At 57.6% G+C, this 57,671-nt stretch carries 42 protein-coding genes and 1 tRNA gene (2 of these 43 cut by a window edge); 26 read left to right on the forward strand and 17 right to left on the reverse strand.

Annotation, left to right across the window (positions count from 1 at the left end; all coding sequences use genetic code 11):
• Window positions 1-659 carry the end of an aminotransferase-like domain-containing protein gene (locus E4T21_RS12180; protein WP_149285236.1) on the forward strand. The gene continues 754 nt to the left of window position 1, outside the view, so the window shows 659 of its 1,413 coding nt (coding positions 755-1,413); its start codon lies beyond the left edge, outside the window; its stop codon occupies window positions 657-659.
• A 120-nt stretch (window positions 660-779) separates the two neighbouring features.
• Here E4T21_RS12180 and pmbA read toward each other — a convergent pair whose 3' ends face one another.
• A complete protein-coding gene (pmbA, locus tag E4T21_RS12185) occupies window positions 780-2,120 on the reverse strand; it encodes a metalloprotease PmbA (protein WP_149285238.1) in 1,341 nt (446 codons plus the stop codon).
• A 191-nt stretch (window positions 2,121-2,311) separates the two neighbouring features.
• On the opposite strand from pmbA, the gene yjgA reads away from it, so the two are divergent.
• Entirely contained in the window at window positions 2,312-2,818 is a 507-nt protein-coding gene (gene yjgA / locus E4T21_RS12190) for a ribosome biogenesis factor YjgA (protein ID WP_149285239.1), read from the forward strand.
• Between the two features lie 91 nt (window positions 2,819-2,909).
• On the opposite strand, the gene tldD is transcribed toward yjgA, so the two are convergent.
• The 7 genes from tldD to E4T21_RS12225 all read right to left on the reverse strand — a co-directional run bounded on the left by tldD (window position 2,910) and on the right by E4T21_RS12225 (window position 13,126).
• On the reverse strand, window positions 2,910-4,361 hold the full coding sequence (gene tldD, locus E4T21_RS12195) for a metalloprotease TldD (protein WP_149285241.1): 1,452 nt from the start codon (window positions 4,359-4,361) through the stop codon (window positions 2,910-2,912).
• A complete protein-coding gene (locus E4T21_RS12200; protein WP_149285242.1) occupies window positions 4,358-8,338 on the reverse strand; it encodes a YhdP family phospholipid transporter in 3,981 nt (1,326 codons plus the stop codon). The genes tldD and E4T21_RS12200 overlap by 4 nt, the downstream gene beginning before the upstream one ends.
• A gap of 4 nt (window positions 8,339-8,342) precedes the next feature.
• On the reverse strand, window positions 8,343-9,806 hold the full coding sequence (gene rng, locus E4T21_RS12205) for a ribonuclease G (RefSeq protein ID WP_149285244.1): 1,464 nt from the start codon (window positions 9,804-9,806) through the stop codon (window positions 8,343-8,345).
• A 117-nt stretch (window positions 9,807-9,923) separates the two neighbouring features.
• A complete protein-coding gene (locus tag E4T21_RS12210; RefSeq protein WP_240349122.1) occupies window positions 9,924-10,541 on the reverse strand; it encodes a Maf family protein in 618 nt (205 codons plus the stop codon).
• Window positions 10,542-10,548: 7 nt separating this feature from the next.
• Window positions 10,549-11,037 (reverse strand): rod shape-determining protein MreD, encoded by a 489-nt coding sequence (gene mreD, locus E4T21_RS12215; protein ID WP_149285248.1) that lies wholly within the window; start codon window positions 11,035-11,037, stop codon window positions 10,549-10,551.
• Window positions 11,037-11,939 carry a rod shape-determining protein MreC gene (mreC, locus tag E4T21_RS12220; RefSeq protein ID WP_149285250.1) on the reverse strand — a complete coding sequence of 301 codons (903 nt, stop codon included), beginning with the start codon at window positions 11,937-11,939 and terminating at the stop codon, window positions 11,037-11,039. The genes mreD and mreC overlap by 1 nt, the downstream gene beginning before the upstream one ends.
• 149 nt (window positions 11,940-12,088) lie before the next feature.
• On the reverse strand, window positions 12,089-13,126 hold the full coding sequence (locus E4T21_RS12225; RefSeq protein WP_149285252.1) for a rod shape-determining protein: 1,038 nt from the start codon (window positions 13,124-13,126) through the stop codon (window positions 12,089-12,091).
• A 174-nt stretch (window positions 13,127-13,300) separates the two neighbouring features.
• Here E4T21_RS12225 and gatC point away from each other — a divergent pair, with 174 nt between their 5' ends.
• The 4 genes from gatC (at window position 13,301) to E4T21_RS12245 (ending at window position 17,456) form a co-directional block, all read left to right on the forward strand.
• Window positions 13,301-13,588 carry an Asp-tRNA(Asn)/Glu-tRNA(Gln) amidotransferase subunit GatC gene (gatC, locus tag E4T21_RS12230; RefSeq protein WP_149285253.1) on the forward strand — a complete coding sequence of 96 codons (288 nt, stop codon included), beginning with the start codon at window positions 13,301-13,303 and terminating at the stop codon, window positions 13,586-13,588.
• 243 nt (window positions 13,589-13,831) lie between these two features.
• Window positions 13,832-15,292: an Asp-tRNA(Asn)/Glu-tRNA(Gln) amidotransferase subunit GatA gene (gene gatA, locus E4T21_RS12235; RefSeq protein ID WP_149287185.1), complete on the forward strand. Its 1,461-nt coding sequence runs from the start codon at window positions 13,832-13,834 to the stop codon at window positions 15,290-15,292.
• Window positions 15,292-16,746 (forward strand): Asp-tRNA(Asn)/Glu-tRNA(Gln) amidotransferase subunit GatB, encoded by a 1,455-nt coding sequence (gene gatB / locus E4T21_RS12240; protein WP_149285254.1) that lies wholly within the window; start codon window positions 15,292-15,294, stop codon window positions 16,744-16,746. The genes gatA and gatB overlap by 1 nt, the downstream gene beginning before the upstream one ends.
• A gap of 158 nt (window positions 16,747-16,904) precedes the next feature.
• Window positions 16,905-17,456 (forward strand): cupin domain-containing protein, encoded by a 552-nt coding sequence (locus E4T21_RS12245; RefSeq protein WP_149285256.1) that lies wholly within the window; start codon window positions 16,905-16,907, stop codon window positions 17,454-17,456.
• 1 nt (window position 17,457) lies between these two features.
• On the opposite strand, the gene E4T21_RS12250 is transcribed toward E4T21_RS12245, so the two are convergent.
• A complete protein-coding gene (locus E4T21_RS12250; RefSeq protein WP_187774989.1) occupies window positions 17,458-18,264 on the reverse strand; it encodes a helix-turn-helix transcriptional regulator in 807 nt (268 codons plus the stop codon).
• Between the two features lie 638 nt (window positions 18,265-18,902).
• Between E4T21_RS12250 and E4T21_RS12255 the strand changes: the two genes are divergently transcribed.
• Window positions 18,903-18,979 (forward strand) — tRNA-Met (locus E4T21_RS12255).
• 146 nt (window positions 18,980-19,125) lie between these two features.
• Here E4T21_RS12255 and E4T21_RS12260 read toward each other — a convergent pair.
• On the reverse strand, window positions 19,126-20,451 hold the full coding sequence (locus E4T21_RS12260) for a M18 family aminopeptidase (RefSeq protein ID WP_149285260.1): 1,326 nt from the start codon (window positions 20,449-20,451) through the stop codon (window positions 19,126-19,128).
• Window positions 20,452-20,664: 213 nt separating this feature from the next.
• Here E4T21_RS12260 and E4T21_RS12265 point away from each other — a divergent pair, with 213 nt between their 5' ends.
• From E4T21_RS12265 to E4T21_RS12275, 3 genes are all read left to right on the forward strand, one after another.
• Complete coding sequence (locus E4T21_RS12265; protein WP_149285261.1) at window positions 20,665-22,740, forward strand: carboxy terminal-processing peptidase; 2,076 nt, start codon at window positions 20,665-20,667, stop codon at window positions 22,738-22,740.
• A gap of 232 nt (window positions 22,741-22,972) precedes the next feature.
• A complete protein-coding gene (locus E4T21_RS12270; protein WP_149285263.1) occupies window positions 22,973-24,157 on the forward strand; it encodes a zinc-binding dehydrogenase in 1,185 nt (394 codons plus the stop codon).
• Window positions 24,157-25,203 carry a proline racemase family protein gene (locus E4T21_RS12275; protein WP_149285265.1) on the forward strand — a complete coding sequence of 349 codons (1,047 nt, stop codon included), beginning with the start codon at window positions 24,157-24,159 and terminating at the stop codon, window positions 25,201-25,203. Before E4T21_RS12270 ends, E4T21_RS12275 begins: the two co-directional genes overlap by 1 nt.
• Window positions 25,204-25,394: 191 nt before the next feature.
• On the opposite strand, the gene E4T21_RS12280 is transcribed toward E4T21_RS12275, so the two are convergent.
• The 3 genes from E4T21_RS12280 to E4T21_RS12290 form a co-directional block, all read right to left on the reverse strand.
• A complete protein-coding gene (locus E4T21_RS12280; protein WP_240349123.1) occupies window positions 25,395-26,636 on the reverse strand; it encodes a benzoate/H(+) symporter BenE family transporter in 1,242 nt (413 codons plus the stop codon).
• Window positions 26,637-27,096: 460 nt separating this feature from the next.
• Window positions 27,097-28,581, reverse strand: coding sequence for an alginate export family protein (locus E4T21_RS12285; protein ID WP_149285267.1), 1,485 nt, complete (start codon window positions 28,579-28,581; stop codon window positions 27,097-27,099).
• 174 nt (window positions 28,582-28,755) lie between these two features.
• A complete protein-coding gene (locus E4T21_RS12290; protein ID WP_240349124.1) occupies window positions 28,756-30,633 on the reverse strand; it encodes a feruloyl-CoA synthase in 1,878 nt (625 codons plus the stop codon).
• Between the two features lie 216 nt (window positions 30,634-30,849).
• Here E4T21_RS12290 and E4T21_RS12295 point away from each other — a divergent pair, with 216 nt between their 5' ends.
• The 3 genes from E4T21_RS12295 to E4T21_RS12305 all read left to right on the forward strand — a co-directional run bounded on the left by E4T21_RS12295 (window position 30,850) and on the right by E4T21_RS12305 (window position 33,498).
• On the forward strand, window positions 30,850-31,353 hold the full coding sequence (locus E4T21_RS12295) for a MarR family winged helix-turn-helix transcriptional regulator (RefSeq protein WP_187774990.1): 504 nt from the start codon (window positions 30,850-30,852) through the stop codon (window positions 31,351-31,353).
• Between the two features lie 238 nt (window positions 31,354-31,591).
• A complete protein-coding gene (locus tag E4T21_RS12300; protein ID WP_149285268.1) occupies window positions 31,592-32,179 on the forward strand; it encodes a TRAP transporter small permease in 588 nt (195 codons plus the stop codon).
• Entirely contained in the window at window positions 32,176-33,498 is a 1,323-nt protein-coding gene (locus E4T21_RS12305; RefSeq protein WP_338036098.1) for a TRAP transporter large permease, read from the forward strand. Before E4T21_RS12300 ends, E4T21_RS12305 begins: the two co-directional genes overlap by 4 nt.
• Window positions 33,499-33,589: 91 nt before the next feature.
• Here the strand turns inward: E4T21_RS12305 and E4T21_RS12310 are convergent, their stop codons facing one another.
• Window positions 33,590-34,108 carry a MarR family winged helix-turn-helix transcriptional regulator gene (locus E4T21_RS12310; RefSeq protein ID WP_149285270.1) on the reverse strand — a complete coding sequence of 173 codons (519 nt, stop codon included), beginning with the start codon at window positions 34,106-34,108 and terminating at the stop codon, window positions 33,590-33,592.
• Between the two features lie 259 nt (window positions 34,109-34,367).
• On the opposite strand from E4T21_RS12310, the gene E4T21_RS12315 reads away from it, so the two are divergent.
• The 3 genes from E4T21_RS12315 to E4T21_RS12325 all read left to right on the forward strand — a co-directional run bounded on the left by E4T21_RS12315 (window position 34,368) and on the right by E4T21_RS12325 (window position 37,888).
• Window positions 34,368-35,201, forward strand: a complete 834-nt coding sequence (locus E4T21_RS12315) for a p-hydroxycinnamoyl CoA hydratase/lyase (RefSeq protein ID WP_149285272.1) — start codon at window positions 34,368-34,370, stop codon at window positions 35,199-35,201.
• Between the two features lie 117 nt (window positions 35,202-35,318).
• The gene (locus tag E4T21_RS12320; protein ID WP_149285274.1) at window positions 35,319-36,767 is read left to right on the forward strand and encodes an aldehyde dehydrogenase; all 1,449 of its coding nucleotides are present in this window, start codon (window positions 35,319-35,321) and stop codon (window positions 36,765-36,767) included.
• Between the two features lie 59 nt (window positions 36,768-36,826).
• A complete protein-coding gene (locus E4T21_RS12325; RefSeq protein ID WP_240349125.1) occupies window positions 36,827-37,888 on the forward strand; it encodes a TRAP transporter substrate-binding protein in 1,062 nt (353 codons plus the stop codon).
• A 99-nt stretch (window positions 37,889-37,987) separates the two neighbouring features.
• Here E4T21_RS12325 and E4T21_RS12330 read toward each other — a convergent pair whose 3' ends face one another.
• Entirely contained in the window at window positions 37,988-38,896 is a 909-nt protein-coding gene (locus E4T21_RS12330) for a LysR family transcriptional regulator (RefSeq protein WP_149285276.1), read from the reverse strand.
• Between the two features lie 104 nt (window positions 38,897-39,000).
• Between E4T21_RS12330 and E4T21_RS12335 the strand changes: the two genes are divergently transcribed.
• From E4T21_RS12335 to nhaC, 8 genes are all read left to right on the forward strand, one after another.
• Complete coding sequence (locus tag E4T21_RS12335) at window positions 39,001-39,741, forward strand: SDR family oxidoreductase (RefSeq protein ID WP_149285277.1); 741 nt, start codon at window positions 39,001-39,003, stop codon at window positions 39,739-39,741.
• A gap of 287 nt (window positions 39,742-40,028) precedes the next feature.
• Entirely contained in the window at window positions 40,029-40,961 is a 933-nt protein-coding gene (locus tag E4T21_RS12340) for a 4-hydroxyproline epimerase (protein WP_149285279.1), read from the forward strand.
• Window positions 40,962-41,037: 76 nt separating this feature from the next.
• On the forward strand, window positions 41,038-41,985 hold the full coding sequence (locus E4T21_RS12345) for a dihydrodipicolinate synthase family protein (RefSeq protein ID WP_149285281.1): 948 nt from the start codon (window positions 41,038-41,040) through the stop codon (window positions 41,983-41,985).
• A 63-nt stretch (window positions 41,986-42,048) separates the two neighbouring features.
• Window positions 42,049-43,074, forward strand: a complete 1,026-nt coding sequence (locus E4T21_RS12350) for an Ldh family oxidoreductase (protein WP_205423384.1) — start codon at window positions 42,049-42,051, stop codon at window positions 43,072-43,074.
• A gap of 38 nt (window positions 43,075-43,112) precedes the next feature.
• Window positions 43,113-44,690 (forward strand): aldehyde dehydrogenase (NADP(+)), encoded by a 1,578-nt coding sequence (locus E4T21_RS12355; protein ID WP_149285282.1) that lies wholly within the window; start codon window positions 43,113-43,115, stop codon window positions 44,688-44,690.
• 194 nt (window positions 44,691-44,884) lie between these two features.
• On the forward strand, window positions 44,885-45,556 hold the full coding sequence (locus tag E4T21_RS12360) for a GntR family transcriptional regulator (RefSeq protein WP_149285284.1): 672 nt from the start codon (window positions 44,885-44,887) through the stop codon (window positions 45,554-45,556).
• Between the two features lie 446 nt (window positions 45,557-46,002).
• Complete coding sequence (locus E4T21_RS12365; protein WP_149285286.1) at window positions 46,003-47,295, forward strand: NAD(P)/FAD-dependent oxidoreductase; 1,293 nt, start codon at window positions 46,003-46,005, stop codon at window positions 47,293-47,295.
• Between the two features lie 64 nt (window positions 47,296-47,359).
• The gene (nhaC, locus tag E4T21_RS12370) at window positions 47,360-48,796 is read left to right on the forward strand and encodes a Na+/H+ antiporter NhaC (protein ID WP_149285288.1); all 1,437 of its coding nucleotides are present in this window, start codon (window positions 47,360-47,362) and stop codon (window positions 48,794-48,796) included.
• Window positions 48,797-49,144: 348 nt separating this feature from the next.
• Here nhaC and E4T21_RS12375 read toward each other — a convergent pair whose 3' ends face one another.
• Both E4T21_RS12375 and E4T21_RS12380 read right to left on the reverse strand, forming a co-directional pair.
• Window positions 49,145-49,384, reverse strand: coding sequence for a hypothetical protein (locus tag E4T21_RS12375; protein ID WP_149285290.1), 240 nt, complete (start codon window positions 49,382-49,384; stop codon window positions 49,145-49,147).
• A gap of 495 nt (window positions 49,385-49,879) precedes the next feature.
• Window positions 49,880-50,899: a fatty acid desaturase gene (locus E4T21_RS12380; protein WP_149285293.1), complete on the reverse strand. Its 1,020-nt coding sequence runs from the start codon at window positions 50,897-50,899 to the stop codon at window positions 49,880-49,882.
• Window positions 50,900-51,251: 352 nt separating this feature from the next.
• Between E4T21_RS12380 and E4T21_RS12385 the strand changes: the two genes are divergently transcribed.
• Complete coding sequence (locus E4T21_RS12385) at window positions 51,252-51,974, forward strand: Crp/Fnr family transcriptional regulator (protein ID WP_149285295.1); 723 nt, start codon at window positions 51,252-51,254, stop codon at window positions 51,972-51,974.
• Window positions 51,975-52,400: 426 nt separating this feature from the next.
• Window positions 52,401-57,671: the 5' portion of a glycoside hydrolase family 94 protein gene (locus tag E4T21_RS12390; RefSeq protein ID WP_149285297.1), read on the forward strand. 3,285 nt of this gene lie beyond the right edge of the window; only the first 5,271 of its 8,556 coding nucleotides appear in the window; it begins with the start codon at window positions 52,401-52,403; its stop codon lies off the right edge, out of view.

Genomic DNA, 57,671 nt, shown 5'->3' on the forward strand with positions numbered 1-57,671 from the left:
CCACGGGAGCCCAGTTGACAGAAGAAAGGCGCATCCAACTGGCTGAGCTCGCCAGGAGGCACGACTTCTGGATTATAGAGGACAGCGTTCAGTACGTACCCTCTGCAGACCGAGGCACCTCCATGGCAGACCTGGCACCCGAACGTACCCTGCATATCTTCAGTACGTCGAAACTACTGTCAGGAGGATTGCGGGTCGGCACCTTGCAGGTGCCGGATGTGCTGCGAGAACGACTTGGAAGCGCATTGCGCGCCCAATCCTGGATGGTACCCCCTTTGATGGTGGAAGCAGCCTGTCGCTGGATCGCCTCTCCCCGCGCGCAGCAGCTCCATGACTGGCAGGTGGAAGAACTCCAGTTCCGCCAGAAACTAGCCCAGCAGCGCCTGGCGGCGTATCACCCACGTGGCCTGGCACGGGGTTCCAACCTGTGGCTACCTCTGCCAGAAGGCCGACGCGCCAGTGAAGTGCACGCCTTGCTCGATCAAGCTGGTGTTCGTGTCGCGACGCCAGAACCGTTCTGCACGGGGAGCGAAGCCGCCCCACAGGCACTGCGCCTATGCGTTGGCTCTCCGGATAGCCGCGATGCCCTGGAGCGCGCGTTGAACATCATCCTGGAAGTGCTGGAACATGAAGGCACTTCTCCCTGGAGTACGCTGTAGACATACGTCATGGAGCCAGTGCCTCACGCCTTCATCAGGAAACATACGGCCCAGAACCATCAAGCCCAGCGGCAACAACGCTGGGCTTGATGGTTCATTCTGTCAGGAGACTAACAGGCTTCAATCGCCAGCGATGGTCATCTCATCGATCAACCAGCTGCCGGTATGGATGCTGCCGCGAGTATCAATGTCGTCACCAATCGCCGCCAGACCCGAGAACATCTGACTCAAGTTGCCGGCAATCGTGAACTCTTCCACCGGGTACTGAATCTTGCCATTCTCGACCCAGAAGCCAGTCGCACCGCGAGAATAATCTCCCGTTACGCCATTGACCCCCTGCCCCATCAGCTCCGTCACCAGAATCCCGCGGTCCATGCGTGACAACAGCGCTTCGCGACTCTGCAGTGGCGCATTGATACGCACATTGCGCGCCCCCCCTGCATTGCCGGTAGTTTGCAGCCCCAGGCGACGCGCACTGTAGGCTGACAGCATGTAACTGGCCAACCTGCCGGCATCGATAAAGATGTTGTCGCGGGTCTGGACACCATCTCCATCGAAGGGGCTGCTGGCCGTACCACGCATCAGCATGGGCATCTCCCCGAGGCTGAACCACTCAGGAAACAATGATTCCTCCAGCCGACCGCAGAGGAAGGAGGCATCCCGGTAAATGGCACCACCGGAGATAGCGGACATCAAGTGCCCAACCAGGCCGCTCGCCATGCTGGGATCAAACAAGACCGGGAAACGGCCCGTTGCAGGGCGCCGCCCCCCAAGGCGACGCAAAGTGCGTTCGGCGGCATTGCGACCAACAGTTTCAGGAGTCCACAACTCCTTGGGGTCGCGGCTGCTGGTGTAGTCGTAGTCTCGCTGCATGCCATTGCCGTTCTCTGCGATCAACATGCAGGACAACGAGTGACGGCTACCTGCCTGGCTACCGAGAAAGCCATGGCTATTGGCATAGACACGCACGCCTTCACCACTGGACAGGCTAGCGCCATCGGAACTGCGAATACCTTCCTGGCCAAGCCCTGCACTCTCGCACGCAAGCGCCAGCTCGACGGCCTGTTCGGTACTCAGCTCCCATGGATGGTGAACATCCAGGTCAGGAAACTCTGTCGCCATCAGCTCTGCATCGGCAAGTCCTGCCGCCGAGTCCTCACCGGTATAACGGGCGATGGACAGAGCACGCTCCACCACGCTCTGAATGGAAGCATCATTGGCATCGCTGGACGAAGCGCTACCCTTGCGCTTGCCAACGTAGACGGTTACGGCAATACCTTGGTCTCGCGATAACTCCACGGACTCCACATCGCCTTCGCGTACGCTGATACCAATCCCCTGATCGACGCTGGCACCTACTTCGCAAGCATCGGCCCCCAAGCGCCTGGCCAATTCCAACGCTTTCTGGGCACGGTCTTCCAGCGTCTGCTGTTGCGCCTTGGCATCGAACGCCTGTGTCATGAATCATCTCCTGTCATGGCCGGTTATTCCGGCCCCATCAATCTGTTGTCGCCCGGCGGCTAATGGCATGACCACAATGCCCCATACAAAGCAGCTTGCCGGTGCTTGCCTGGCATTTCCACCCTCGGGCCGTGCGGCTGGTATACTTGGGGCCATTTCATTTCCCCCGTATCTTTACCCAGGGACCCGGTATGAACCAGGATGATCGCTCCACTATCGATGAGCGCCCCAGCAAGTCTCAGCTCAAGCGCGAAATGCATGAACTGCAGGAGCTTGGCGAACGCTTCATTGCCATGAAGCCAGCCGAGCGCGAACGTTTCCCGCTGTCCGACGAATTCAAGCGCGCCATCGAAGAAACCGATCGTATTCGCGCTCGCGAGGCTCGCCGGCGCCATATGCAGTACGTCGGCAAGCTCATGCGCAAGGAAGACCTCGAAGGCATTCAGGCAATATTCGACGAGATCGAGCAAACCCAGGTCCATCGCGAACATGCCTTCGCGCGCCTGGAAAAGTGGCGCGACCGCCTGATTGAAGAAGGCGATGAGGCCGTGGAAGCCTTCCTCGCTGAATATCCGGATACCGACCGCCAAGCTCTGCGCCAACTGATTCGCAACGCCCGCAAGGAACGCGAGCAGAACAAGCCGCCAACCAACCAGAAACGACTGTTCAAGTTGATGCGCGATACTGCCGGTCTATAACCGCCTGCTACGAGCTACGGGCCTCGTAGCTCGTAGCTCGTAGCTCGTAGCTCGTAGCTCGTAGCTCGTAGCTCGTAGCTCGTGCATCAGCCTACGACTGTGTCCCGCCGACAGTCAGCTCATCCAGTTTCAGCGTGGGCTGTCCAACTCCTACGGGCACGCCCTGGCCTTCCTTGCCACAGACACCAATTCCTGTATCCAGCGCCATGTCGTGGCCGATCATGGAAACCCGCCCCATGGCCTCTGGACCATTGCCAATCAACGTGGCCCCTTTCACCGGCGTCGTGATCTTGCCATCCTCGATCAAATACGCTTCACTGGCCGAGAACACGAACTTGCCGGAAGTGATATCCACTTGTCCGCCGCCAAAACTCACCGCATAGAGCCCCTTGGACACACTCTTGATGATGTCTTGCGGATCATCCTTGCCGGCACGCATATACGTATTGGTCATACGCGGCATCGGCATGTGGGCAAAGGATTCACGACGAGCGTTACCAGTCGGCTGCATACCCATCAGGCGCGCATTGAGCTTGTCCTGCATGTAGCCAGTGAGGATGCCGTCTTCGATCAACACGGTGCACTGGCTCGGCGTACCTTCATCATCCACTGACAGCGAACCGCGACGGTCGGTCAGGGTGCCATCATCGACCACCGTGACCCCTGGTGCCGCAACACGCTGACCAATACGACCGGCAAACGCAGAACTGCCCTTGCGGTTGAAATCGCCTTCCAGGCCATGCCCCACGGCTTCGTGCAACAGAATGCCTGGCCAGCCAGCCCCCAACACCACCGGCATCTGTCCAGCAGGCGCGTCGATGGCCTCCAGATTGACCAGTGCCTGGCGCACGGCTTCCTTGGCAAAGGTCTCGGCTGCACCTTCATCGCGCAGACGCGCCATGGGATATCGCCCGCCCCCACCTGCACTGCCACGCTCGCGCCGTCCATTGCGAACTGCAATCACACTGACATTGAAGCGCACCAGAGGACGAATATCGGCAGCCAGAGTGCCATCGCTGGCCGTCACCAGCACCACTTCATAGAGGCTGCTCAGGGAAGCGCTGACCTGCGTGACGGCAGGATCGGCTGCACGAGCGACCTTGTCGGCCAGCTTGAGCATGGCCACCTTGTCTTCAGCGGACAGGCCGGACAACGGGTCGATGCCCGCATAGCGAGGGGTATATCCCACCTGGATGCGCGGAGCCTGGTCTAGAAGGCTGCCACTGCGCACGATGCCTGCAGCGGTTTTTCCCGTCTCGGCCAGCGCCTCTGCATTGATCTGGTTGGAATAGGCAAAACCTGTCTTTTCCCCGGCCATGGCACGCACACCGACACCACCGTCGATGTTGTAGCTGGCTTCCTTCACTTCGCCATCTTCCAGAACCCAGCTCTCGTTCCAGGCGCGCTGAAAGTAAAGATCGGCGTAATCGATTCCCGGACCGAGAGCATGGCGAATGCCGCTATCGAGAGCGTCCAGATCGAGTCCACCTGGGGCAAGCAGTGTTTCTACTGCTTCGTCGAAGGTTGTTCGTTCAACTGTCATTGAGCACTTTCCAGAGAAATCTGTGGTGCAGTCCAGGGACCCTGCACCTGATAGTGAATGCGCGTCACCCGGTCGATGACGTCACCAAGAATCATGTCAGCCACATAAAGGGCGCCGCCCACCAGAGGCGCTCCGGCAACCACGGCAGCCAGGGGCAGATTGTTGCTTACCGGCACGGTGACCCCCAGAGACAGGTCCAACTGGCGCTGAGCCAGGTCAGCATTGCCCTCTAGGGTGAAGTCGGTGGCCGGCCCATTGATCTTGATGGGTCCCTGTGTTTCCAATACTCCACCATACAGGGTTGCTGCTCCCTTGACACTGTCGAAAGCCGTGCCTGAGCGTGTCACATCGGAAAAATCCAGGCGCAGGCGGCGCAGCAGGTTATCGACATTGAGCAGGCCAATGACCTTGGCCGAAGGAGCATTGATGTTGACGAATGAGCCATCCTGCATGTCTACACTCAAGTTACCCCGAGAATTCGCCAGGGCGAACTGCCAAGGCGCCCCAGGCCACGCCAACTGGCTATCTACCCGGAGTTTCTTGCTGCGTACCGCCTCGGCCTGACCCAGTGCCTTCAGGGCCGTTCCCGGATCACCGCCATCAATGGCCAGACGCGACCGTGTCAGGCTGTCGCTGCTGCCGGAAGCTTCCCAGATCATGGAGCCCCTGGCCGTCAGCTCACCGAGTTCGAGTGACAGTGGTTCCAGCGACAATCGCTCATTGCTGGCTCGCCACTCGCCAACGAAAGGACCAAAGGTCTTGCCCTGGCGCTCAATGTTGTCGACGACCAGCTTGCCTGGAGGCAAGTCCCCCAGACGACGAGCATATGGCTCAGGATCCACGCCCAGGTCCAGCTCACTATACACGGACCCCACTGAGCCACTGATCGGAGCCTTCTCTGACGCCGACGCCTCAGCCATCAGGTCATCCAGGTTCAGTCGCTGGAGATGAATATCCAGGGGCTGCAGGACACCTTGCTGGTAGTCAATGCGCCCGGCAAGCAGGCTGCCGTCCAATGTTACTTGCCAGTTTCGGCCATGAGGTTCTGCATCCAGTGACAACGAACCGAGGCAACGAGTACCGGTACTGAGACATTGCGTATCGGCGTGCAGTCGATTGACAGGCGGCATGCCACCACCTGCTGAAGCATCCACACCAGAGAGCACTGGCTTGAGGGCGTCACTCCAGGCACTGAGGTCAAGGCGTGGCAATGAGGCCAATACCGACCATCCCGGCGATGAAGGCCAGGCCTGCGGCACTGAGCGTCCTACCCATATCTGGCCCTGGCTACGCTGAGTGCCTTGGCCTTCCAGCTCACGCCAACGCATGCCAATCTGGTCACCCAGGGCACCAGACAACTGGGTGCCGGAATCTCTCAAGGCCACATCCAGGTGAAATGCCTTCGAGGCATTGGCGCTCTTGCCCAACGGCGCAGGCAGCGCAATACCCAGCCCCTCCAGAGCACTGTCGATCGTCAACTGGCGCTGTTCAATATCGAACTGTCCCTGCCAGGGAAAGATGCCGGATATCAGGCTGCCGGCAGGCAACCCTCCCCAGGCACTCAGCTCACTTGCATCACTGCGGCCAGAAAAGTCGATGACATCACCACCATCCATCTCGGCACGCACCTGACCACCCAACATGCGACCTTGCAGACGCCCCTGCATGCCGCCGTTTTCGCCTCGCTGCTGCCACTTCAATGGACCAGACACATCGTCAATGGAGAGGCCAGTCAGCAAGTGCTCTACCTTGGATGCCTGCGCCTGGGAATCCACTGTCAACTCCAGTGCATCGATGTCATCCATGGGAAGGCGCAATGCCAGTGTACCGTTCATGTTGCCTTCAGCACGCCAGCTCTCGGCCACTTCGGCCCCATCCACCGGCATGGCCGCCAGAAACGACAAGGTGTCATCAAGTGATGCCGACAAGGGGCCATCGACATGCAGTATCCCGTCAGTCAGTTTAACCTTGGCGTCCTTGACCTTGACCCCGTGGCTCTCGGCATGTGCCACATCAGCCTCAAGATTTTCGTCTTCCAGGGACAGGCGGCCGCTGACATGGGTCAATGCCGGCCAACCTTCGGCATAAGGCAGGCGTCCATCGACGACATCCAGGTTCAACTCCAGACTGGGGTCCAGCTTCGCCCCTGCCAACGAGCCCTGTTCACGCAATGGTACGTGGATACGCAGGCTGCCCTCGGGCACTCTCCCTGCCAGACCGCTGGTCAGCCAATCGGTGAGTTCACCACTCACCTTCTGGCGCAACAAGGTCAACGGCAACCAATCGGCCAGAGGATGCTTGACGGCATCAACATCGTGCAGCTGGAGAGTAAGACCGAACCCTCCCCGCTGATCTTCGGCCAAGGCAAGGCCAAAATTGCCGTCCACTTTGGCATCACGCCAACCGACCTGGAGATCTCGCCCACTGACGAAGGTACGCGGCCCGTCATAGGACCACCCGACTTGCCCCTTGGCATAGTCCAGCGCCAGTGGCTCAGGAAAGATCTCAGGAAAAGACATCTGTGCCGAGCCACTATCCACGAAGTCAACATGCCCTCGGGTTCCCTCGGACTCTACCCATATATCCAGAGGGCCTCCTCCAGGAGCACTTTCCCACGGATCGACTTCTACCTGGGTAGCCGCTACCCGGGCCTTCCACTCCCCATCAAGTCGTCCGAAGCCCAGCCCCGTCACCTGCCCTCTAGGCTTGAGGGCATCCACAGCTCTCTCCAGCCCTTCCGGCAGCCTTACTCGCTCGCGCCATTGGGCTAGCGCAGCCAGCTCGAACCCCGAGGCATTGGCCCACCAGCCATCAGAACGGCTCATGATATGCCAATGACGTGGTACGGGCTTGCCTTCTGGAGCTTCCTGGCCATCACTTCCCGTCCACTCCACATGTTCGGAGTGACCTTCTACCCATGCCTCCCAATCCTCTGCTCCACGACGCAGCCACTGTGCACGCAACTGGGCATTGGTAAAGACAATCCCCTCAGGAGGCAACACGACTTCTTCTGTTGCTTCTGATGCATCCTGCTCGGTAACGGTATCAGTGCCCGCCACACCGGGATCCTCTTCCTCCTGAACCTGGAGACGTGCCTGCTGATTCAATACCAGGCTGGGCGCGTTGACATTCAAGCGCGCATCGGCCAGACGGCCCTGCTCCCAACGCCCCCAGATCTCAGCCTGACCACTCGCTTCATCCAGGCGCACCACATGGTCGATACCCAGTAGCTGCGACAACACCGCCAAGCTATCGAGCTGCATGCGACCCTGCAGGGCTGCGGAAAAACTCTTGTCACCTTCCTGACCAGGCGCCAGGCTCATCGCCACCTGAATCGCTTCTCCATCCAGACCTTCAATGAAGACTTCCCCCTCCACATGGGTATTGGTATCGTCACCGGCGATCAGCAGGCGGGGGGCCTTTATCACGGTAGTGCCATCATCGCGGTGCAAAACGAGTTTCAGGTCGTCAACCCATGCCCGCTGTTGCAGCAACACACCGACCCAGAAGTCGATGCGATCCAGGCTAAAGGTACTTTGGGGCATCAACTCAGGAGGAATTCGGGCAGGATCAGGCCAGCGCCAACGCTGTTCATCATCCTGATAGAGGTGCAGCGTCACCCCACTGAGATGCAGGTTCTCCGCCACTGGCACCCCTTGGGCCAGGCTGGCCGAAGTATCCAGGCGCACTTCTCCGTGACGGACTTCGATCAGGGGCTGCTCTTCCACCCCCGTGCCGACACTGAGTTTCAGGTCATCCATCGCCAGGCGAGGATCAACCCCTTCGAGGGAGCCATCCAGATAACCAATGCTGGCATCGGCCCTGAAGCGCAGATCGACAAGATCGACCAAGCGTTGCTGGAGGTGGTCGACCTGTCCCAAGGAAAGACGCACCACGACCAGCAGCAGTGCGACCAGGGCCAACCCCACTGCGATAAGCGTCAACAGCCAGCGCGTCAACAAGCGAAACGGCGCCATCGCATCACATCAGCACGATATCGTACTGCTCCTGGGAATACTGCGTTTCAACCTGAAAGCGGATGGTCTTGCCGATAAACTCCTCCAAATCCGCCACTGCCGCCGACTCTTCGTCGAGCAATCGGTCGACCACGGACTGAGACGCCAGAACGGCATAGGTCTCAGCATTGTAGGCTCGCTCTTCTCGCAGAATCTCACGAAAGATCTCATAGCACACGGACTCGGCAGTCTTCAAAGTACCGCGCCCCTGGCAGGACGGACAGGGTTCGCACAGAGTCTGTTCCAGGCTTTCCCTGGTGCGCTTGCGCGTCAGTTGCACCAGCCCAAGCTCGGTCACCCCGGTGCACTTGGTCTTGGCGTGATCCCGCTCAAGGGACTTTTCCAGCATACGCAGGACTTGGCGCTGATGTTCAGGGTCCACCATATCGATGAAATCGATGATGATGATGCCACCGAGGTTGCGCAGGCGAAGCTGACGGGCAATAGCCGTGGCAGCTTCGAGGTTGGTCTTGAAGATGGTCTCTTCAAGATTCCGGTGGCCGACATAGCCTCCCGTATTCACGTCGATGGTCGTCATTGCCTCAGTGGGATCTATGACCAGATAACCACCGGACTTGAGCTGAACCTTGCGTGCCAAGGCTTTCTGGATTTCATCCTCGACACTGAACAGATCGAAGATTGGGCGCTCCCCGGCATAGTGCTCGATACGGTTCACGGCGTTGGGCATGAATTCTTCGGCGAACTCTACCAACTTGACATAATTTTCCCGTGAGTCGATGCGCACTTTCTCGATATCGTCACGCATCACGTCACGTAGGGTGCGCATGAACAGCGGCAGATCGTCGTAAATGACACTGGGAGCCGGCGCCGTGATCTTGCGCTCACTGACCTTGCGCCACAGGCGCAGCAGAAAATTCATGTCCGCTGTCATTTCATCGAGGCTGACCCCTTCAGCAGCGGTACGCACGATGAAGCCGCCACTGACCTCTAACGCCTGTTCGGTAGCTGCCGTATCGACCAGCTCTCGCAAGCGCTCGCGCTCGGTTTCGTCTTCAATACGCTGGGATACGCCGTTATGCGGCGAATCCGGCATATATACCAGATAACGAGAAGGTACCGAGAGATGCGTGGTCAGACGGGCTCCTTTGGAGCCGATAGGGTCCTTGGTCACCTGAACGACCAGGGATTGTCCTTCATGAAGCAGATGGGCAATGGATGGCTGTTCCTCGGAAGATGCTCCCGGCGCAGCGATGTCATGGGCATGGATAAAGGCGGCCCGTTCCAGACCAATATCGATAAAGGCTGCCTGCATCCCTGGCAACACACGGACCACACGCCCCTGATAAATATTACCGACGATACCACGCCGTCGTGCTCGTTCGATGAAAGCTTCCTGGAGAACTCCGTTCTCCACTACAGCAACACGAGTTTCCATTGGCGTCAGGTTGATGAGCACTTCACCACTCATGCAGCTGTCCTTGTCCAGAAAAGTCTCACAGCATTATGACATAGAACAAGGCCACTCCGAGCCCTGTGCTAAAGTCAAATCCCTGCTGATTTTTACGACAGGTCAACGGGCCAGACATCACTTTGATGTCACGGCACTTCCATGCCATAGCACCACACCCTGGCGGCCCAGCAGTTCTGCGGTCTCGAACAGTGGCAACCCTACCACGGCAGAATGACTACCCTCGATGCGCGAGATGAACACCGAGGCCAGGCCCTGGATAGCATAGCTGCCTGCCTTGTCCTGCGGCTCACCAGTATGCCAATAGGCGTGGATCTCGTCATCGCTGATACGTCGCATCTCGACCTCACTGACCACAACAGTCTCGATGACGTCTCGCTCGCCCCTTTCTGCGGCCCCCACCACGGCCACCGCCGTCAGCACCTGGTGGCGACGCCCCGAAAGCATACGCAGCATAGCAAAGGCATCCTGCTCACTCTCGGGCTTGCCAAGAATGACACCATCACACACCACAGCCGTATCGGAACCGAGCACAGCCAGCTCACTGAGCATCGAGCCTGCCAGGGCCTTGGCGCGCGCCAGACGTGCCACATAGGTCTCTGCGGCTTCTCCAGGCAAGGGGGTCTCATCGATATCCACCGGCCTCACCTCGACCTTTACTCCAATGGATGCGAGCAGCTCACGGCGGCGTGGCGATGCCGACGCCAGACACAGAATGGCGACATCATTGGACATGTGGCATTCATTCATTGGCTGACCGGCGTCCCAGCGCCTTGAACAGGGTCGCCAACCATGGCCATAAGGCAGCACTGATCAAGGACGGTAGCAGAAAGGAAAGATGCATGGAGAATGGCCCGAACAAGGTTCTCAGCCATTGATTGACAAGCTGCACCAAGCCTAGCAGGACAAAAATCAACACTGCCTGCTGAATCAAGGAGTAGGTGCGGAAGCGTGGATAAACCAGAGCACTAAGGAAGGCCAGCAACGATAGCGACAAAGCATTCTGCCCCAATGGCGCACCCTCGATCAGGTCGAGCAACAGTCCCAGAATGAAGCCATGGAACACACCGACACGCTCTGGCTGCTTCATGCACCAGTAGAGCAGCATCAAGCCGAGCCAGTCAGGGCGCCAGACCTGCCAACCATCAGCCATGGGCATGACCCGAAGACACAAGGCCAACAGCAGAGTCAGCCATACCCATAACAAACTCAGACGCGCGACAGCCGCCATCACTCCTCCTCTTTCTTTTTCTCGACAGGCGGAGGTGACAACCACTCACCCAATCGAATGGCAGCCTTTACAGCCAGAGGATCCAGATCAGGGTGCCAGCGCCCCTCACTCACATCCAGTGCAGGATGTGGCGGAAACAGCAAAAGGAAATGCCGCGAACGTTGTAGCTGGGCAACCGGCTTGGCGCTCACCTTGGCAAAGGGCCCTCCGGAGCCATGAACCACCTCAGTGATACGCGCGACCGGATATCCTCCCGGGAAACGGCCGCCTATGCCAGAAGTGACCAGCAGGTCACCCTCACGAATATCGGCACTATCCGGCACATGCAGTACCTGGAGGTCGTTGTAATTGCCCGTACCCTGAATGATGAAGCGCAGACCATTGCGATTCACCTGAATAGGCAACGCATGGCTGGCGTCCGTCAGCAGCAGCACACGGCTCGAGTAGGCGGAAGTTTCACTGACCTGGCCCGCGATACCGGACGCATCCATCACCGGTTGTCCCATGTAGACACCATCCCGGCGGCCACGATCAATGACGATCTGATGGGTGAACGGGTCTGGGTCAAGCGACAGCAGCTTGGCAGTCAGATAGGGAACATCGTGCTCCTGGGCAGCTCCCAGGAGCTCACGCAAGCGAACATTTTCAGCAGTAAGGCTTGCCATCAGCTGAACACGCTGGGACAAGGTCAGCAACTGTTCACGGAGACGGCTGTTCTCTTCGAGCAGAGCACGCTGATCAGACAGCGCCAGGGAGCCCCAGTTGAGTACATCACTGGGCAAGCTCACCACCCACTGAATCGGTGCCACCAGGGTCGACAACTGGGCACGCAACGACTCCATCCGGGTGAAGTGAGTGTCAACGAACATCAGCGCCCCAGCCATCACCGCACAGATCAGCATGCGATAACCAGGCACTGAGCCGTGCGAGAACAGCGGTTTGATAATCCAACTCCCCTTACGAAAACCTCAAAGGTCGACCGTTGCCAGGACGCCCTTCTCTCCTGCCGTAGCCTTCGCCACGGCAAAGGCTATGCGACAACCAGACGGGATCAGTCGCTGGAGAGCAGCTCAAAGGTGCGCTGATCAATCATTTCCAGCGCCTTGCCACCACCACGGGCAACACAGGTCAATGGATCATCAGCCACAACCACAGGCAAACCGGTTTCTTCCGCAATCAGCTTATCCAGATCACGCAGCAAGGCACCACCGCCGGTAAGCACCAGGCCACGCTCGGCAATATCCGAAGCCAGCTCAGGCGGAGACTGCTCCAGAGCACTCTTGACGGCAGACACGATGGAACTCAGGGGTTCCTGCAGAGCATCGAGAATTTCGTGGGAATTGAGCGTAAAGCTACGCGGAATGCCTTCAGCCAGGTTACGGCCACGCACATCGATCTCGCGCAGCTCACCACCTGGGTAGGCACAACCAATTTCTTCCTTGATACGTTCGGCCGTGGCTTCACCGATCAGGCTGCCATAGTGGCGACGAACGTAGGAACTGATCGCTTCGTCGAAACGGTCGCCACCAACACGAATGGACTCGGAATAGACCACCCCGTTGAGGGAAATGATGGCGATCTCACTGGTTCCGCCACCAATATCGACGACCATGGATCCCTGAGCTTCTTCGACCGGAAGCCCTGCACCAATGGCGGCAGCCATCGGCTCTTCGATCAGGAACACTTCGCGGGCACCCGCGCCCTCGGCCGATTCCTTGATGGCGCGACGCTCGACCTGCGTCGACATGCAAGGCACACACACCAGCACTCGCGGGCTAGGCGTCAGGAATGTGCTCTGGTGAACCTTGCGAATGAAGTACTGAAGCATCTGCTCAGTCACAGTGAAGTCGGCAATCACGCCGTCCTTCATCGGGCGTATGGCGGTAATGTTTCCGGGGGTGCGACCCAGCATACGCTTGGCATCGGAACCCACCGCAGCCACACTGCGCATATTACCCGACTGCCGAATGGCCACGACAGACGGCTCGTCCAGCACGATGCCGCGATGGCGCACATAAATGAGCGTATTGGCCGTTCCCAAATCGATCGACAGATCGCTGGAGAACACACCTCTTAAACGTTTGAACATGGAGACGATACCTAGTGCAGACCGGAAACCTGTGCGGATGCAAACGGTATCACTGCCCCCCCTTTGCGGCAAGCGCCAGGAACGCTATACATTGCTTTATGACTCTGCCAGACACGTCTCGAATGTGGTACCTTTTGCGGTCATTTCAGCGAACCTCCTGTGAGGAACACGACCATGGCGCTTGAACACGCCGAAGTCCTCCGCGCCGCACATCTGGCCCGGATCGACCTTTCCGAGAGCGATGCAGCACACTATCTCGATGATATCCGTAGAATCCTCGAAATGGTTGACCAACTGCAATCTCTGGATACCGAGGGTGTAGCCCCCCTTGCCCACCCACTTGAGGCAACTCAGCGTCTACGCGCCGATGAGGTCACCGAGACCAGCCTGCGTGATGAATATCAACGCTGCGCCCCTCAAGTCGAGAACGGCCTCTATCTGGTGCCCCGTGTTGTCGAGTGAAGTCATCAGGCAGTCGGCAAGGAAAGCACACTGTTGCAAAAAAGCAGCCGCCCTCATGGAGGCTGCTTTTAAAAGCGCTGCCAAGTATCTGACCAGGCATCTCGACATGAACAATGCGGAACGATAGCCGACCATAGGCAGACCAGGAGCAAGCCAAAAGGTTGATCCCGATCATCCAACGCTTGCACCAGATCACTTCGGAGCCACACCCCAGGAAGCCAGGCCTCCCAAATGACTGATAAATTGCACCACATGACAGTGACCGAGACCGCCAAGGCTCTTGATGCCGGCACGGTCTCCAGCCGCGAGCTGACACAAGAGCTGCTCGGGCGTATCGACCGTCTTGACGGTCAACTCAACAGCTTCATCACCGTTACCGCCGACCACGCTCTGGCAGCAGCCGATCATGCCGATCAATGCCGAGCCAAGGGTGAAGCCGGCCCCCTTACCGGCGCCCCCATCGCGCTCAAGGACATTTTCTGCACCAAAGGAGTGAAGACCACCTGCGGCTCGAAGATGCTCGACAGCTTCGTAGCGCCTTACGATGCCACGGTGGTCGAGAAGCTTCAGGCTGCTGGCGCCGTGAGCCTCGGCAAGACCAACATGGACGAATTCGCCATGGGGTCTTCCAACGAGACCAGCTTCTACGGCGCAGTGAAAAACCCCTGGGATCTCAACGCGGTTCCTGGCGGTTCCTCCGGTGGCAGTGCCGCAGCCGTAGCAGCCGGCCTGGTACCTGCCGCCATGGGCACTGACACCGGTGGCTCCATCCGCCAGCCCGCTGCCTACTGCGGCATTACCGGACTCAAGCCAACCTATGGTCGCGTCTCGCGCTACGGCATGATCGCCTATGCCTCCAGTCTGGACCAGGGCGGCCCCATGGCTCGCAGCGCAGAAGACTGCGCGCTGCTGATGAATGCCATCGCCGGCCATGACTCCCGTGATTCCACCAGCATCGCTCGGGGTGTACCGAATTACAGCGAAGAACTTTCCGCACCGCTGGCTGGCCTCAAAATTGGCTTGCCCAAGGAATACTTCGGAGAAGGTCTGGCCGCCGATGTCGGCAATGCCATTCAGGATGCCATCAAGGTATTCGAAGGTCTTGGCGCCACTGTGCGTGAGGTCAGCCTGCCGCATACCTCCTACGCCATTCCTGCGTACTATGTCATTGCCCCCGCAGAGGCATCCTCCAACCTGTCACGCTATGACGGTGTACGTTTCGGCCATCGCTGCGAGAACCCCACTGACCTGATCGACCTGTACAAGCGCACACGCGCTGAAGGCTTCGGAGAAGAGGTCAAGCGTCGTATCCTGATTGGCACTCATACCCTGTCGGAAGGCTTCTTCGATGCCTACTACAAGAAAGCCCAGCAGGTTCGGCGTCTCATTCATCAGGACTTTCTCGATGCCTTTGAAGAAGTCGATGTTCTGATGGGGCCCGCCACTCCGACACCGGCCTTTGACCTGGGCGCCAAGAAGGACCCGGTGTCCATGTATCTGCAAGATATCTACACCATCGCCATCAACCTGGCGGGCATTCCTGGCATCAGCGTCCCAGCTGGCTTCTCCAACGGTCGCCCCGTAGGCTTGCAGATTCTCGGTACCCATTTCGCCGAGGCTCGCCTGCTCAATGTTGCTCATCAATTCCAGCAATCTACCGACTGGCACCTGCGCCGCCCCGAGTTCGCCGAGGAGAACGCCTGATGCAATGGGAAACCGTGATCGGGCTGGAAGTGCATGTCCAGCTTGCCACTCAATCCAAGATCTTTTCGGGCTCTTCCACAGCATTTGGTGCAGAGCCCAATACCCAAGCCAACGCCGTTGACCTGGGCTTGCCTGGTGTCCTTCCTGTTCTCAATGAACAGGCCGTTGCCATGGCACTGAAATTCGGTCTCGGGATCAACGCTGACATTCCTGAGGTGTCGATCTTCGACCGCAAGAACTACTTCTACCCGGATCTGCCCAAGGGCTACCAGACCAGCCAGATGTATCACCCTATCGTCGGCCGCGGCGAAGTGGAGATCCTCCTGGATGACGGCAGCTCCAAAGTCATTCGTGTGCATCATGCCCACCTCGAGGAAGATGCGGGCAAGTCTTTGCACGAGGATTTCCATGGCATGACCGGCATTGACCTCAATCGCGCTGGCACGCCATTGCTGGAGATCGTTTCCGAACCAGACATGCGCTCGGCCAAGGAAGCCGCCGCTTACCTCAAGGCCATCCACTCCATCGTCACCTATCTGGGTATTTCCGATGGCAACATGGCCGAAGGCTCCATGCGCTGCGATGTCAACGTGTCGGTACGCCCCAAGGGTCAGGAAGCTTTCGGCACTCGTGCCGAAATCAAGAACGTCAACTCCTTCCGTTTCGTCGAACGCGCCATCGCCTATGAGGTGGAGCGCCAGATCGAATTGATTGAGGACGGCGGTGAAGTAATCCAGGAAACTCGCCTGTACGACCCTGACGCAGACGAAACCCGCGGCATGCGCACCAAGGAAGAAGCCAACGATTATCGCTACTTCCCCTGCCCTGACCTGCTGCCAGTGGTGGTAGACAATGCCTATGTGGATCATCTCCGCGAGACACTTCCGGAGTTACCCGCCGAAAAGCGCGCACGCTTCCTGAATGAATTAGGACTTTCCGCCTATGATGCCGGCGTACTGTCCTCTAGTCGCGAGACCGCCGAATACTTCGAGCGGGTCAAGGATGTATGCGGCGATGCCAAGCAGGCAGCCAACTGGGTACAGGGCGAGCTTTCCGGAGCGCTCAATCGAGACAATCTGGATATCGCCGACAGCCCAGTGACGGCAGAAGCGCTCGGAGGATTGGTCGCAAGAGTGATTGACTCTACCATCAGCGGCAAGGCCGCCAAACAGGTCTTTCAAGCCCTGTGGAATGGAGAAGCCGAAAGTGCCGACGCCATTATCGAGGCCAAGGGCTTGAAACAGGTTACTGATACCGGAGCCATTGAAACCATGGTCGATCAGGTAATCGCCGATAGTCCTGCTCAGTTGGCCCAGTATCGTGATGCTGAACCGGACAAGCGCGGCAAGATGATCGGTTACTTTGTTGGCCAGGTCATGAAAGCCTCACGTGGCACAGCCAACCCACAGCAGGTCAATGCCCTGCTGAAAGCAAAACTCGATGCCTTGTGCTGATGTGATTATGCCAAATGAAACGATTGATTTACTTCACCAGCACAGATAGGTTGTCGCTGCTGGTGCGTGACAGTCAGTCAACGTTACTCGAGACATGATCATGACAGGGCCGGCTCAGCCGGCCCTGTCATATATCACTAACGGTTAAGGAAGTTTCGATGTCAGACGATGTCGGTGCCCGATTGCGGGCTCTGCGAACCCTACGTGGTATTTCCCAGCGTGAGCTGGCCAAGCGCTGCGGCGTCACTCACTCCAGCCTGTCGTTGATCGAGCAAGGCAAGGTCAGCCCTTCGGTCAGTTCTCTGAAGAAGATCCTTGATGCCATCCCCATGAGTGTCGGCGATTTCTTCACCATGGACCTGGAGAGCAGAAACCAGGTCTTCTACAGCGCTGAAGAACTCGTCGACGTAGGTAGCGGCGATGTCGTCTTCAAGCTGATCGGCGCCAACCGAGAGTCCCGTGCCCTGTCCTTCATGGTTGAGACATACCCTCCAGGGAGTGACACAGGACGCGAGATGATTGCCCACCAGGGAGAAGAAGCAGGCGTCATTCTCGAAGGAGAAATCGAAATTACCATTGGCGCCGAAACCCGCATCCTTACCGCAGGCGAAGCCTACTATTTCGACACCAATGTGCCCCACCGCTTCCGCAACCCAGGCAACATGCCCTGTCGCCTAGTGAGCTGCGCCACTCCCGCACGAACGTTCTGAGTTACTCTTCTTCCAGCACAGGCAGGCGCAGCTCCAGTCCATTGTGAGACTTGACCAGCTGTGGCGCGTCACCGCTTAGATAGACCCCATGTTCCGACATGCTGCGGCAGGCCATGAACATCATGGCGCTTCCCAGCTGCGAACTATCTGCAAGGTCAATGCACGCATAACGCTGGGCCGGCATCATCACCAGGCGGAAAGGCAAAGGCAGGGCCAGGCGATGCGCATGCTCTTCATCAACATGCACGCCGATGTCAACTCGAGGCGCCTCGCTAGCCATCGGGTGGTCATGCAGGATGGCAATAGGGGCCGCGTTATTCAGACGTGCAGGCAAATCGTATGCCCCTTCCACATTCGCCTTCCAGCCATCCAGGTTATCGATGAGTTCCGGCGGCTGGTACAGACGAGTCACGGCAGCACGACGCAATGGAAGATCCAGCAAACGGACAGAAAAGTGCGGCAGACTATGGCGTTGACGATACAGCTCCAAACGCTGGTTCTGGCGATATTCACGAGGTGCGACCCGATAGCGACGCTGGAAGGCACGCGTAAACGCAGAATGATTGCGATATCCGCAGCACCGAGCAATGTCGTGCACCCCATATGGTGTGTGAATCAACATTCGGGCGGCTTTTTCCAGGCGCAGCATATCCCGATATGCACTGGGAGATATTCCGAATGACTGACGGAAACGCCGCCGCACCTGTGACGAGGAATATCCCATTCGCGTTGCTAGATCCTCAATGCTGAGCTGGCTATTCAGCGTCTCTTGCAACCAGATTTCTGCGCGCATCATTTCATTGAACATGCTCATGCCTCCCTGGGCTTGTAGCCCTGCGTGGCCAGTGCCACATTAGCCTCAATTCCCTTGATTACGGATACAAAAAATCACATAAACAAAAACATCCGCTACACTTGCTTAAAGCCCTCGAATCCGTGAGCGCCGCCCCCCAACGGGAAGCCATGCATTTCAATAAGCCAAGTGCCAGTGACGAAAAAACATGCTTGATAAGCAATTAGCTAAATCCACTAAAGGAGCCTTGGGCCGGTGGTACAATAACGAGACATCAACTCGCCATTGACAGGCTTTGTCCCACTTAGCTTTGTCCCACTTAGCTTTGCTTCCTTCCTGGGCTTCTTCTGCCCACTGTGGATTTTTTATCCAGCATGGTTTCACCGTCTCTCGTTACTATTCTTCGCCTTTGCGGCACAGAAAATCTGTCAGACTTTTCTGGGCTAGTACGTGGAAATGTCTTTTCAAAACCTGAGAAAAGCCCGATCCTGGGGTCAATCCTTTTTTCCTGATATTGCCCAGGTACCTCCCTGCTCCATGCTTCCCGCCATGTGATGACACGAAGCTCCTCCAAATCCTCTCTATCCAAGCGACAGGCTCGGCGGGTTTGCTTGACACGAGACATCAGGCAGGTACAATGCAGCCGCGTGAAAGGCTACATAGCTCAGTTGGTTAGAGCACATCACTCATAATGATGGGGTCCCCTGTTCGAGTCAGGGTGTAGCCACCAGACACAAAAAAAGCCCGCTGATCCGTGATCAGCGGGCTTTTTGCCTTCCATCAGGTATACCACTCAGCCGGAAATGCCACTCGCTTGCGCATGACTCCAGTGGCAAACCACCATGCTCCGCCCCAGGAAAGCCTGGAACAACTCGATCAAGACAGCTCGGCTCGGTTGAAGAAGGACGTCAAGGCACGAATCAAGTACTCGATATCCTTGGTGCCAGCCGTCTCCCGAATGGAGTGCATTGCCCACTGTGGAACCCCCACATCAAGGGTCGGCACGCCAACTTCCGTGGCCGTTATTGGCCCGATGGTACTTCCGCAAGCCATGTCTGCGCGGGTGATGAAGGTCTGTACCGGCACACCTGATTCCTCACATATATCGCGGAACATGGCAGCAGTGGCACTGTTGGTCGCATAACGCTGATTGGCGTTGACCTTGATCACAGGCCCAGCATTGATCTCCGGCCCATGCTCAGCATCATGCTTGTCCTTGAAGTTCGGATGCAGAGCATGCGCATTGTCACAGGAAATCATGCGTGACGATTGAATCAGACGGATATAGCCCTCATCCCCTGCTTCACCTACCTGGGAGTTGATTCGCTTCAGCACATCAGCCAGGAAAGGCCCCTGTGCACCGCAGGCACTGGCACTACCAACTTCTTCATGATCATTGGCCACCAATACCACGCCTTGACTGCCGTCGGCCTCAAGCATGGCTTCCAGGCCAATGAAACAAGACAGCAGGTTATCGAGGCGAGCACTGGCGACCAACTCCTGGCCTGCTCCCACCACAGAAGGAGGCTGCAGATCATGAAACCCAAGCTCGAAATCCAGCACCGAGACATCGGTCAAGCCATGTTGGGCTTCCAGCCATTCCAGCAACAAGCGATGAAAATCACCGACATCACCATGCTGCAGAAAGACCGGTGCCATCTGGGTCTGAGCATTCATCGCCCGCCCTTCATTGGCCTCACGATCCAGGTGAATCGCCAGACTGGGAATGATCGCAACGGGAGCAGCGACATTGATCAGCACCCCCTCCAGACGGCCATCGGCGTGGCGGACATGGACACGACCAGCTATCCCAAGGTCTCGATCAAACCAGGGCGCCAGCAATGCGCCGCCATAGACCTGCACACCCAGCTGTAGCCATCCGGCAGATGTCTTCGCAGCATTGGTCTTGAGCCGCAGGCAAGGACTGTCGGTATGGGCTCCCACCATGCGCAGAGTCTCAAGCGGCGCCGTGGGCAGGTTTACCGCAATAATCGAAGAGTCATTACGCGTGACATAAAAACGATCGCCAGGTGTGAGTGACCATGCTTGCGTTTCTTCCAGGCGCCGGTAGCCTGCGTCTTCCAGGCGCCTGGCCATGGTCCTGGCAGCGTGCCAGGGGGTCGGAGAACAGCGTAGAAAATCCAGCAGACGCTCGAGCCTGGGCGAGTGAATAACATCCTTTAACAGGCACTCTTGTGACATGTGCGTCCTCTATGTGCATGATAGTGGGGTCATAGGAACAAACCAAGCTGCTACAATAGCTCGCTCAGCCCTGAAACCAAGGCCTGGCTTCCATGACTTGGTTTCAACGATTGGGTGGTAAACCCTGGGTTGTAAAACTGTTGTGAAACCATGGAACCGCACAGGGTCGGTGTCAGACCGACGAGTGTACACGAATCCTGGAGTGCTTCATTGATGAGCCTGTTTGAGTCTGCGGGTCGCGCCTTGGCGCTGTCGCTGCTAGTCGCGGCCCCCACGGCGTTGGCCCTCCCTTCACCAGGGGAAGATCAGCGTCAGGCGGCCATGGAAGTGGCCGAATCGTTACGCTACGGGCACTATGCCGATGTGAGACTCGACGACCAGTGGTCCACTCGCGCCTTCCAGCGTTATCTCGACATCCTGGACAGTCAGCGGGCCTACCTGCTGCAAAGTGATGTTGATGATTTCAGCGATCTGCGCACCACCATGGATGATTCCATCAAGGATGGCTCTCTGGGCCGAACCTACGAGCTCTATGGCCGCTATCAGGATCGTGCCGAAGAACGCCTTGACTGGCTGCTGAGCCAGCTCGACAAGCTCGACATGAGCTTCGACGGCGATGAACGCCTGGTACTGGAACGCAAGGATGAGCCCTGGGCCAAGAACGAGTCTGAGCTTGATGCGCTATGGCAGAAACGTCTGGCCAATGCGGCGCTGACGCTGTCCATCAGCGGTCAGGACGATGATGAAGTCGTCGATACGCTGCGCGAGCGCTACCAGACACAAAAACATCGTCTTGAACAGACCAATGCGGATGACATCCTCACCCTGGTGATGGCTGGGGCAACCAGCACAGTGGATCCTCATACCGAGTATCTGTCACCTCGCCAAGGCGAGTCCTTCGATATCCAGATGCGCCTGTCCCTGGAAGGTATCGGTGCACTGCTCCAGTCCGATGGCGAATACGTCAAGGTCGCCAGCCTGGTACCCGGCGGCCCAGCAGACAAAGGTGGTTCCCTCAAGCCTGCTGACCGCATCATCGGGGTTGGCCAGGAAGGCGAAAACATCACCAACGTGGTCGGCATGCGCCTGGATGACGTTGTCGAGCTGATCCGCGGCCCCAAGGGCTCCAAGGTACGCCTGGAGATCGTCCCGGGCGAGTCTGCCGATACCACCCGCTCCACGGTCATTACCATCACTCGGGATACCGTCAAGCTCGAAGACCAGGCTGCCAGCAGCGAGGTCATCGAGGTCAAGCGTGAGGATGGTTCCCATAAAGTCGGCGTGATCAAGGTTCCGGCCTTCTACGTGGACTTTGATGCATGGCGGGCTGGCGAGGAGAACTACCGCAGCACAACTCGCGATGTCGCCGCAGAAATTGCCAAGCTCAAGGCAGAAAAGGTCGAAGGCATCGTCCTAGATCTGCGCAACAATGGCGGCGGCGCCCTGCAAGAGGCCAACTCGATGATCGGCCTGTTCATCGATCGCGGACCTACCGTCCAGGTACGCGATGCCCGTGGCCGCATCAGCCTGTATGGCGATACCGAAAGCGGCACCGACTACGATGGTCCGCTGGTCGTTCTGGTCAATCGTCTTTCCGCTTCAGCCTCGGAGATCTTCGCCGGCGCCATTCAGGATTACGGCCGCGGTCTGATTGTCGGCTCCAATACCTTTGGCAAGGGCACCGTACAAACACTCAACGACCTCAGCTATGGCCAGATCAAGCTGACTAGAGCGAAGTTCTACCGCATCTCCGGCGAAAGCACCCAGAATCGCGGCGTCAAGCCAGACATCGCCTACCCCAGCCTGCTTGACCCGAACTTGATCGGCGAAAGCGCCCTGGACGATGCCCTGCCCTGGGACACCGTGCGAGAAGTGCAATACCGCACTTATGGCACGCCGCGCCAATACCTCAAGAAGCTGCAGTCTCGCCATCAGCAGCGCGCTGATGAATCGCCCAATTTCCATTATCTGGAACAGCGTGCAGATCTTGCCAGCAAGCTGCGCGAACAGCTTACCAGCGTCAGCCTGAACCGCGAAAAGCGCCAGCAGGAAGCCAACCAGCAGGATGATGAAATGCTGTCCCTGGAAAATGAGCGCCGTGAAGCACTGGACCTGGAGCCACTCAAGGAATGGAGCGAAGCCCGCGAAAGCGAGGAAGAAGCGACTACTACTGACGAGAGCAAGGAAGACCAACCTGTTGATCGTGCAGAAGTCGAGGAGTCTGCCGAAATCCTGCTCGATTTTGTCGACCTTGGCCCTAGCTGGCAATTCGCCACCAAGCTCGATTGAATCAGCAACCTACCTTCAGCAAGCACAAAAAACCGGAGCAAAGTCTCCGGTTTTTTTTGTGCTCTTGGTCAGTAGACATCAAGACGGCTTCACGACTCCCTTCAGGAAACCAAGCGAAATACCAGTAGGATTTTTCCTAAAACCTCCGCCGAAAACCAAAAAAACCACCCTCGGTCTCAACCTAGCGCTTTGATATTGTCACTGTAGACCGTCAAATCAAGGGAGATAATCGATGGAGCACGGCACCCCTGCACAAATACCTTCCAGCATGTCGGCCATGCTGCTGACAGGACATGGTGATATCGACAAGCTGGCCTATCGCAACGACGTACCCACCCCCACACCGGGAGCGGGCGAAGTGCTGGTATGCATTACCGCCACAGCCAAGAACAATACCGACCGCAAGGCCCGTGAGGGGCTCTATCCCACCAAGGACAAGAGCGAGATGACCTCCTTTGCCATGGGGGGCGAACCAACGCTGACCTTCCCTCGCATCCAGGGCGCAGATATCGCCGGCCGAATCGTGGGGGTTGGAGACGGTGTCAGTAATTCACGCATAGGTGAACGCGGCCTGCTCGATTTCAATCTATACCCCGACGCTCGTCGTGATATCAACCTGACGCCAGACTACTATGGCCACGGCGCCGACGGCGGCTACGCCGAATACGTCGCCGTACCTGCAGACCAGTTTCATCATGTGGCCAACCCAGAGCTTGCCGACGCCGAACTCGCCGCCATGGGTATGTGCTCCTACCAGACCGCCTATCACATGATGACCTCGGCCAGAGTTTCTGCAGGTGAACGCGTCCTGGTCAGCGGTGCCAGCGGTGGCGTGGGTACCGCACTGATCCAGTTGTGTCGCATCGTCGGAGCGATTCCTTATGCCGTCAGCCAGCGCGAGAAAGCAGAAGCCCTGCTCGAACTGGGGGCCGAGGCTGTCATCGACCGTGGCGACCTGAATACCTTTGTCGAGCGAGTGCTCGACGCTACCGATGGTGCTCCTATCGATGCGGTGATGGATCTGGTAGGCGGAGAGATGACCGATCGCTTCATCGACACCATGATCCATGACATGAAGGCTCGCACCACCTACCCAAGGCTGTCCATCGCCGGGGCCAGCGGCGGTAACATCAGCGAGATCATGTGGACCCGCATTTATCTCTACCAGGTGCAGATCTTCGGTGTTTCCCACGGTACTCGCGAAGAAGCCGAGCAACTGATTGCCTGGATTCGCTCCGGCCAGCTCAAACCGGTGCTACACGCCACCTTCAAACTTTCTGAGCTGCATGATGCTGAGCGTTACTTCGTCAACCGCAGCAGCAACTTCCTCGGCAAGATCGTGATCGTGCCTGACTCCCAGTGGAGCGAACATGGCGCCCGCTTTTCCCTCTCCTTCTCCGACCAGGAGGCTCGCTAATGGAGCAGCGCCTGACCATCAAGCTGATGGATACTCATGCCGGAGGTGACGTCAGCCGCATCGTGTTGAACGGCATCACGCCACTGCCTGGTGCCAGCGTTCGCGACCAGATGCACTACCTCCGTGACGACGCCGATGGTCTACGCAACCTGCTGCTTTTCGAGCCCTACGGCATTCCTGAAATGTCAGTGGACCTGATCGTGCCAGCAACTGACCCTGATGCAGTGGCTGGCTATATCATCATGGAAGTGATGGGCTACCCCATCTACTCCGGCTCCAACACCATCTGCACTGCCACCGCAGTCCTGGAAGCCGGCATTGTTCCCAAGCAAGAAGGCACTCAACATTTCGTGCTTGAGTCCCCCGCAGGCCGGGTCAATATCGAAGCCCAGGTGGAAAATGGCGTGGTAGAAGCCATTACCTGTGAGGGCTTGCCCAGCTATATCGATACCCACCTCGCCACTATTCACGTACCAGGCCTTGGCAATGTGACTTATTCAGTGGCATACAGCGGCGGCTTCTATGCATTGGTGGACGCCACCGAACTGGGCTTTCAGCTCACCCTTGACGAAGAGCGAGCCCTGGCCGAGTGTGCCCACAAGATCGTCGAAGCCATCCAGGCCGAACGCGGCTTCTCCCACTATACCTTGGGCGACGTGGGCCCCCTGCCATTCCTGCACTTCATGGGGCCAGTCGAGCAAATTGCCGATGATTTCTATCGCTCGCGCTCGACCACCTATGTACATCCTGGGGTAATCTGCCGAAGCACCACTGGAACCGGGACATCAGCCCGCCTGGCTCTGATGCATCACGAGGGAAAGTTGAAGCCTGGAGATCGACTGGAAACCGTCTCCCTGCGTGAGACCGGCTTTATTGGCAAGCTCACGGGAGTTCGCCAGAAGGGCTCGCACCAAGTGGCGGAAAACACCATCACCGGCAAGGGCTACGTACTCGCCAACTCAGAGATCGTCATCAACTGCGACGATCCCATGGTGGAGTGCAGCGGCCTGCGCCATATCTTGCAGGATGACCAACCACCCCGTTAGGCGAAGCGCCTGCCTAGCGGCCTCGCTCCTGGGGCCGCCCGCTACTGTCGGTTTGAAATGCTTTCAGTCCGGTCATTGATCTGTTCAGCCGACTCTCACTTCGCACCAAGACACCGGGCCTGTGGCATATGCCACAGGCCCGGTGTCTTTCGCCCTTTCGCTAGCCTTTCCTTGCACGGCCTTGCCACACTTCAGGCAGCTTCCACTTCATTGCCCTGCTCTCGGGAAAAATCAAAGTCCTTGAACTCCACCAGCATCGAGATACCCGCCCCCAGCACCAAGGCCCAGAACGAAGCACCAATGCCAAGGATCTGTAAACCAGATACAGCAATCAGGAAAGAGAACAGAGCCCCCACCTGATGCTTGCCGCAGAACGTCATTTCCATGGCAGAGCTGATCACGCGCAGCAGCGCAAGCCCTGCCACGATCGCAATGAAGTACTTCGGCATGGCTTCTATCAGGCTCACCACAAAACCATAGAACGGCGCCGCAATAATGAAGATGGCACCTGCAATGACCGCAGCCACCCAACGCTTGTCATGCTTGCCAGCTTCAGGGCCGGAACAGATACCTGTCATCGGCGCAGCAATACAAGTGCTATGTAAATTGAAGAACGCAGAGATCATGGTCGCAAAACCACCCACTGCGGTAATGGCGTTAGCCGGTACCTCACGAAAGCCCATGCCCTTGACCAGCCCCACGCCAGCGGGGGTTTCCATGCCCACCAGAATCAGCGTCAGCGGAAGGCCATAGGCGAGGAACGCCTCAAACGTAAAGGTCGGCACAATGAACTCAGGGAAAGTTACCGAGAATTCGACATCGGAAAAATCCACACCCGACATGGCCATATAAGCGATGCCCACCACCATGGTGACAACCAATGGTGGCACCCGACGCAGGTAACGAGCAGAGAAAAAATATGCCAGGATCATGACAACAGCAGGTACCATGGCCGTCTGCAGTGGCATCACCATATTGGTGCCGAACTTGAGCAATATCCCGCCAACCATGGCCATGACAATCGGCATTGGGATGAGACGCATGATAATCCCCATCCAACCTGCCAGGCCGACAACCATCGACAACGCACCGGCAATCAGCGTCGCGCCCAAGGCGGCTTCTAGACCCACGACAGGAATAATGGCGGCAAACAACAGTGCACCGGGAATAGAATTGGCCATCGGCAATGGCAGGCGATAATAGGCCGGCATCAATAAACCGAAAAGGCCATTGATCATCAAGTAGGCGATGACCCAGATCATGATGAAATGCGGGTCAAGTCCTGCCGCAGTGCCAGCACTAATGTGAATCACACCTGCACTCAGGCCGAAAATCCCGGCCACGAAGCCAGCGCTGACGTTATCGACATTCATGTCGCGAAAAAAGGCTGCGGGCGCACTACGCAGCCCAATACCCTGTTCGATATGTTTCACGGCGATCTCCGGGGAAGTGTTGTAATTGGAGTTATCGCGTGAATTCTGGCCATCGCTCCAGGCCCGAACCAATATCGAATGAGTCCTCATCCATACTGTAAAGGTATTTCCAGGCGGTGCCTGACACCCCATCCCTTCATCCTGCCAGCATCCCTATAGACAGATATATCTTCTTTTTAACAGCAGGTTACAGGAATAGTCCCAACCCACTTCAGGACAGAACCGTCTTCCTGTCAGCAGCATAAAAGGCAACCTATGTAGTATTTTGCTGCACAGGCACTCCACAACAAGCACCCCAGACGCTTCATTAGCAGGCAAAATTTGGACAAAAGAATAAGCGGTGCTGAGAGCGTGCAAAATGACTGTCTAGAATCAGCTTGAAGCATGTTCATGACACTGAGTGATGGACAATCCATCAGATCCATTATGCGAGCGCCCAACAGCACCTTGTTCGGCATCCTCAAAAGATAAAATACGAACGCAGCGCCACCATCTGCATATCCTCGCCACCAGCGTGGCGGATCACATCACTGACATCGTAATACTGGTACTCAATATCGAATATCAGATTATTCGTCGCCGACCAGGTCGCGCGCATATTGTATGATGTGCCCAATCGCTTACCAGAAACATCCGCTGTACCCGGAATGGCATTCATGCCCGGCATGTAGGCCGCATCGTCTTGGCTTTCCCGCCACATGGTCAGCACTGAGGGTGAGAGTTTAAGCGAGGAACCCGGTGTCAGCGTCAAACGCGGCCCCACGGCAACCAGGTTAGATAACGTGGTCACCCCAGCATTGCCAAAATAGAGTCCGTTAGCGCTGAACATCGGGTCGAAGGTATTGCTTCTGCCATCGTGGCGATCATCATCCCCACTAGCAGCCATCAACGAGAGCCCTAACCGCGGGTTGGCTGCAACATCGGTGAAGGTATACCCCGCACCGCCCAGCACACCCCAGGCGCGTATATCCTGATTATCGAACTTGCCGAACTGATACATCAGGTTTAACGAATAATCAAAGCCCTGCTGCTCACCGAACAGGCGCGTACCGGCAGTATGGCGATCCTCTTCTCCGCTGATGCCATTAAGCGTGCGCTCATCGCGTTGGTAACTCAGGGCATAAATGTCCTGATTGAGTCCTTCATTCAACGGCAGAGTGCCATAGAGACCATAATAGTCGCCGCTATCTTTTGAGCTGTCGTTGAATGAACCCCGACGTACATTGCCCACTGGCCTGACAGCGAAAGCATCAAGTTTATATCCTTCGCGACTGCGATAGCTGAAGCGCGCGCCGTCGAAAGACAAACGTACATTGGGCATGGCGCGAATATCCACCAGCGCCAGATCACCCAACCCCATCTCCTGTCGACCCAGGCGAGAGTAAAACCGATCGCCCTCACGTTGCGGCAACCGGAAATCTACAAACGCCTGCTGGATTTCTGTATCGCTGCGGTCATAGGGCGAATAAATCTCTTTATTCTGCGAGCCGGTATTGGTGAACTGAACGAAGGCTCTGACTGCGTCATCAAACAGATGTAGATCGGCATGCACTTGTGCCCTGCTTTGCCAGTAATGATCATTACCCACTCCATTCAGGCCGAAGTTAGGCTGATCAAAATAGTCATAGCTATAACGCAGACTGCCGCCCAGCGAGAGATAAGACGATTTGCCAATGGCAATATAGCGAATCGGATCAAACAAGTCCGTGCGCAGCGCCTCATCCTCCAGATACTCATAATCTTCGAGATAGCGCGGCGGTGTAGGATTGAAAGGCAAGCGTTCGGCCCTGGAAACTTCCCGGGCACTCGCCGTGGAATCTGAGACCATAGAAAGATGATTACCGGAGTCAGCATCCCGGGCAAGGACGCCGCTACTTATTATGCAGGCAAAACCTATCACCACGAGCTTCATTGAGGCTGAAGCCGTCTGAGCGTGCAGTATCATATTATATATCCGTGGTTATGATTATGTCGGATGTATCAGGTATGAGCGCGATTGTTATTGTCGTGGTCCTGTCTGTAGATGAAGCGAGCGGATTTCTCCTCAAGTGGGCTTCAGCACCGAATAAGCGAATACAGCATCTTTAAACACATTGAGTGAATTATTTAGGTGGACGGATTATTCAGGTGGGTGAATTAATAATGGATGGCCTTTCCCCTCGGCATATAGCGCGCGTACATGATGCACATAGCGCTCTCGCACCAGGCGCTGATTGACCGAGCCCTTATCGGTCACCTCCCCCTGGTCGATCGAGAGTGGCGTATCCAGCAACATCAGGCGTTCCAGACACATGGAGCTCGATTGCCCCTGACGGTGATGGTGCAACTTCTCCGCCAGACATTGTTGTAGCGTGGCATCGCAGGCCAGCGTCTCTAGAGAAACATCCTGCAGATGTGGGAAGTACTGTTGGCACAGCGCGATATTAAGCACCACCAGGCCACCGAGAAACTCTTGGCCCTCGCCGACAATGACAATGTCTTGCACCAGAGGGGAAAAATGCTCTACAAGGTGAAGACGCAGCATGCCGACATTAACCCAGGTGCCAGTGATCAACTTGAAGTTTTCACTCAGGCGACCGTCGAAGACCAACCCGCGTTCGGGACGCTGTGGGTCAATAAAGCGCATGGCATCGCCGGTGCAATAAAACCCCTCGTCATCGAAAGCGTCACGGGTACGCCGTGCATCGCGCCAATAGCCAGGCGTGACATTGGGCCCTTTTAAACGAGCTTCCCACTTGTCTTCGGTAGCCACCAGCTTGACCTCCATCCCAGGCATGGGCCTCCCGATCAACCCCGGTATCTCCGAGGCTTCATCGGTACAGAAAGCCAGACAGGCCTCGGTGGCCCCCATACCAGCCAGAATCGGCACTGCCTCACCGCTCGCCGTAATTCCCGCCCGGGATAGCGCAGCACGCATATGTGCCGGTAGCGTTGCGCCTCCGAAGTGGAACATGTTCAAGCGCCGAAACAGCGAGGTGCACAGTGCCGTATTGCTCTCCAGATGCTTGGACAGCGCCTCGAATCCCTTGGGTACGTTGCAATAGAATGTTGGCGATATTTCGCACAGGTTCTCGACTGTACGCTGTACGCCTTCCTGTGTGGGATTGCCATCATCGATGTACAGCGTGCCACCGTAATACATGGCAATGCCCAGAATAGTGTTACCGCCGAAGGTGTGATGCCACGGCAGCCAATCTACCAGTACCGGCTTTTCGCGCGCCAGAAAATCCAGGCGCTGCTCCAGCATGGCCTGGTTGCTGCACAGCATACGCTGGGTATTCACCACCGCCTTGGGCATACCGGTAGAACCTGAGGTAAACAGCAGCTTGGCAATGCTCTCCGGCGTCACACGGGCATGTGACTCAGCCACTCGAGCAGAAGCATGCGACGCCATAAAGTCATCCAGCGTAGTAGTACAATCGCCAGCGTGGCGCGCCAGACACAACAATGCAGGCACTTGCAACGATGAGGGCTTCACACCCAGCGTCTCCTGTGGACACAGTGCCTTCAGTGCAGCGGCAAACGGTGCTTCCTCTTCGACGTAAATAATGCTGGGAGTGACCAGCTCGAGAATATGGCGCAGCTTGGAATAGTCCTGCGAACGCAACGCATAGGAGGGAGAAACCGGAACATAGGGAATGCCCACATGCATGGCAGCACAGGCCAGCAGTGCATGCTCGATACTGTTACCGGACAACACCACCACTGGTCGATCCACTGAGGCACCATGCTGCAATAGTGCCTCCGCCAGGCGCTCGATACGCGCCATCGCCTCACCAAAGGTCAACTGGCGCCAAGTACGTTGAGCACCTTCACGCTGGGCAAGAAACAGATTTTCGGGTGTATTCTCGGCCCAACGAGCCAGGCATGCCGTCATGCAGCGAGGATAGTCCCGAACATCGCCACCATTGAAATAGTAGCTACGAGCAGCAAATGCATCATGAGCTGGCATGGAGTGCGCGTGACGCACGCTTGTGTCAGCGGGGCGAGACAACATGGAAACTCCCTCGGTGTTGTTAAATTGTTATATGCCATATAGGCCATGACCAATGTAGTTATAATATACAACTAGTTTTCCATCCAGGCGCACTCCATGCGACTTTAGCTGTACGTAAAACTGATAGAATGGGTGACACATTGGCCGATAGTAGCGAGGCACCGAGAAATCTCGCTATATTAATTGACAAGGCTAACGATACCCCTTGAAGGACCCATGATGACAACATCCAAGAAGGCCGCTGCACCCCGCCAGAGCATGGTTGATGAGGTTTATCCCACCAGTGTCGAGGGGTTGGATCTTGAGGAACGACTAGGCTATGCCCTGCGCCGCGCCCAGCTAAAGGTCTTCAAATATTTCGACGAAGCCATGCGCGAATACGACGTGCGACCGGCCCTGTTTTCAGCATTGGTAGTCATTGAAGGTTATCCCGGCGTTACTCAGTCCAGCCTGGCGCAGACGCTGGGAATCGACCCACCACGGGTCGTCAATCTGGTGCATAGCCTGGAAGAACGAGGGCTGGCCATGCGTGTACGTTGCAAGCGCGACCGTCGTTCCCACGGCATCTTTCTGACCAAAAGCGGTGAGACGCTGACAGGACACCTGAAAGGTCTTGCCGAGCAAAGTGACCTGGCTGCCACCCAAGCGCTCAGCGAAATCGAGCGCCGCCAGCTATTGACGCTGCTGCGCAAGGTATATGCCAGCGAAGAAACAGGTTGAGCACCACTGAACATCCTGGCGCCTTTTGATGCAGATGCCCTCGAAGCAGCTTTAATTTCTCTCGCCTTATCCTTTAGGCGCATTTGAGCACTTGCGCCTTGCACCCTTGTCTGCGAAAAATTAATTATAGGTTACAACTATTTTCCGAGTTCAGAGTGCTCCGTGCTCCGTGCTCCGTGCTCCGTGCTCCGTGCTCCGTGCGACAACAACGATAACAGCAGAGAAAAAGGCAAGAACCATGAGTAGCCTAGCGACTACATCCAAGACGGCTGTAACTCCGTTGCATCACGGCCTGACCAGGCTGTGCCAGGTCCTCGCTCTGATCGGCGGCGCGTTGATCGTGGCCCTGGCAGTAATGACCGTAATCAGCATACTGGGGCGCTGGCTCTCCAGCGTGGGGTGGATCAGCAGTTCCAGTGCCTTGTCATGGGTAAGCCCAGTCATTGGAGACTATGAGCTGGTGGAAATGGGCACGGCAATCGCCGTCTCTCTGTTTCTACCTTACTGCCACCTGCGCGGAGGTCATGTCAGCGTCGATCTGCTGGTGATGCATGCACCCAAACGCGTTCAGTACCTGCTGACCTTCATCGCCGAGATACTGTTTCTGCTAGCCACCGGCATCATGACGTGGCGCCTCTACCACGGACTGCTGGATAAACAATCATACGGAGAAACCAGCATGCTGCTGGGCATTCCGCTGTGGTGGGGTTATGCACTAGGCGTGATCGGCATGGCCATGCTGACGCTGGTCTGCCTTTATCGCGTCGCCATTTCTCTATGCCCGTCGGCAGATATAGACACCACAACGTCACAGGGAGATGCATGATGAGCGCAATGACGCTGGGGGCCGGGGGGTTTGCTCTATTGCTGGCGCTAATGGGCGCGCGTATTCCCATTGGACTGGCAATGCTGGTCATTGGTGGTCTGGGTACGCTATTGATCACCGGCCCGATGAGCATTCTCAACAGCCTGAAAACGCTACCTTACGAACACTTTTCCAGCCATACGCTCTCGATCATTCCTCTGTTTCTGCTGATGGGGCAGTTTGCTGCCCGCGCTGGCCTCTCAAGTGCCATGTATCAAGCTACCAATGACTGGCTGGGTCATCGCCGCGGCGGACTGGCGATGTCGACCATCGGTGCCTGCGGGGCATTCGGTGCAATCTGTGGCTCATCGCTGGCTACAGCCGCTACCATGACTCAGGTCGCACTGCCTGAGATGGAGCGTCAGGGCTATCGTGGCAGTCTCGCCGCTGGGGCGCTGGCCGCAGGCGGTACGTTGGGCATCTTGATCCCCCCCTCCGTGGTACTGGTGATCTACGCGATTCTCGCCGAACAGAATATCAACGACATGTTTGCTGCCGCACTGGTGCCCGGGCTGCTTGCCGTGGGCAGCTATATGCTGGCGATCTCCTGCTATGTGCGCCTGTTTCCGGCCAGCGCGCCTTCCAAGCCCAAGGCAGCGTTGTCTGATCGCTGGCACTCGCTGATAGATGTGTGGCCAGGCGCCGCGATTTTCATCATCGTGATTGGCGGCATCTATACTGGTGTCTTCACTCCCACCGAAGCTGCCGCCGTGGGCGCTGTAGCTACTGGCATTCTCGCCGCTACACGCGGCGGTCTGCGCTGGGAGGGGCTACGCGACTGCCTGCTGGAAACTGCCTCTACCACCGCGATGATCTTCTTTATCGTGCTGGGCGCCAGCCTTTTTAACAGCTTCCTGGCCCTGACCCAGTTTCCGCAGACCACTGCGGGCTGGATCGTCAACCTGGAGATCAGTCCATGGGTGGTGCTGGCCGGCATTTTGCTGTGCTACCTGCTACTCGGCTGTTTCATGGACAGCCTGTCGATGATCCTGCTGACAGTGCCGATCTTCCTGCCCATCATGCAAGGCATGGACTTCGGCATGTCACCCGGCGATATCGCCATCTGGTTCGGCATTCTGTCACTAGTGGTCGTCGAGGTTGGCATGATCACACCTCCAGTGGGGTTGAATATCTTCATTATCCATTCGATGGCCCCACGCGTAGGGTTGAGCGAGATATTCACCGGCATAGTGCCGTTCCTGATCGCGGATGTGGTGCGAATTATTCTGCTGGTGGCATTTCCGACCATTACCCTCGGCCTTGTCTACCTACTTTATTAGCCATCTTCTGAATTGATGACCTTTTATTGGCAACTTCTTTTACTGACGAGTTCTTTTACTGGGCCGCCTTTTCGACCGTATGACACATCCGTCAGGGCGTCTCGACCAACCCGGCGCCAAGCGCCTTCAAGGCCGACTTGAGATGGCGCTGAAAAGCACTCTGCTGGGCACTGGAAAGCCCTTCCAGCATGCATGCTTCAAGGGTCGCGACTGCGTGATCAGCTTCTTCCAGCAGGCGCTGGCCCTCCCCGGTCATGTCAATCAGCACGATACGCCCGTGGTGTGGGTCGGGTGTACGTGTCACCAACGCTTTCGCCTCCATTGCCTTGACCATCTCATTGGCAGCCTGGGGTGAGACCAGCGACTTTTCAGCCAACTGAGCATTGGAGAGCGGACTACGCCGCGCCAGCACCGACAATGCCGTGTACTGCTGCATGGTCAGCCCTAACGGATATACCGCCTCGCTGATATGCCGACGTAGAGTACGGTCCAGACGCCCGATCAAATAGGCAACACGCACAGGCTCGCTCGCACCTGGCGCATCCTGTTCAGATGCTGCATCGCGACACGACGGTGGGGATACCACTTTGGTCTCAGGGGCTTTAATCATAAGGTGCCTCCTCTTTTCAAGGGCAGGATAGCGCATTATGATTCATCAGGTTAATATCAATCTACTTGATATCAACCTGATATAGAAATCACCCAACCAAAACCAAATTTTCATCATAAAATCTTTTAATTCAAGAAATTAAGCACACACCAACATATGCACCCGATAGCACCAATCACAGCGCATATCTCGTGATGAACAGTGCATATAGAGCAGAGAGTGCTTATCCATGTGTACCTGAAAGCCAAGGAGAAAGCTTATGTCTCGCTATGTAGATCGCTGGCAAACCGTGAAGGTCGATGTTGAAGACGGCATCGCCTGGGTCATCCTCAATCGCCCGGAAAAACGCAATGCCATGAGCCCCACGCTCAATCGCGAAATGATCGATGTGCTCGAAACTCTCGAACTCGATGAAGAAGCCAAGGTGCTGGTGCTCACCGGTGCGGGCGAGGCCTTCTCAGCAGGCATGGACCTCAAGGAGTATTTCCGCGAGATCGATTCCAGCCCCGAAATCGTACAGGTCAAGGTGCGCCGCGATGCCTCCACCTGGCAGTGGAAACTGCTGCGCCATTACGCAAAGCCCACCATTGCCATGGTCAACGGCTGGTGCTTCGGTGGTGCCTTCTCACCGCTGGTCGCCTGTGACCTTGCGATTGCCACCGATGATGCAGTGTTCGGACTCTCGGAAATCAACTGGGGCATACCTCCCGGCAACCTGGTAAGCAAGGCCATGGCCGATACCGTCGGGCACCGCCAGGCGCTCTACTACATCATGACCGGGGAGACGTTTAGCGGACGTGAAGCCGCGGAGATGGGGCTGGTCAACAAGAGCGTAGAGAGAAGTGAGCTACGCGATGCAACCCAGCAACTGGCCGCCACACTGCGCGACAAGAATCCGGTAGTGCTGCGCGCAGCCAAAACCGGCTTCAAGATGTGCCGCGAGCTGACCTGGGAGCAGAATGAAGAGTATCTCTACGCCAAGCTCGATCAGGCTCAAATGCTTGACCCGGAACACGGGCGCGAACAGGGGCTCAAACAGTTCTTGGATGAGAAAAGCATCAAGCCGGGGCTGGAAAGTTACCGACGCAGTTAAGCGCTGAAGAACTGCTGAACATGAGCGCAGCAACGCAGGGCAAAGCAGGGGCACCAGTCCTGTTCAAGCGCTCATTTGGTACTCAACATGTCGTTGATATGACACAAGGAGACGACAATGGAATTGGCACTACTGATTGGCGGCGAAAAGCGTCCGGCTCAGCAGCAGGCTACCTTTACGCGCAGCAATCCACTCAGCGGAGAAGTCGTGACCACTGCAGCGGCGGCCTCACTCGAAGATACCCGACACGCCGCCGAGGCAGCTGCCCAGGCGTTTACCCACTTTTCCCGAACGGGCCCATCCGAACGCCGCACTAAACTCCTCAAGGCGGCGGAACTGATGGCGGCGCATGCCGACGAATTTATCGCGCGCATGGTGGATGAAACGGGGGCCACCCCAGGCTGGGCCGGTTTCAATGTGAAAATTGCCAGCGAGGTGTTGCGCGAAGCCGCAGCACTCACCACACAGGTCGGTGGTGATGTGATTCCCTCCGACGTGCCCGACAACCTGGCCATGGGGGTGCGCGTCCCCTGTGGCGTGGTGGTCGGCATCGCACCATGGAACGCCCCTATCATTCTTGCCACACGGGCAATCGCCACGCCCCTGGCCTGTGGCAATAGCGTTATTCTCAAGGCTTCGGAACAGTGCCCGGCGACCCACCACCTGATCGGCGAGATTCTGCATGAAGCTGGTTTCGATGATGGAACCGTCAACGTGGTCACCAATGCCCCCGCTCAGGCTGCCGAAGTCGTGGCATGCCTGATCGAGCATCCCGCGGTGAGGCGTATCAACTTCACCGGCTCCACTCAGGTGGGTCGTATCATCGCTGAAACAGCGGCCCGACAGCTCAAACCCGCGCTGCTGGAACTGGGCGGCAAGGCGCCTTTTGTAGTGCTGGAAGATGCTGATCTCGACGCCGCTGTTGAAGCTGCTGCCTTTGGTGCCTTCTTCAACCAAGGCCAGATCTGCATGTCGACGGAGCGCTTGATCGTAGTCGATTCCGTGGCTGACGCCTTCGTCAAAAAGCTCGCCACCAAGGCTTCTACCCTGCGTGCCGGCGATCCTCGAAATAGCACCAATGCATTGGGCACCCTGATCAGTCGCGAGGCCGGCGAAAAACTCAACGCCCTGCTAGACGACGCTACTGCCAAGGGCGCACAGCTGGCCTGCGGTGGCAAGGCCGATGGCGTGATCATGCAGCCAACGCTGGTCGACGGCATTACCGAGGCCATGCGCCTGTATCGGGATGAATCCTTCGGCCCGGTAGTGGCAATGATCCGCGTCAAGGATGAGGAAGACGCCATACGGGTCGCCAACGATAGCGAATACGGCCTGTCGGGTGCGGTATTTAGCCGCGACTTGGCCCGCGCCATGCGCGTTGCCCGGAACATCGAAACCGGCATCTGCCATATCAACGCCCCCACCGTGCACGACGAACCGCAGATGCCGTTTGGTGGCATCAAATCCAGTGGCTACGGGCGCTTTGGCGGCAAGGCCGGTATCGAGGAATTTACCGACTTGCGCTGGTTAAGCATTCAACTGGGGCCACGTCACTATCCCATCTAAGCCTGCTGCTAAATGACAAGCAGCACCCGCTGTAGAACACGCCAACCAAGGGGTTAATAATGCTTACAAGAACCGCCAGGCTCATGATGGCAGCAACGTTCTGCTGTCTACCCTGGACTGCCCAGGCCCAGGCCCAGGCCCAGGCCCAGGAAACCATCACTTTGCGTCTGCATCACTTCGCCGCGCCTTCCACTCCAGTACAGACCCAGTATCTGGAACCCTGGGCCAAGCGCATCGAGGAGCAGTCCCATGGTGCGCTGAAGGTCGAGATATTTCCCGCCATGCAACTTGGCGGCTCAGCACCGGCACTCTACGACCAGGCCCGCGACGGCGTGGTGGATATCGTCTGGACGCTATTGAGCTATAACCCCAACCGCTTCCCACAATCTGAAGTCTTCGACCTGCCTTTCATGCCTACCAGTGGCGAAGCCACCAGCATGGCCGCGCATGAATATGCCATGGAGACCATGCAGGACTCGCTGAAGGGTGTTTATCCCATTGCTGTATTTGCCCACACACCGGGCAAGATTCACACCAAGGACATCACCATTGAGCAGGCCAGCGACCTGAAAGGTACTGCTATTCGCGCCCCCTCGAAAGCGATGAACCAGTTCTTTTCGCTGCTCGGCGCCAAGTCGCTGGGCATGCCCTTTCCCCAGATTCCCGAAGCCCTTTCACGAGGAGTGATCGATGGCCTGACGTTGCCGTTTGAAAGCGCCTCCGCTCTCGGCGTACTAGATGTGGCCAAGAATCACACTTTCTTCGACAGTCAGCACGGGCTGTACACCGCAATGATGATTCTGGGCATGAATCAGGCCAGCTACGATCGCCTATCGCCCGAGCTGCAAAAGGTCATCGATGATAACGCCGGCATTCAAGAAGCACAGCGCATCGGAAAGGTCATGGACGAAGCCGAACAGGACGCCATCCAGTCCATTGCCAACCAGGCCAACGGACAGATGCTGCATATCAAGGAGGAAGGCCTCATCCCTTGGCAGGCCGCTGCAGATCAAGTCAGACAGGAGTGGATCGGCAACGCCCAGGAACGCGGCATGGATGGCCAGAAACTCTACGATGAAGCCCAACGCTTGATCGAACACTATACCGAACAGACACTGTAAACCGCATACACCTGCCAGAGCCTGACCGGCTCTGGCAGGTGTATGCCATTTTTGGCGAGTAATGACTTGATTCCATTGCACGTCCCGGGTTTCGGTCTCCTAACGGCTTCCGTCAAAATAATCCTCATAAACTGATGCAACCCACTCAAGAAATACTCTCACCCGTGGCGATAGCTGCCGCCGTTGCGGATAGACGGCGTGCAGCGGCATGGCAGGCTTTTGCCATTCAGGCAGCACTTCGATGAGTTCTCCCCTTTCGAGCATCGGCGCGACATGGAAGCGCGGCAGCTGAATCATGCCGCAGCCCTGACGAGCGCTTTCCACATAGCTCGAGGCATCGTTGACCGTTATCCATCCGCCGCCTTGAAAGGATCGAGCCTGGCCATCAACGACCACGTCGAGAGTGCTATCCACGGCGTTATTACCCGAGAAGAAGCCGATCACCTGGTGCTTATGCAGCTCGTCCGGATGACTCGGATGACCGGCATGCTCCAGATACTCCGGGCTGGCACAGATCACCTGAGGGAGATCCACCAGCTTGCGAGCTATCAGGCTGGAATCTTCAGGAACGCCAGAGCGTAATGCGCAGTCCACGCCTTCACCCACCAGATCCACTTGCCGGTCGCCGCTGGTGAGAATCAGGTTCAGTCGAGGGTAGCGGTGATGAAACTCCTGAATCCTCGGCAATACAATCAATCGTGCCTGGGCACCATGCATCTCGACACGTAGTGCTCCGGCAGGATTATCCGCCTCTGTCCACAGCGTCGTCTCGGCGTCCTCCAACTCCGCCAAGAGATGAACACAGCGATCATAGAAGGCTCTGCCTTCAGGAGTGGTTCGCACCTGCCGGGTGGTGCGCTCCAGCAATCGCGCTCCCAACCGCCTCTCCATTTGTTGAATGGCCAGAGTGGCGGATGCTCGCGGGATACCGAGTCCGTTGGCCGCTCTGGTGAAGCTGCCACTCTCCACGATGCGTACGAACAGGGTCATCGCATCGAATCGATCCATAAAGATTGTTTTCCCATATTGAATAATGATTGCAGACTAGCTGATTTATTCGCGTGGATCGAACGTCAATACTGGGATTCTCCATTCGCACAAGGAGTCGATTCATGACGGATACAACTCAACAAGTCGCACTGGTTACTGGCGCTTCTCGGGGTATTGGTCGCGCCATTGCGCTCAAGCTTGCCGAGGATGGTTTCGCCGTGGCGGTAACCTACACAGGCAATGCGAAGCTGGCGGAGCAGGTCGTGGCCGATATCGAGGCCAGTGGTGGCCACGGATTGGCGCTGCAGGCCGATATTGGCGACTCGATGTCCGTCACCCAGTTGTTCAATGCCGTACAGGAAGCATTCGGGCGTCTCGATGTTGTGGTCAACAACGCTGGCATCATGCAGATGGCGACCATCAGCAGCGACAATGTCGAGGTGCTCGACCGCATGTTGGCGACAAACCTTCGCGGCAGTTGGCTGGTGATGGCCAAGGCTGCTGAGATGCTGGGCAATGGTGGCCGTATCATTGCCTTGTCATCCAGTGTGCTGGCGAAGTCCTTCCCCGCTTATGGCGCCTATATCGCCAGCAAGGCTGGCGTCGAGGGATTGGTCAAGGTGCTGGCCAATGAAATGCGCGGACGCGGGATCACCGTTAACGCCGTGGCGCCAGGACCAGTGGCCACCGAAATGTTCTTCGAGGGCAAGAGCGACGAGCAGATCGCATCGATTGCCGCCATGGCACCACTGGAACGCCTGGGACAGCCGGATGAAATCGCCGCTGCCATTGCCTTCCTCGCCAGCCCTCAGGGCAGTTGGATCAATGGCCAGATACTGCGTGCCAATGGCGGTTTTGCCTGAGACAGCCGGAAACTTCCCACCGCCATGCCGATGTTACTTGGCTCAAGTACATCTCTCCCGAAATTCAATCAGCACGCCTTCTCATATCCCGGAGTGGAGCCCCACTCCACACCGGGAGTGAGCCACAGCAGGATTCCCGGCGACTCCATGGAGTCGCCCTCTCCCGACTTTTGCATGACGGTCTTCCCTTCTAATCTCAAAGATTGTATAAAATATAAAAACTACATCGCCGACCTCAAAAATGGACCGCGATCCCCGACCACCACAAGAATGTCCAAAGGTGTCCAATGAAACGCGTGCATGTCATCGATTCGCATACCGCAGGTGAGCCGACCCGGCTGGTCCTGGATGGTTTTCCCGCCCTGCAGGGCAAGAGCCTGGCAGAGAAGCGGGATGCGCTACGCGATCACCATGACCAGTGGCGGCGGGCGACCATGCTCGAGCCACGTGGTCACGATGTACTGGTCGGAGCGTTGTACTGCGAGTCAACATCCGAGGACACCGCCTGTGGCGTGATCTTCTTCAACAACAGCGGCTATCTGGGTATGTGCGGCCACGGCACCATCGGTCTGGTTGCGTCCCTGCACCACATCGGCCGAATGTCACCGGGCTCGCACAGGATCGACACCCCTGTTGGTCCTGTTGACGCCACGCTGCACGACGACGGCGCCGTGACGGTACGCAATGTCCTCTCCTACCGCTATCGCAAGCAGGTCCCTGTGGACGTGCCCGGCTACGGCCTGGTGCACGGTGACATTGCCTGGGGCGGAAACTGGTTCTTTCTCGTCAGTGACCATGACCAGCGTATAGCGCTCGACAATGTCGATGCCTTGACGGACTTCACTTGGGCAATTCGCCAGGCGCTGACAGCGCAGTCCATCCGTGGCGAGGACGGCGGTGAGATCGACCATATCGAGCTGTTTGCCGATGATCCAAAAGCCGACAGCCGCAACTTCGTGCTCTGCCCCGGCAAGGCCTACGACCGCTCGCCCTGCGGCACCGGCACCAGTGCCAAGCTGGCCTGCCTGGCGGCCGACGGCAAGCTGGCGCCCGGCGAAACCTGGGTGCAGGCCAGCATCTGCGGCGGTCACTTCGAAGCCTCCTACCAGTGGGAGGGCGATCGCATTCGCCCCTGGATAAAGGGCCGCGCTCATATCAGCGCCGATGCCACTCTGCTGATCGATGAGCAGGACCCCTTTGCCTGGGGCATCACAGCCTGATCCCGACCTTTCTGAAGACCCTGCCGAACCGCGGCAGGGCAGCTCATAACCGTGGAACTACCCTGAAGGAAAGACAATGAACGACAACATCTTTACTGGCTGCATTCCTGCTCTGATGACGCCCTGCACTGCCGACCGCCAGCCGGACTTTGATGCCTTGGTCGCCAAGGGACGCGAACTGGTCGATCTCGGCATGAGCGGTGTCGTCTACTGTGGCTCCATGGGCGACTGGCCGCTACTGACCGAAGCTCAGCGCCAGGAAGGTGTGGCACGCCTGGTCGAAGCCGGCATTCCCACCATTGTCGGCACCGGTGCCGTCAACTCCAGGGAAGCCGTGTCGCATGCAGCTCATGCAGCCAAGGTCGGCGCCCACGGCCTGATGGTCATTCCTCGCGTGCTGTCGCGTGGCGCCTCCCTTAGCGCCCAGAAAGCACACTTCTCCGCCATTCTCGATGCCGCGCCTGATCTGCCGGCGGTGATCTACAACAGTCCTTACTATGGTTTCGCCACTCGCGCCGAGCTGTTCTTCGAGCTGCGTCGCGAACATCCCAACCTGATCGGCTTCAAGGAATTCGGCGGTGCCGACGACCTGCGCTACGCGGCCGAAAACATCACCTCTCAGGATGATCAGGTCACGCTGATGGTCGGCGTGGATACCACTGTCTACCACGGCTTCGTCAACTGCGGTGCCACCGGCGCCATTACTGGCATCGGCAATGCCCTGCCACGCGAAGTACTCAAGCTGGTGGAACTCAGCAAGAAGGCCGCCAAGGGCGATGTACAGGCTCGCCGACTGGCCCAGGAACTCGAGGAGGCTCTCGGTGTGCTTTCCTCCTTCGACGAAGGCGCGGACCTGGTGCTCTATTACAAGCACCTGATGGTGCTCAACGGCGACAATGAGTACACCCTGCACTTCAACGAGAGCGATCAGCTCAGCGAGGCCCAGCGCCGCTACGTCGAGGCCCAGTACGACTTGTTCCGCAGCTGGTACGCCCAATGGTCGGCCTCGCTGAATATCGCCTGAGCGCCACCACTCGTTACTCATCCATCGCCCCGGCACCAGCCGGGGCTCTGGCAGGAGTCCCCCATGTCCCAGCCGTCCCCGACCATGCATCGCATGACGCTCGACGACGCTGCTGTGCTCGCCCGGGCCGTTCTCATTCGCCAGGGCTTCAACGCAGAACAGTCGCAGGCACTCACGCGTGCCGTCATCGCCGGCGAGCGTGACGCCTGCCACTCTCACGGTCTCTACCGGCTGCTCAACTGCGTGTCCACCCTCGCCGCTGGAAAGGTCGTCGCCGACGCCCAGCCCGAGGTACATGATCAGGCGCCAGGCATCGTGCGCGTCGATGCCAAGGGCGGGTTCTCTCAGCTGGCGTTCGAAGCCGGTTTACCGGTGCTTGCCACCAAGGCTCGAGAGCAGGGTATCGCCGCCCTGGCGATCAACCACTGTGTGCACTTTTCCGCCTTGTGGATCGAAGTCGAGGCCATCACCGAGCTTGGCCTGGTAGGCCTGGCCTGCAACCCGAGCCATGCCTGGGTGGCACCAGCGGGTGGCACTCGGCCGCTGCTCGGCACCAATCCATTGGCATTCGGCTGGCCACGCCCCGACGGCCAGCCACCTTACCTGTTCGACTTCGCCACCAGCGCCATTGCGCGGGGCGACATCGAACTATACCGCCGAGAGCAGAGACCTATTCCGGAAGGCTGGGGCATCGACCGTCATGGCCAGCCGAGCCAAGATGCTGCCGCCGTTCTCGACGGAGCCCTGCTGACCTTCGGCGGCCACAAGGGCTCCGCTCTGGCCACCATGATCGAACTGATCGCTGGTCCACTGATCGGCGATCTCACCAGTGCCGAATCACTGGCCCACGACGACGGGGCTGGTGGCTCGCCCTACCATGGCGAACTGATCATCGCCATGGATCCAGAGCGCTTTCTGGGAGATACCCGTGAGCACTACATGCGCCGGGGCGAAGCCCTGTTCGATGCCATCATCGACCAGGATGCTCGCCTGCCCTCACAACGGCGCTACGCCGCCCGCGAACGTACCCGACGGGAAGGTATCCATCTTCCCGACCACCTTTACCGAGAACTGGTCGAGTTGAGCTGAACCCGGCCTGTTCCCCTCCTCCCACCAAGGAGACAAGCATGATTCTGGAAGGCAAGATGCTGATTGGCCAGAGCGCCATCCACGGCAGCCGTGATCCCATCCACGCTATCGATCCGGCCAGCAATGAACGCCTGTCGCCGGCTTACCCCGGCGGTACGGAGGCTGATGTCGAACGCGCCTGCGAGCTGGCCTGGGCGGCCTTCGATCATTTCCGCGAGACCTCGCCAGAAGCCCGCGCCCATTTCCTCGAGACGATCGCCGAGGAGATCGAGGCCATCGGTGATGCGCTGATCGAGCGCGCCATGCTGGAGTCTGGCCTGCCGCGTGCCCGTCTGGAAGGCGAGCGCGGTCGTACCTGCGGCCAGCTACGCCTGTTTGCCCGTGTGGTACGCGATGGTGAGTGGCTCGACGTACGCATCGACCCGGCACTGCCCGAGCGCCAGCCACTGCCGCGGGTCGATCTGCGCCAGCGTCATATTGGCCTTGGACCGGTGACGGTCTTCGGCGCCAGCAACTTCCCGCTGGCGTTCTCGGTCGCCGGCGGCGACACCGCCTCTGCCCTGGCCGCGGGTTGCCCGGTCATCGTCAAGGCCCATTCCGCTCACCCTGGCACCAGCGAGCTGGTCGGCCGTGCCGTGCAGCGTGCGGTGGCGAAGTGCGAACTACCGGAAGGTGTGTTCTCGCTGCTCTACGGCTCCGGTCGTGAAGTCGGCCAGGCACTGGTCGCCGATCCCCGCATCAAGGCCGTCGGCTTCACCGGTTCGCGTAGTGGCGGCACCGCCCTGATGAAGACCGCCCAGAATCGTCCCGAGCCGATCCCGGTCTACGCCGAGATGAGCTCGATCAACCCGGTATTCTTGCTGCCGGAAGCACTCAAGGCGCGTGGCACAGCCCTCGGTGAAGCCTTCGTCGCGTCGCTGACTATGGGTGCCGGCCAGTTCTGCACCAACCCCGGCCTGGTGATCGCCATCGATGGTCCGGAACTCGACGCCTTTGTTGCGGCGGCCGGTGAAGCCATCAAGGTAGCGGCGGCCCAGACCATGCTGACGCCGGGCATTTTCGAGGCCTACGAAAGTGGCGTCAGCGGCTTCAGCGCCAGCGACAAGGCAACCGAAGTGGCACGAGGTCTGCGCGGAGAAGGTCCCAACCAATGTCAGGCAGGCCTGTTCACGGTCAGGGCCGCTGACTTCCTTGCTGATGAGGCACTGCAGGCCGAGATTTTCGGTTCCACCTCGCTGGTGGTGAAGTGTGCCGACCTTGATGAGGTCAAGAGTGTCGCCGAACACCTCGAAGGTCAGCTGACCGCGACCTTACAGATGGACGATGGTGATCTCGATGTGGCTCGTAAACTGCTGCCGATCCTTGAGCGCCGCGCCGGCCGGGTGATGGCCAACGGCTGGCCGACTGGCGTGGAAGTCTGCGATGCCATGGTACATGGCGGACCCTTCCCCGCTACCTCTGATCCACGCAGCACCTCCGTGGGTACCGCTGCCATTCAGCGCTTCCTGCGCCCGGTGTGCTATCAGGATCTGCCCGATGCCCTGCTGCCGACGGCGCTCAAGCACGACAACCCGCTGTCGCTACGTCGCCTGGTCAACGGTCAGCGCGAAAGCTGACCCTCCTTTTTATTTATACTTTTTATACCTGTTATACCTGTTATACCTGTTATAGCTGCCTCTTCATGCCTGCCACCCGTCCCGGGGTGGCAGTGCATGATAGCGGACCCAGGTCGTGCACTGCCTTGTGTCATGGACTTTTATTACCGTTTGTATAAAGTGTGCAATACCCCCCCCAACGCCAGAGACAGGCTATGGCAACATTCAAGACAAGAGCCCAGTTCGTCGCCGACGATCTGCGCCAACGCATTCTCGGCGGCGAGTTTCCGGGCGGCACCCAGCTACGCCAGGACGCGCTGGCCAGCGATTACGACGTCAGCCGCATTCCGGTTCGCGAGGCGCTGCTGACCCTGGAATCCGAAGGACTGGTCGAGTTTCATGCCCATCGCGGTGCTTTTACCACCGAGCTGTCGGTGGCCAAGATTCGCGAACTGTTCGACCTGCGCGTACTGCTGGAAACCTACGTGCTGCGCCATGCCATTGCCGAACTGACCGAGGCAGACCTGAAGAAGGCCGAGGACATCCTGAGCAAGTATGACAAAGCCCTGGACAGTGGCGGCGAGATCGACAACTGGAGCGAGTACAACTTCGCCTTTCATCAAGCGCTGTACGCTCCCGCCAATCTGCCGGAAACCCTGTCGTTGATCAGTCAACTCAACACCAAGTCCGACCGCTACATTCGTATGCAGTTGCTCTACACCCAGGAGATCGAGAAGGCCGAACGAGAACACCACGGGTTGCTCGACATGGCACGCAAAGGCCAGACCGATGAGGCCTGCGAGCTGCTGAAAGTGCATATTCAAGAAGCCTGCGCGGGCATCGTGACTCTGCTTGAGGAACGCGCCAAACGCGCCGAGCCTCTCTAAAGTCATGGCCGGCCCTTCTCTATATCAGGTCCTTTTCTATATCAGGTCCTTTTCTATATCGAACCCTGCTCTATATGCAGGGTTCCTCTTCCTGTGACGGGGAGCCTTGCATGACCGAGGCAACCCTCGGCCATGCCCTCGCCTTGCCGATCTGATAGCCATGCTCAATAACCATGCCCAATAGCCAGCCTGGCGCCCAAGCCAATGGGCCAGGGCATGCGCTCCCATGGCCATGCCATGCGGTAAGCCAGTAGCCTGATCGCACCACATCGCATCTACATCACACCTACACTGCAGTCGCCAGATCTCTCGCTCCCGACGACATGCTTCCCCCAAACATCCTTTTCTCTCGACTTTAGTCGCAGTCGCTATTGCTGTGCTATATCAACCATATTATATTTTATACAATCGACAAAACGACAATCACCACTGCAATAGGAGCCTCCATGGGTCCACCCAACCAGGTCGACGGCAACGCTGCTCCCCAGGTCGACATCACCGTCGTCGGTGCCGGTATCATCGGTATCTGCTGCGCCCTGGCGCTGGCTCGGCAAGGCCTCAAGGTTCAGGTGCTGGACAAGCAAGCACCGGGAATGGGGGCTTCCTTCGGCAATGCTGGACACATGGCCACCGAGCAAGTGTTTCCCATCGCAGATGCTTCAATTCTCACCCGTCTTCCCGGCATGCTGATGGACCCGATGGGACCACTGCGCCTGGACTGGCGACACTTGCCCCGTGCGCTACCCTGGTTCACTCGCCTGCTGCTCAACCTGCGCCAGGCACCTTACGCCCATAGTGTGCGCGGCATTCGTGCCCTCAACGAAGTCAGCCTCTGCGCCTGGCATAAGCTGCTGGATACCGCCGGGGGGCGACATCTACTGAAGAGTGATGGCTCCTTTCTCGTTCACGAGACGCCAGACACGGCAACCGAGCTCCAAGCGATCAAGGCCCGGATGGCGGATCACGGTGTAACAGTGGAAGCATGGAAAGGCGACGCCATCCGCGAACGTGCTCCCGAACTTTCCGCCAGGGTTCAAGGCGGCCTCTTCTTCCCGGACACAGGGCATGTGGTCAACCCTTACAGCGTCTCTGAATTGCTGGTCGCTGCAGCACGTCAGCACGGGGTGTGCTTTCACCAGCGGGAAGTGACTCGGGCACGGCTCAGCGAGCATGGCGTCACCCTGACCACCGCGGATTCGGGGACCATCCAGACACCTCGCGTACTGCTGGCCTGCGGCGCTCACTCCGCCCCCTTGACCGCCGAACTCACCGGCGTGCGCGTCCCACTGGACACGGAACGCGGCTACCACCTCATGCTGCCTCGGGAAGCCCACCGTCTACCACTGGCAGTCACTTCACTGGAGCGCCGCTTCATCATGACCCCGATGCGTGAGGGACTGCGCCTGGCCGGTACCGTCGAGTTTGCTGGTCTGCAGCGCCCAGCCAATATGCAGCGCGCCTGGCAGCTCCATCGCCTCACCCAGGGACTATTCCGTGACCCACTCAGCGCCGAAGGCGCCACCCCCTGGATGGGATTCCGCCCTTCGCTGCCGGATTCGCTACCCATCATCGACAGCGTGCAGCACGGCAAGGTACTGCTGGCCTTTGGTCATCACCACCTTGGCCTGACCCAGGCGGCCATCACTGCCGAAATGATTGCCACCCTGGCAACCCCGGAACGTACCCCCTCGTTTCAGTCACTCCCCGAGCCGGCACCCTATCGGCTCAATCGCTTCTGATCCGTATCCCCACGACGCTCAATCACACGACCTGTAACACCACAACAAGATCCAAGGAGACATCATGTCCGCAACCAAGGCTTCCGCAAGGCTGCCCAGCATGACAGAGGTGCTGGCCGTCATGATCGGGTTCATTGCCATCATGTTCCTCAGCATCAATGTCCTCGGGCTGCCGATCCAGCTCGCCCTCTTCGCCTCCTGGTTCCTGGTCATGGCCCTCGGGCTCAAGCTGAAGATCAGCTACGACGACATGCAGAAGGGACTGATAGACGGCATCCATAACGGTATGGAAGCCGTGCTGGTGCTGACCACTGTCGGCGCACTGATCGGTACCTGGATTGCCGGTGGCATCGTACCCAGCATCATCTATTACGGTCTGATGGTCATGAATCCACAGATCTTCCTGTTCGCGGCCTTTATCATCTGCGCCCTGACCTCGCTGGCCACCGGCACCTCCTTCGGTACCGCAGGGACCGCTGGCGTCGCTATGATGGGAATCGGCCACAGCTTCGGCATTCCTCTGCCGCTGGTGGCCGGTGCCGTCATCTCCGGTGCCTATGTCGGCGACAAGATGTCCCCGCTTTCCGACACCACTGTCATGACGGCCTCTCTGTGTAAGGTCAGCCTCGTCGACCACATTCGTTCCATGATGCTGGTCAGCGCGCCAGCCATACTGATTGCCTCGATCCTGTTCGTGGTCGTCGGCTTCTTCTACATCAGTGGCGACGTCGATACCTCGCGCGCCACCGTGGCCATGCAGGCGTTGGAGAACCACTTCACCATCAGCCCGTGGCTGCTGATGCCGGCAGTGATCGTCATCGCCCTGCTGACACGCCGCTTTCCAGCCATTCCGGTCATCACCTTCGGCGCCGTGCTCGGTAGCCTGTGCGCCTGGTGGGCCCAAGGCGTCGGCCCCATCGATGCTATCCGCATCGCCTACGTCGGCAACGCCATGCACTCCGATGTCGAGTTCCTCAACACCCTGCTAAACCGCGGCGGTATCGAGTCCATGCTCAGTGTGGTTGCACTGATTCTGTTTGCTCTCGGCCTCGGTGGTCTGATGGACCGGGTCGGCATTCTCAAGACGATCAGCAATGGTTTCCTGAGTTGGGCCAACAACCCCGGTCGACTGACGCTCTCGACCATGCTTGGCGGCTTTTTCGGCAACTTCTTCGGCGGTGCCGCCTATGTCTCCCTGATCACCGCCAGTACGATCACCGAGAAAAGTTACGACGACCAGGGCATCGACCGGCGGGTACTCTCGCGCAATGCAGAAGCCGGTGGCACCGTGACCACTCCGATGGTGCCCTGGACCGACGGCGGCGTTTTCATGGCCACCACTCTCGGCGTCTCGACCATGGCCTACCTGCCCTTCCTCTGGTATCACATGCTGGTCATCGCCATCTCGCTCTTCTACGGTTACGCCAACATCGCCATTTGGCGCACCAAGGTTGATCAGGACAGTACCGATCAGCCCAGCCCCCAGCCAGCCTCATTCTGATAGCAGCATGCCTGCATGAGCACCAAAGCCCCCAGCTGGGGGCTTTGGTGTCTACGCTATCTAGGCTTGGAGCACACGCTCGGTGGCGTTCAGCTTGAACGAGGGGAGAAATCAATAAATTCTAAAGGTGGCGCACAGTAACTCGTACACCAAGTGTTCGCTTTTGCTCCAGTGTCAATCTGGAGAGCTGAGAGAAATGAAGTTGAAAGAATGATCTGAAAAGAAACCAATAGCTCCTCTCAGGAACAGGTCGGGCACTTCTTGCTTTAACAATCCACAAGGCAATCAACAGCATCCAGAACTGAAAAAAGCGACCTGCAATCTGGAATTGCAAGTCGCTTATTTAATTTACTCTAATGCATACGAAATGGCGATGCTAGATGCAGCGATCGATGCTCCGGCTAATATCGCTGCACCTGTCAAGGGAGCAGTTGCAATAGCCAATCCAACAAACCCAACGGCAGCCCCTACAGATACCGCATAACTTGTATCGGATGAGACTCCCCCACTGACATGATCCAGTTCATCAGAGCTGAGCTCAAATATGGTGACATCTGATATGTCATGATTGGCTTCAATATGTTTCATGAATTTACCTACTTTTATTTATGTAATTAAATTGTGAGAAAGTTGATAGCATCAGCGACTCACATTCTTAGGTACAATCTAACGTCAGAATCATCATGAGCAATACAGGACTTCACACCTCCAAACTTCTTTAAACACCCAGCTCCTTTATTTGTCAATGTTGTCACATAGAATAACCGCAATGCTTTATGCTATTCGGCACCACTCTTTCTCGATCAAGTATCCGGCGATAGGAGAGAAAAATGAATGAACTATTAAACAGCAGCGGCAAGCATGAAGCTTGATTCACGATTCGATTTAGCCGTTAACCATTACATGGCCCAAGGTGGTTTCCACACCAACCACCGTCTAGCGACTCCTAGCAAAATAATCCGCATACCCTGAGTCCCACGCATGTATTCCCGAGCTGTCAGCAACTCAGGACGGCATGATGCGAATATTGCACGATCTTATCAAAACCCGGCAGCCTGCTAGCTCGCTATCGAACCCGTCAGGTCAGTCACTCGCCTCTTTGAAACTTACCAGGCGGTGCTTCTTTTCGTCCCACAGGACCAGGCGCACAGATGCGAAGCTCTGCCATAGAGTGAGGCGTCCGATACCACGCAGTTCGGGATAGTCGCGCAGCACATCGGGCAGGCGGTAGAAAGGAATGCGGCTACATAGATGATGGACATGGTGCACTCCGATGTTAGCGGTGAACCAGCGCAAGATGCCAGGCAGATCGTAGTGCGAGCTACCATGCAGCGCTGCCTTCTGGAAGGTCCAGTCAGGGTCGTGCTCCCAGAAAGTGTCCTCGAACTGGTGCTGAACATAGAAGAGCCAGACACCAATCGTTCCAGCGAGCTGCGTGATCGGCAACTGCACGAGCAGGAAGGGGACGATGCCCGCCATCCACATCATGGCGGAGACGAGGACCAGGATTGCCGCATTGGTCATCATGGTGCTCAGCCAAGGCATCCAACCTGCACGCATGAAGCCTACCGGCAGTCGATTATCTAGCAGGAATATGTACGCAGGGCCGAGAACGAAGAGGATGAAAGGATGGCGATAGAGGCGGTAACGCATCCTCTCCTTACGAGGCAGGTCAAAAAATTCCTCGACTGTCAGGGTGTCGATACCTCCGATACGCGGGCGGTCCAGATTGCCAGAATGAGCATGATGGTACCTGTGAGTATGTCGCCAGAAGTCGAAGGGAGTCAGGGTCAGCACGCCGATCGCCCGTCCGACCCAGTCATTGGCACGCCTTGAGAGAAAGAAGGCACCATGGCTGCAGTCATGCTGGATCATGAACAACCTCACGAGAAAACCTGCAGCAGGCAGAGTGAACACCAGGCCGAGCCAATGGCCAGCGCTCAGTACCACACAGGAGAGGGTCCAGAAAAAGACGAAAGGAATCAGCGTGACCAGCAGCTCGATGACGCTACGTGCGATGCGTGGCGTGCGATAGTCTCCCAAGGCACGCATGAGCGCGCGCGGTTCGCTGGTAAGGTCGATTTTCTCCCCTAGGTTTTCCATCTGCAGGTTCCTGTCAGGGCCGGTACGCCATGCCAAGGTCCGCGGCCTCAGCGGAGAACGTGCCAGGAAGTTCGAGATCACGGTTTAGGATATGCCGAGGGGTAGTGAAGTGTATGTGCGCTTGCGTACACTGGTAATATGTTGTGGCGGGACAGGTTCCACCCTGCCGAATTCGTTGACACCTTCGATCCTGCCCAAAGCACGACATAGGCCAAGAGGCGGCTACTGCTTGATGGCTTCACCAATAAGGATGAAACCGCTCGTCCCTCGACATCAAATGCGTCCGTTACGATAATGTTGAGCAGACCAGCAAACAGCACAACTTGAAAGCCCCTTCCGGTGGAGAAGATGCATGACCGAAAGCCTTTCATTTGAGAAAAACCAGCTGCTAGCGGCCCTATCCAGTGAGGTCAAGCAACGGCTATTTCCCCTGCTTGAACCGGTAAACCTTTCCTTGGGGCAGGTATTGCACGAATCAGGCGGCGAGCTGACCCATGTCTATTTACCCATCGATGCCATCGTGTCACTGCTCTACGTGACAGAGAACGGGGCGTCCGCGGAGATTGCGATAGTGGGTAACGAAGGCCTTGTCGGTATTGCCGTCTTCATGGGCGGCGAAAGCACCACCAGCCGAGCCATTGTACAAAGTGCCGGCCAGGCGCTGCGGTTGCCCGTGAATCAGCTCAAGGATGAGTTCAACCGCCATGGTGAAATGCTGCATTTACTGTTGCGCTATACCCAGGCACTGATCACCCAGATGGCCCAAACGGCGGTATGCAACCGCCACCACTTGATCGACCAGCAGCTATGCCGCTGGTTGCTATTATCCCTGGACCGGCTACCCGACAACCGGTTGAACATGACCCAAGAACTGATCGCCAACATGTTAGGAGTGCGCCGTGAGGGGGTCACCGAGGCAGCCGGAAAATTACATAAACTAGGTATCATCGAATATCGCCGTGGGCATATTACGGTGCTCGACAGACCCCGGCTCGAGCAGCGTTGCTGTGAGTGCTACGCTGTGGTCAAAAAGGAAAGTGATCGCCTGATGCCCTATTGCACCAACACGCAATGACCCCAGTAATGTTCAACTGACAGACATAGACTCGCCCGTTTTTCAGATTTTGTTGAGCTACATGCTCATGAGTTCTTCGCCCCCAAGAGCCAGCTCAGGAGCTCATCTGGATTAGCGTAGGTGGCAACTGCAGGCATGAGTGCACCTAAAGCCACTGGCCCGTGACCGGGACTACGCATGATGCCCGGCCACAAGGTCCTTGGTACACAGGTGGCCGCAAAGATTTTCCATCAAAGTCTCTCAGTGACGCCATCTGTGCAATGCATGACAGCGGCGGCACAATATTGTCCTCACCTATCCAGAAGTTCAGCGCGCCAGGCGTTCAGTGCGCTAGCGAACCGATAAATTCGTGAATCTACCTCATGATTCTGGTAACGCAATCTCGCTTGCCCCAGTGGGTAACGAGCATCGACCAGGATCGTAGCCATGGCCTCCCTCTTTCATACTGCATGCCGGCATTTCACCTCACCACCGCCCTGGAGTAACACGGCCCCGGTACGGGAGGAGCTATTCAGTGTCGAACGGCTTGAACAGCACGCCAGCAGTCTTGCGCTGGCTCAGCGTGTCACTGACAAACCGCCCAAGGTCCTGCCGTTGGCAAGGCGGCTCAAAGACAATGCCAAGGTCCTGCTGAACGCCTATCGCGCGAGTGCCGCAGAAGTGGCCAAGGGCCGCGATGTTGTTCCTGCCGCAGCCTGGCTACTCGACAACTATCATCTCATCGAGGCCCAGATTCGAGAGATACGTGGTGATCTGCCGCCCGGTTATTATCGACAGCTACCGAAACTGGCCGATGGCCCTTTTGCTGGCTATCCCCGTGTCTTTGGCCTGGCCTGGGCCTTTGTCGCCCATACGGACAGTCACCTCGATCTCGATGCCTTGCGAGGCTTCGTTGACGCCTATCAACGTGTGCAGTCATTAACTATCGGCGAGTTATGGGCAATCGCGATTACCCTACGAATCGTACTCGTCGAGAACCTGCGACGGCTCGCCGTGCAGATCATCAGTGAACAGGACGCGCGCAATGAGGCTGATGTCCTGGCAGCTCAATGGCTGGCTCCTGAGGGTGGCCTCTCGGCACCAGATGCCTATGCGCCACTGTGCAACACGACACCATTGGAAGAAGCCTTCATTGCCCAGTTGGCCAAACGCTTGCGAGATTTGGATTCGCGAACCACCCCGATGGTGGACTGGCTGGAAGAGCAAGTCAGTACACAAGGCAACTCCATTGATGACGTAGTTCAGCAAGCCCAGCAGCGTCAAGGCGCCGCCAACGTCACTGTGCGCAACATTATTACCAGCATGCGTCTTATATCGAGTATCGACTGGGCAGAGCTTGTCGAAAGCGTCAGCCTGATCGATGCACGGCTAGATCAGGGCGGCCTCTTTACTGCGATGGATTTCCCGACCCGCAACAGCTATCGCAGTGCCGTGGAACAGCTGGCTCGGGGGGCTTCCATGGAGGAACTGGAGGTAGTGAACTATGCCTTGGCCGCATCACACGAGGCAATGGCGAACGCTGACGATGCTATCGAGGCCGCACGCGTGGGTGACCCTGGCTATTTTCTGATCGCAGCCGGGAGACCTTCGCTTGAGGAAGCCATCGGCTTTCGACCTTCGCCTCGCCAGCGCTTGCGGCAAGCCTTCCTGACAGGTGGCATGAGCGGTTACGTCGGCCTGATTGCCATACTCACCGCCGGATTGCTGTCACTGGCATTGACGTCGCTGGCCGCGGGCGGCGCCCCCCTTGGATGGCTGTGGTTACTGGGAATCCTGGGACTACTGCCTGCCACCGAAGTGGCTACGTTACTGGTCAACCGCTTCATCATTTTCAGCGTCAGTGCGCAGCCTCTGCCGAGTATGGATCTTTCCGAGGGAGTTCCAGGCACTCTTCGCACGCTGGTCGCCATACCATCATTGCTGACTAACGAGGCCGATCTGCAAGAGCAAATCGAGCGTTTGGAGGTCCATCATTTGGCCAGCGGCGACGGTGCTATCCTGTATGCCCTGCTCACCGACGGGGTCGATGCCCAACATGAGGATATGGCCGAGGACATCCCCCTGCTGGCGGCAGCCAACGCAGCAATCGCCCAACTGAATCACCGTTATGGCGACAGCAGTGGTCGCGAGCGTTTTTTCCTGCTGCATCGCCGCCGGGTGTTCAATCGCAGTGAAAATTGCTGGATGGGGTGGGAACGCAAACGTGGCAAGCTGCATGAACTCAACCGCTTGCTCCGCGGCGCTCAAGACACCACGTTCCTGAATCCAGCCACCATGCCGAGCGATGTGCGCTATGTCATCACACTGGATGCGGATACCCGTCTACCCCGTGGCGCAGCCGCCAGGTTGATCGGCAAGATGGCGCATCCGCTGAATCAACCCAGGTTCGATGAAAGCCGTCAGCGCGTCATGGAAGGCTACGCCATTCTCCAGCCGCGAGTAACGCCCTCTTTACCGCTGGGACAACAGGGCTCGATTCACCAACGCCTTTTCTCCGCACCAGGGGGAATCGACCCATATGCCGCAGCCATATCGGACCTTTATCAGGACCTCCTCGGAGAGGGCTCCTTCGTCGGCAAGGGCATCTATCATGTCGATATGTTCGAAGCTTCGCTCAGCGGTCGCATACCGGAAAACAGTGTACTCAGTCACGACTTGTTCGAAGGTATCTTCGCCCGCGCGGGTCTGGCCTCGGATGTCGAAGTGATCGAGGAGTATCCGTCTCGCTATGATGTTGCCGTCAAACGCCAACATCGCTGGACACGTGGCGACTGGCAATTATTGCCATGGATCTTCGCGCGCTCGATGCCCTGGAGTGGACGCCTGAAACTGACGGACAACTTGCGCCGGTCGCTACTCGCCCCTTTATTGCTGGCATGTCTCGCCATCAACGGGTTGTTGCCACTGCCGGCGGCTCTGTCAGGCACGCTGTTTGTCTTGACCGTCATTGCCACACCCTCGCTTTTGTGGCTGCTCATGTCGCTGGCTCCGGCTCGAGCGGACATCAACCTGCGCCATCATTTTCACGAATGGTTTTCCGAGCTGAAAATCGCCTCGGCCCAGATCCTGTTGTGGCTTGCCTTCCTGCCCGACCAAGCTTGGCGGATGCTGGATGCCATCATCAGGACCCTGATACGCATATTGATCACCCGCCAGCACCTACTCGAGTGGACTACGGCCGCGCATTCAGCAAGGCGCCCAAGGCTTGAGTGGACGGGCTTTTATCGGAACATGGCACCGGGGACCACATTAGCATTGGTGGTGTCATTGGGTGTCGTGAGTTATGCGCCTCAAGCTTGGTCACTGATACTGCTGCTGGCGTCACTCTGGTTAGCGGCACCCGCTATTGCCACATGGATCAGCCGCCCCGGGAGTCTCACACCACGCCCCTCTCTATCAGCAGCCGAATCACACGCGCTGCGTTTGATCGCACGGCGTACCTGGCGCTTCTTCGAAACCTTTGTTACCCCTCGAAGTAACTGGCTGCCGCCGGATAACTTTCAGGAAACGCCTCACCCTGTCATCGCACAGCGCACCTCGCCTACCAACATAGGGCTTTATCTCCTGTCGGTACTGACCGCTCGCGACTTTGGTTGGCTAGGGGCCCTGAATAGCGTCGAACGCCTTGAGACTACGTTGAAGGTCATGCAGACCCTCCCACGCCATCGTGGTCATTTTTTCAATTGGTATGGTACCCAGCACCTTCACCCACTTGATCCAAGATATATATCTTCGGTCGATAGCGGCAACCTGGCTGGCCATCTATTGGTTATCGCCAATGCATGTGAAACCTGGTCAGCAAGCGAACTGTTGTCCGATCCTCATTCGGGTATCACGGATCATCTGGATCTAGTGCGCGAGGCTCTCCAGGCGACACCTGCCGCTCATCGTGAAAATGCCGCACTGCTCGAGGCCAGTCTAGACAAGATCGAAGCGCAATTGCTGGGAGATCCCTTGCTCACGCCGGCGCTGAAACGACTCTGTGATCGAACCACCAGCATGGCCCATGACACCCTGCGAGACCTTGAAAGCCCCTGGGCCGATGAGGTGCTGTTCTGGATAGGAGCCTTGCGCCAATCGGTTGCCGAGCATTACCGCGACCGGAAACAAATGGCCAGGGCTGGACCTCGATGCCGTTTCCAGGACCGGCTCAGGCAGCTCGCCGATACGGCGCGGGGTATGGCACTGGAGATGGACTTCGCTTTCTTGCTCTCCCCAGAACGCCAGTTACTGTCAATTGGTTATTCCGTGAATGACAACACACTCGACAGCAGCTGCTACGACCTTCTTGCCTCAGAAGCGCGACTGGCCAGCCTGTTGGCGATTGCCAAAGGCGATGTCCCGACACGCCACTGGTTCCGGCTCGGGCGGACAGCCACGCTGCTGGGGCACGGTTCGGCACTGATTTCCTGGTCGGGCTCGATGTTCGAATATCTGATGCCGTCGCTGATAATGCGCGCGCCTTCGGGCAGTCTTCTCGAGCAAAGCAACCGCCTAGTGGTCAAGCGCCAAGTGGCCTATGCCACTTCTCTGGGAGTTCCTTGGGGCCTCTCCGAATCCGCCTACAACGCCCGCGACAGGGAATTCACCTACCAATATTCCAACTTCGGTGTACCCGGTCTAGGGTTGAAGCGCGGCCTCTCTTCCGACCTGGTTGTAGCCCCTTATGCAACCGGACTGGCGACGATGGTTGACCCTCTCGCTGCATACCGCAACTTCATTCGTCTCACCGACTTGGGGGCATTGGGACGCTATGGATTCTACGAGGCACTTGACTTCACCCGCTCTCGAGTGCCTGAAGGTGAGGAGGTCGCCATTGTACGTAGCTTCATGGCCCACCATCAGGGTATGAGCATCGTGGCTATCGCCAATACCTTGCATGACGGTCAGATGCGTGAACGCTTCCATCGTGAACCGATCATACAGGCCAGCGAGCTGCTGCTGCAGGAACGCATTCCACGTGATGTGGCAATAGTCCATCCCCGCGCCGAAGAAGTGCAATCACCACCAAACGAGACATTCGGCGATAGCCAGGCAGTTCGTCGTATCCAGGCAACAGCTGCAGGAGTGCCAGTGACACACCTGCTGTCGAACGGACGCTACTCGGTCATGTTGACGATGACGGGGGCGGGATACAGTCACTGGCAGCATATCGCCATCAACCGCTGGCAGGAAGACACGACCCGCGATCACTGGGGCAGCTTCATTTTCCTGGGTGATAGCGACATTTCCGACGTTTGGTCGGCCAGCGGCCCTATGCCCGGGAGCGGGATAGTCGACAAGCGCGGCAGCCACGATGTGCTCTTTGCCGAAGACTATGCTCGCTTCACGCATACCCATAACGGGCTGACGTCCCACCTCGATGTGCTTGTCTCAGGCGAGGATGACAGCGAGGTACGGCGCGTATCGCTTACCAACAGCGGGCCGAACACGCGAAATATCGACGTGACCTCCTATTCGGAATTGGTATTGACCACACCGGCCACGGACAATGCCCACCCCGCCTTCGCGAAGATGTTCGTGGTGACCGAATATCTTGAAGAATTCAATGCGCTGATTGCCACCCGTCGCTGTCGCCGGCCCGACGAAGCACAGACTTGGGCAGCCCACTTCGCCGTTGTGGAAGGTGACATCCTGGATGAAGTGCAATACGAGACTGATCGCGCCCAGTTTATCGGCCGGGGCCGTACGGTGGCG

The sequence above is a fragment of the Halomonas binhaiensis genome, from assembly GCF_008329985.2.
Classification (GTDB): domain Bacteria; phylum Pseudomonadota; class Gammaproteobacteria; order Pseudomonadales; family Halomonadaceae; genus Halomonas; species Halomonas binhaiensis.

Excerpts from the sequence above, each read along its gene's own strand:
- pmbA (WP_149285238.1), bottom strand. The coding sequence starts at position 2,120 with ATGACACAGGCGTTCGATGCCAAGGCGCAACAGCAGACGCTGGAAGAC.
- yjgA (WP_149285239.1), top strand. The coding sequence starts at position 2,312 with ATGAACCAGGATGATCGCTCCACTATCGATGAGCGCCCCAGCAAGTCT.
- tldD (WP_149285241.1), bottom strand. The coding sequence starts at position 4,361 with ATGACAGTTGAACGAACAACCTTCGACGAAGCAGTAGAAACACTGCTT.
- E4T21_RS12200 (WP_149285242.1), bottom strand. The coding sequence starts at position 8,338 with ATGGCGCCGTTTCGCTTGTTGACGCGCTGGCTGTTGACGCTTATCGCA.
- rng (WP_149285244.1), bottom strand. The coding sequence starts at position 9,806 with ATGAGTGGTGAAGTGCTCATCAACCTGACGCCAATGGAAACTCGTGTT.
- E4T21_RS12210 (WP_240349122.1), bottom strand. The coding sequence starts at position 10,541 with ATGTCCAATGATGTCGCCATTCTGTGTCTGGCGTCGGCATCGCCACGC.
- mreD (WP_149285248.1), bottom strand. The coding sequence starts at position 11,037 with ATGGCGGCTGTCGCGCGTCTGAGTTTGTTATGGGTATGGCTGACTCTG.
- mreC (WP_149285250.1), bottom strand. The coding sequence starts at position 11,939 with ATGCTGATCTGTGCGGTGATGGCTGGGGCGCTGATGTTCGTTGACACT.
- E4T21_RS12225 (WP_149285252.1), bottom strand. The coding sequence starts at position 13,126 with ATGTTCAAACGTTTAAGAGGTGTGTTCTCCAGCGATCTGTCGATCGAT.
- gatC (WP_149285253.1), top strand. The coding sequence starts at position 13,301 with ATGGCGCTTGAACACGCCGAAGTCCTCCGCGCCGCACATCTGGCCCGG.
- gatB (WP_149285254.1), top strand. The coding sequence starts at position 15,292 with ATGCAATGGGAAACCGTGATCGGGCTGGAAGTGCATGTCCAGCTTGCC.
- E4T21_RS12245 (WP_149285256.1), top strand. The coding sequence starts at position 16,905 with ATGTCAGACGATGTCGGTGCCCGATTGCGGGCTCTGCGAACCCTACGT.
- E4T21_RS12250 (WP_187774989.1), bottom strand. The coding sequence starts at position 18,264 with ATGTTCAATGAAATGATGCGCGCAGAAATCTGGTTGCAAGAGACGCTG.
- E4T21_RS12260 (WP_149285260.1), bottom strand. The coding sequence starts at position 20,451 with ATGTCACAAGAGTGCCTGTTAAAGGATGTTATTCACTCGCCCAGGCTC.
- E4T21_RS12265 (WP_149285261.1), top strand. The coding sequence starts at position 20,665 with ATGAGCCTGTTTGAGTCTGCGGGTCGCGCCTTGGCGCTGTCGCTGCTA.
- E4T21_RS12270 (WP_149285263.1), top strand. The coding sequence starts at position 22,973 with ATGGAGCACGGCACCCCTGCACAAATACCTTCCAGCATGTCGGCCATG.
- E4T21_RS12275 (WP_149285265.1), top strand. The coding sequence starts at position 24,157 with ATGGAGCAGCGCCTGACCATCAAGCTGATGGATACTCATGCCGGAGGT.
- E4T21_RS12285 (WP_149285267.1), bottom strand. The coding sequence starts at position 28,581 with ATGATACTGCACGCTCAGACGGCTTCAGCCTCAATGAAGCTCGTGGTG.
- E4T21_RS12290 (WP_240349124.1), bottom strand. The coding sequence starts at position 30,633 with ATGTTGTCTCGCCCCGCTGACACAAGCGTGCGTCACGCGCACTCCATG.
- E4T21_RS12295 (WP_187774990.1), top strand. The coding sequence starts at position 30,850 with ATGATGACAACATCCAAGAAGGCCGCTGCACCCCGCCAGAGCATGGTT.
- E4T21_RS12300 (WP_149285268.1), top strand. The coding sequence starts at position 31,592 with ATGAGTAGCCTAGCGACTACATCCAAGACGGCTGTAACTCCGTTGCAT.
- E4T21_RS12305 (WP_338036098.1), top strand. The coding sequence starts at position 32,176 with ATGATGAGCGCAATGACGCTGGGGGCCGGGGGGTTTGCTCTATTGCTG.
- E4T21_RS12310 (WP_149285270.1), bottom strand. The coding sequence starts at position 34,108 with ATGATTAAAGCCCCTGAGACCAAAGTGGTATCCCCACCGTCGTGTCGC.
- E4T21_RS12315 (WP_149285272.1), top strand. The coding sequence starts at position 34,368 with ATGTCTCGCTATGTAGATCGCTGGCAAACCGTGAAGGTCGATGTTGAA.
- E4T21_RS12320 (WP_149285274.1), top strand. The coding sequence starts at position 35,319 with ATGGAATTGGCACTACTGATTGGCGGCGAAAAGCGTCCGGCTCAGCAG.
- E4T21_RS12325 (WP_240349125.1), top strand. The coding sequence starts at position 36,827 with ATGCTTACAAGAACCGCCAGGCTCATGATGGCAGCAACGTTCTGCTGT.
- E4T21_RS12330 (WP_149285276.1), bottom strand. The coding sequence starts at position 38,896 with ATGGATCGATTCGATGCGATGACCCTGTTCGTACGCATCGTGGAGAGT.
- E4T21_RS12335 (WP_149285277.1), top strand. The coding sequence starts at position 39,001 with ATGACGGATACAACTCAACAAGTCGCACTGGTTACTGGCGCTTCTCGG.
- E4T21_RS12340 (WP_149285279.1), top strand. The coding sequence starts at position 40,029 with ATGAAACGCGTGCATGTCATCGATTCGCATACCGCAGGTGAGCCGACC.
- E4T21_RS12345 (WP_149285281.1), top strand. The coding sequence starts at position 41,038 with ATGAACGACAACATCTTTACTGGCTGCATTCCTGCTCTGATGACGCCC.
- E4T21_RS12350 (WP_205423384.1), top strand. The coding sequence starts at position 42,049 with ATGTCCCAGCCGTCCCCGACCATGCATCGCATGACGCTCGACGACGCT.
- E4T21_RS12355 (WP_149285282.1), top strand. The coding sequence starts at position 43,113 with ATGATTCTGGAAGGCAAGATGCTGATTGGCCAGAGCGCCATCCACGGC.
- E4T21_RS12360 (WP_149285284.1), top strand. The coding sequence starts at position 44,885 with ATGGCAACATTCAAGACAAGAGCCCAGTTCGTCGCCGACGATCTGCGC.
- E4T21_RS12365 (WP_149285286.1), top strand. The coding sequence starts at position 46,003 with ATGGGTCCACCCAACCAGGTCGACGGCAACGCTGCTCCCCAGGTCGAC.
- nhaC (WP_149285288.1), top strand. The coding sequence starts at position 47,360 with ATGTCCGCAACCAAGGCTTCCGCAAGGCTGCCCAGCATGACAGAGGTG.
- E4T21_RS12375 (WP_149285290.1), bottom strand. The coding sequence starts at position 49,384 with ATGAAACATATTGAAGCCAATCATGACATATCAGATGTCACCATATTT.
- E4T21_RS12380 (WP_149285293.1), bottom strand. The coding sequence starts at position 50,899 with ATGGAAAACCTAGGGGAGAAAATCGACCTTACCAGCGAACCGCGCGCG.
- E4T21_RS12385 (WP_149285295.1), top strand. The coding sequence starts at position 51,252 with ATGACCGAAAGCCTTTCATTTGAGAAAAACCAGCTGCTAGCGGCCCTA.